At 65.4% G+C, this 55388-nt stretch carries 54 protein-coding genes and 1 tRNA gene (1 of these 55 cut by a window edge); 23 read left to right on the forward strand and 32 right to left on the reverse strand.

Annotation, left to right across the window (positions count from 1 at the left end; all coding sequences use genetic code 11):
* The first annotated feature begins 39 nt into the window (after nucleotides 1–39).
* On the forward strand, nucleotides 40–969 hold the full coding sequence (locus RPS27_RS16665; RefSeq protein WP_212065961.1) for an alpha/beta hydrolase: 930 nt from the start codon (nucleotides 40–42) through the stop codon (nucleotides 967–969).
* Between the two features lie 199 nt (nucleotides 970–1168).
* The gene (locus RPS27_RS16670; RefSeq protein ID WP_212065997.1) at nucleotides 1169–2392 is read left to right on the forward strand and encodes an ABC transporter substrate-binding protein; all 1224 of its coding nucleotides are present in this window, start codon (nucleotides 1169–1171) and stop codon (nucleotides 2390–2392) included.
* 39 nt (nucleotides 2393–2431) lie between these two features.
* Here the strand turns inward: RPS27_RS16670 and RPS27_RS16675 are convergent, their stop codons facing one another.
* Entirely contained in the window at nucleotides 2432–3991 is a 1560-nt protein-coding gene (locus tag RPS27_RS16675; protein ID WP_212065960.1) for an adenylate/guanylate cyclase domain-containing protein, read from the reverse strand.
* A gap of 188 nt (nucleotides 3992–4179) precedes the next feature.
* On the opposite strand from RPS27_RS16675, the gene RPS27_RS16680 reads away from it, so the two are divergent.
* Entirely contained in the window at nucleotides 4180–5271 is a 1092-nt protein-coding gene (locus RPS27_RS16680; protein WP_211418598.1) for an enolase C-terminal domain-like protein, read from the forward strand.
* 9 nt (nucleotides 5272–5280) lie between these two features.
* Here the strand turns inward: RPS27_RS16680 and RPS27_RS16685 are convergent, their stop codons facing one another.
* The gene (locus tag RPS27_RS16685) at nucleotides 5281–5703 is read right to left on the reverse strand and encodes a RidA family protein (RefSeq protein WP_313754141.1); all 423 of its coding nucleotides are present in this window, start codon (nucleotides 5701–5703) and stop codon (nucleotides 5281–5283) included.
* 38 nt (nucleotides 5704–5741) lie between these two features.
* Between RPS27_RS16685 and RPS27_RS16690 the strand changes: the two genes are divergently transcribed.
* Nucleotides 5742–5906, forward strand: coding sequence for a hypothetical protein (locus RPS27_RS16690; RefSeq protein WP_194405949.1), 165 nt, complete (start codon nucleotides 5742–5744; stop codon nucleotides 5904–5906).
* Entirely contained in the window at nucleotides 5903–6367 is a 465-nt protein-coding gene (locus tag RPS27_RS16695) for an NUDIX hydrolase (protein ID WP_211418600.1), read from the forward strand. Before RPS27_RS16690 ends, RPS27_RS16695 begins: the two co-directional genes overlap by 4 nt.
* Before the next feature lie 12 nt (nucleotides 6368–6379).
* Here the strand turns inward: RPS27_RS16695 and RPS27_RS16700 are convergent, their stop codons facing one another.
* The 4 genes from RPS27_RS16700 to cpdR form a co-directional block, all read right to left on the reverse strand.
* Nucleotides 6380–6625: a hypothetical protein gene (locus RPS27_RS16700; RefSeq protein ID WP_211418851.1), complete on the reverse strand. Its 246-nt coding sequence runs from the start codon at nucleotides 6623–6625 to the stop codon at nucleotides 6380–6382.
* Nucleotides 6626–6630: 5 nt separating this feature from the next.
* Complete coding sequence (locus tag RPS27_RS16705) at nucleotides 6631–7104, reverse strand: L-2-amino-thiazoline-4-carboxylic acid hydrolase (RefSeq protein ID WP_211418601.1); 474 nt, start codon at nucleotides 7102–7104, stop codon at nucleotides 6631–6633.
* Between the two features lie 183 nt (nucleotides 7105–7287).
* Nucleotides 7288–7362 (reverse strand) — tRNA-Val (locus RPS27_RS16710).
* A 75-nt stretch (nucleotides 7363–7437) separates the two neighbouring features.
* Entirely contained in the window at nucleotides 7438–7797 is a 360-nt protein-coding gene (cpdR, locus tag RPS27_RS16715; protein ID WP_007597092.1) for a cell cycle two-component system response regulator CpdR, read from the reverse strand.
* Nucleotides 7798–8130: 333 nt separating this feature from the next.
* Here cpdR and RPS27_RS16720 point away from each other — a divergent pair, with 333 nt between their 5' ends.
* The gene (locus RPS27_RS16720; RefSeq protein WP_194405946.1) at nucleotides 8131–9021 is read left to right on the forward strand and encodes an N-formylglutamate amidohydrolase; all 891 of its coding nucleotides are present in this window, start codon (nucleotides 8131–8133) and stop codon (nucleotides 9019–9021) included.
* 285 nt (nucleotides 9022–9306) lie between these two features.
* Here the strand turns inward: RPS27_RS16720 and RPS27_RS16725 are convergent, their stop codons facing one another.
* Nucleotides 9307–9519 carry a hypothetical protein gene (locus RPS27_RS16725; protein ID WP_194405945.1) on the reverse strand — a complete coding sequence of 71 codons (213 nt, stop codon included), beginning with the start codon at nucleotides 9517–9519 and terminating at the stop codon, nucleotides 9307–9309.
* A 26-nt stretch (nucleotides 9520–9545) separates the two neighbouring features.
* On the opposite strand from RPS27_RS16725, the gene hisN reads away from it, so the two are divergent.
* Nucleotides 9546–10328, forward strand: coding sequence for a histidinol-phosphatase (gene hisN, locus RPS27_RS16730; protein ID WP_212065959.1), 783 nt, complete (start codon nucleotides 9546–9548; stop codon nucleotides 10326–10328).
* 22 nt (nucleotides 10329–10350) lie between these two features.
* Nucleotides 10351–11316, forward strand: coding sequence for a tripartite tricarboxylate transporter substrate binding protein (locus RPS27_RS16735; RefSeq protein WP_212065958.1), 966 nt, complete (start codon nucleotides 10351–10353; stop codon nucleotides 11314–11316).
* A gap of 16 nt (nucleotides 11317–11332) precedes the next feature.
* Here the strand turns inward: RPS27_RS16735 and RPS27_RS16740 are convergent, their stop codons facing one another.
* The gene (locus tag RPS27_RS16740) at nucleotides 11333–12223 is read right to left on the reverse strand and encodes a LysR substrate-binding domain-containing protein (protein WP_211418606.1); all 891 of its coding nucleotides are present in this window, start codon (nucleotides 12221–12223) and stop codon (nucleotides 11333–11335) included.
* 89 nt (nucleotides 12224–12312) lie between these two features.
* Here RPS27_RS16740 and RPS27_RS16745 point away from each other — a divergent pair, with 89 nt between their 5' ends.
* A complete protein-coding gene (locus RPS27_RS16745; RefSeq protein ID WP_212065957.1) occupies nucleotides 12313–13065 on the forward strand; it encodes a sulfite exporter TauE/SafE family protein in 753 nt (250 codons plus the stop codon).
* A gap of 2 nt (nucleotides 13066–13067) precedes the next feature.
* Here RPS27_RS16745 and RPS27_RS16750 read toward each other — a convergent pair whose 3' ends face one another.
* A complete protein-coding gene (locus RPS27_RS16750) occupies nucleotides 13068–13478 on the reverse strand; it encodes a GFA family protein (protein WP_194405940.1) in 411 nt (136 codons plus the stop codon).
* A gap of 57 nt (nucleotides 13479–13535) precedes the next feature.
* Complete coding sequence (locus tag RPS27_RS16755; RefSeq protein ID WP_313754142.1) at nucleotides 13536–14168, reverse strand: LysE family translocator; 633 nt, start codon at nucleotides 14166–14168, stop codon at nucleotides 13536–13538.
* Between the two features lie 213 nt (nucleotides 14169–14381).
* On the opposite strand from RPS27_RS16755, the gene RPS27_RS16760 reads away from it, so the two are divergent.
* Nucleotides 14382–16178 (forward strand): adenylate/guanylate cyclase domain-containing protein, encoded by a 1797-nt coding sequence (locus RPS27_RS16760; RefSeq protein WP_212065956.1) that lies wholly within the window; start codon nucleotides 14382–14384, stop codon nucleotides 16176–16178.
* A gap of 193 nt (nucleotides 16179–16371) precedes the next feature.
* Nucleotides 16372–19146 (forward strand): di-heme-cytochrome C peroxidase, encoded by a 2775-nt coding sequence (locus RPS27_RS16765; RefSeq protein WP_313754143.1) that lies wholly within the window; start codon nucleotides 16372–16374, stop codon nucleotides 19144–19146.
* 141 nt (nucleotides 19147–19287) lie between these two features.
* On the opposite strand, the gene RPS27_RS16770 is transcribed toward RPS27_RS16765, so the two are convergent.
* On the reverse strand, nucleotides 19288–20235 hold the full coding sequence (locus RPS27_RS16770) for an alpha/beta hydrolase (RefSeq protein WP_194408171.1): 948 nt from the start codon (nucleotides 20233–20235) through the stop codon (nucleotides 19288–19290).
* A 205-nt stretch (nucleotides 20236–20440) separates the two neighbouring features.
* Between RPS27_RS16770 and RPS27_RS16775 the strand changes: the two genes are divergently transcribed.
* Together RPS27_RS16775 and RPS27_RS16780 are read left to right on the forward strand one after the other, a co-directional pair.
* On the forward strand, nucleotides 20441–20908 hold the full coding sequence (locus RPS27_RS16775) for an Hsp20 family protein (protein WP_194405936.1): 468 nt from the start codon (nucleotides 20441–20443) through the stop codon (nucleotides 20906–20908).
* A 152-nt stretch (nucleotides 20909–21060) separates the two neighbouring features.
* Nucleotides 21061–21831, forward strand: a complete 771-nt coding sequence (locus tag RPS27_RS16780; RefSeq protein WP_212065954.1) for an alpha/beta fold hydrolase — start codon at nucleotides 21061–21063, stop codon at nucleotides 21829–21831.
* Between the two features lie 247 nt (nucleotides 21832–22078).
* Here RPS27_RS16780 and RPS27_RS16785 read toward each other — a convergent pair whose 3' ends face one another.
* Nucleotides 22079–22852 (reverse strand): hypothetical protein, encoded by a 774-nt coding sequence (locus RPS27_RS16785; protein ID WP_212065953.1) that lies wholly within the window; start codon nucleotides 22850–22852, stop codon nucleotides 22079–22081.
* A 492-nt stretch (nucleotides 22853–23344) separates the two neighbouring features.
* On the opposite strand from RPS27_RS16785, the gene gltB reads away from it, so the two are divergent.
* Together gltB and RPS27_RS16795 are read left to right on the forward strand one after the other, a co-directional pair.
* Nucleotides 23345–28078, forward strand: a complete 4734-nt coding sequence (gene gltB, locus RPS27_RS16790) for a glutamate synthase large subunit (RefSeq protein ID WP_211418612.1) — start codon at nucleotides 23345–23347, stop codon at nucleotides 28076–28078.
* Between the two features lie 142 nt (nucleotides 28079–28220).
* Nucleotides 28221–29672 (forward strand): glutamate synthase subunit beta, encoded by a 1452-nt coding sequence (locus tag RPS27_RS16795; RefSeq protein ID WP_212065952.1) that lies wholly within the window; start codon nucleotides 28221–28223, stop codon nucleotides 29670–29672.
* A gap of 169 nt (nucleotides 29673–29841) precedes the next feature.
* Here RPS27_RS16795 and RPS27_RS16800 read toward each other — a convergent pair whose 3' ends face one another.
* Complete coding sequence (locus RPS27_RS16800) at nucleotides 29842–31599, reverse strand: outer membrane beta-barrel protein (protein ID WP_212065951.1); 1758 nt, start codon at nucleotides 31597–31599, stop codon at nucleotides 29842–29844.
* Between the two features lie 193 nt (nucleotides 31600–31792).
* On the opposite strand from RPS27_RS16800, the gene RPS27_RS16805 reads away from it, so the two are divergent.
* Nucleotides 31793–32800: an SIS domain-containing protein gene (locus RPS27_RS16805; RefSeq protein WP_212065950.1), complete on the forward strand. Its 1008-nt coding sequence runs from the start codon at nucleotides 31793–31795 to the stop codon at nucleotides 32798–32800.
* Nucleotides 32801–32966: 166 nt separating this feature from the next.
* Here RPS27_RS16805 and RPS27_RS16810 read toward each other — a convergent pair whose 3' ends face one another.
* Nucleotides 32967–33518: a carboxymuconolactone decarboxylase family protein gene (locus tag RPS27_RS16810; protein WP_212065949.1), complete on the reverse strand. Its 552-nt coding sequence runs from the start codon at nucleotides 33516–33518 to the stop codon at nucleotides 32967–32969.
* Nucleotides 33519–33590: 72 nt separating this feature from the next.
* Here RPS27_RS16810 and RPS27_RS16815 point away from each other — a divergent pair, with 72 nt between their 5' ends.
* Complete coding sequence (locus tag RPS27_RS16815; RefSeq protein ID WP_211418618.1) at nucleotides 33591–33917, forward strand: winged helix-turn-helix transcriptional regulator; 327 nt, start codon at nucleotides 33591–33593, stop codon at nucleotides 33915–33917.
* Nucleotides 33918–33952: 35 nt separating this feature from the next.
* Here RPS27_RS16815 and RPS27_RS16820 read toward each other — a convergent pair whose 3' ends face one another.
* From RPS27_RS16820 to hemH, 4 genes are all read right to left on the reverse strand, one after another.
* Nucleotides 33953–34396, reverse strand: coding sequence for an NfeD family protein (locus RPS27_RS16820; protein ID WP_212065948.1), 444 nt, complete (start codon nucleotides 34394–34396; stop codon nucleotides 33953–33955).
* 52 nt (nucleotides 34397–34448) lie between these two features.
* Nucleotides 34449–35453: an SPFH domain-containing protein gene (locus RPS27_RS16825; RefSeq protein ID WP_212065947.1), complete on the reverse strand. Its 1005-nt coding sequence runs from the start codon at nucleotides 35451–35453 to the stop codon at nucleotides 34449–34451.
* A gap of 239 nt (nucleotides 35454–35692) precedes the next feature.
* On the reverse strand, nucleotides 35693–36667 hold the full coding sequence (locus tag RPS27_RS16830; protein ID WP_212065946.1) for an ABC transporter substrate-binding protein: 975 nt from the start codon (nucleotides 36665–36667) through the stop codon (nucleotides 35693–35695).
* A gap of 4 nt (nucleotides 36668–36671) precedes the next feature.
* A complete protein-coding gene (hemH, locus tag RPS27_RS16835; protein ID WP_212065945.1) occupies nucleotides 36672–37709 on the reverse strand; it encodes a ferrochelatase in 1038 nt (345 codons plus the stop codon).
* An 82-nt stretch (nucleotides 37710–37791) separates the two neighbouring features.
* On the opposite strand from hemH, the gene RPS27_RS16840 reads away from it, so the two are divergent.
* The gene (locus tag RPS27_RS16840) at nucleotides 37792–38190 is read left to right on the forward strand and encodes an MAPEG family protein (protein ID WP_211418623.1); all 399 of its coding nucleotides are present in this window, start codon (nucleotides 37792–37794) and stop codon (nucleotides 38188–38190) included.
* A 164-nt stretch (nucleotides 38191–38354) separates the two neighbouring features.
* Here the strand turns inward: RPS27_RS16840 and RPS27_RS16845 are convergent, their stop codons facing one another.
* Genes RPS27_RS16845 through RPS27_RS16855 form a run of 3 tightly spaced genes read right to left on the reverse strand, consistent with a single transcriptional unit; the run spans nucleotide 38355 to nucleotide 42180 of the window.
* Nucleotides 38355–39464: a nickel/cobalt transporter gene (locus tag RPS27_RS16845; RefSeq protein WP_212065944.1), complete on the reverse strand. Its 1110-nt coding sequence runs from the start codon at nucleotides 39462–39464 to the stop codon at nucleotides 38355–38357.
* Nucleotides 39461–40099 (reverse strand): DUF1007 family protein, encoded by a 639-nt coding sequence (locus RPS27_RS16850; protein WP_212065943.1) that lies wholly within the window; start codon nucleotides 40097–40099, stop codon nucleotides 39461–39463. Before RPS27_RS16850 ends, RPS27_RS16845 begins: the two co-directional genes overlap by 4 nt.
* Nucleotides 40099–42180 (reverse strand): M3 family metallopeptidase, encoded by a 2082-nt coding sequence (locus RPS27_RS16855; RefSeq protein WP_212065942.1) that lies wholly within the window; start codon nucleotides 42178–42180, stop codon nucleotides 40099–40101. Before RPS27_RS16855 ends, RPS27_RS16850 begins: the two co-directional genes overlap by 1 nt.
* A gap of 139 nt (nucleotides 42181–42319) precedes the next feature.
* Between RPS27_RS16855 and RPS27_RS16860 the strand changes: the two genes are divergently transcribed.
* The 5 genes from RPS27_RS16860 to RPS27_RS16880 all read left to right on the forward strand — a co-directional run bounded on the left by RPS27_RS16860 (nucleotide 42320) and on the right by RPS27_RS16880 (nucleotide 47170).
* Nucleotides 42320–42574: a hypothetical protein gene (locus RPS27_RS16860; RefSeq protein WP_106949259.1), complete on the forward strand. Its 255-nt coding sequence runs from the start codon at nucleotides 42320–42322 to the stop codon at nucleotides 42572–42574.
* Between the two features lie 672 nt (nucleotides 42575–43246).
* Nucleotides 43247–44389 carry a type III PLP-dependent enzyme gene (locus RPS27_RS16865; RefSeq protein ID WP_194405919.1) on the forward strand — a complete coding sequence of 381 codons (1143 nt, stop codon included), beginning with the start codon at nucleotides 43247–43249 and terminating at the stop codon, nucleotides 44387–44389.
* A 132-nt stretch (nucleotides 44390–44521) separates the two neighbouring features.
* Nucleotides 44522–45109 carry a GNAT family N-acetyltransferase gene (locus tag RPS27_RS16870; protein WP_211418627.1) on the forward strand — a complete coding sequence of 196 codons (588 nt, stop codon included), beginning with the start codon at nucleotides 44522–44524 and terminating at the stop codon, nucleotides 45107–45109.
* A 144-nt stretch (nucleotides 45110–45253) separates the two neighbouring features.
* Nucleotides 45254–45643, forward strand: a complete 390-nt coding sequence (locus RPS27_RS16875; protein WP_194405917.1) for a RidA family protein — start codon at nucleotides 45254–45256, stop codon at nucleotides 45641–45643.
* 84 nt (nucleotides 45644–45727) lie between these two features.
* Nucleotides 45728–47170, forward strand: a complete 1443-nt coding sequence (locus tag RPS27_RS16880) for a homospermidine synthase (RefSeq protein WP_313754144.1) — start codon at nucleotides 45728–45730, stop codon at nucleotides 47168–47170.
* A 235-nt stretch (nucleotides 47171–47405) separates the two neighbouring features.
* Here the strand turns inward: RPS27_RS16880 and RPS27_RS16885 are convergent, their stop codons facing one another.
* The 11 genes from RPS27_RS16885 to RPS27_RS16935 all read right to left on the reverse strand — a co-directional run.
* Nucleotides 47406–48590: a cytochrome P450 gene (locus RPS27_RS16885; protein WP_211418630.1), complete on the reverse strand. Its 1185-nt coding sequence runs from the start codon at nucleotides 48588–48590 to the stop codon at nucleotides 47406–47408.
* A 128-nt stretch (nucleotides 48591–48718) separates the two neighbouring features.
* Complete coding sequence (locus RPS27_RS16890; RefSeq protein WP_194408170.1) at nucleotides 48719–49051, reverse strand: hypothetical protein; 333 nt, start codon at nucleotides 49049–49051, stop codon at nucleotides 48719–48721.
* Between the two features lie 101 nt (nucleotides 49052–49152).
* A complete protein-coding gene (locus tag RPS27_RS16895) occupies nucleotides 49153–49869 on the reverse strand; it encodes an MgtC/SapB family protein (protein ID WP_211418631.1) in 717 nt (238 codons plus the stop codon).
* 30 nt (nucleotides 49870–49899) lie between these two features.
* Nucleotides 49900–50919, reverse strand: coding sequence for a WD40 repeat domain-containing protein (locus RPS27_RS16900; protein WP_212065996.1), 1020 nt, complete (start codon nucleotides 50917–50919; stop codon nucleotides 49900–49902).
* The gene (locus RPS27_RS16905; protein ID WP_211418633.1) at nucleotides 50919–51959 is read right to left on the reverse strand and encodes a CobW family GTP-binding protein; all 1041 of its coding nucleotides are present in this window, start codon (nucleotides 51957–51959) and stop codon (nucleotides 50919–50921) included. Before RPS27_RS16905 ends, RPS27_RS16900 begins: the two co-directional genes overlap by 1 nt.
* 53 nt (nucleotides 51960–52012) lie before the next feature.
* Nucleotides 52013–52876 carry a metal ABC transporter solute-binding protein, Zn/Mn family gene (locus tag RPS27_RS16910; protein ID WP_211418853.1) on the reverse strand — a complete coding sequence of 288 codons (864 nt, stop codon included), beginning with the start codon at nucleotides 52874–52876 and terminating at the stop codon, nucleotides 52013–52015.
* Between the two features lie 2 nt (nucleotides 52877–52878).
* Nucleotides 52879–53748 (reverse strand): metal ABC transporter permease, encoded by an 870-nt coding sequence (locus RPS27_RS16915; protein ID WP_211418634.1) that lies wholly within the window; start codon nucleotides 53746–53748, stop codon nucleotides 52879–52881.
* A gap of 6 nt (nucleotides 53749–53754) precedes the next feature.
* Nucleotides 53755–54510, reverse strand: a complete 756-nt coding sequence (locus RPS27_RS16920) for a metal ABC transporter ATP-binding protein (RefSeq protein ID WP_211418635.1) — start codon at nucleotides 54508–54510, stop codon at nucleotides 53755–53757.
* 2 nt (nucleotides 54511–54512) lie between these two features.
* Nucleotides 54513–54761, reverse strand: coding sequence for a hypothetical protein (locus RPS27_RS16925; RefSeq protein WP_212065941.1), 249 nt, complete (start codon nucleotides 54759–54761; stop codon nucleotides 54513–54515).
* A gap of 42 nt (nucleotides 54762–54803) precedes the next feature.
* Nucleotides 54804–55304, reverse strand: coding sequence for a hypothetical protein (locus RPS27_RS16930; RefSeq protein ID WP_211418637.1), 501 nt, complete (start codon nucleotides 55302–55304; stop codon nucleotides 54804–54806).
* Nucleotides 55301–55388, reverse strand: partial view of a permease gene (locus RPS27_RS16935; RefSeq protein WP_212065940.1) — the end only. It continues 524 nt past the right edge of the window; 88 of the gene's 612 nt are visible here — the last part of the coding sequence; its start codon lies beyond the right edge, outside the window; its stop codon occupies nucleotides 55301–55303. Before RPS27_RS16935 ends, RPS27_RS16930 begins: the two co-directional genes overlap by 4 nt.

Here is a 55388-nt window from a genome sequence, read left to right on the forward strand (position 1 = left end):
ACGCGAGAGCCGATATGAGAGCGCAACGCTAGCATCAACATGAAGAATCATCTCGCATTTCTCCTGGTTCTCGCCGCGTCGGCAGCTTCCGCCCACGGTCGCTTGCCGGCCCGGCTGCCTCTGCCCTCCGATCTCGTGCAAGCGGGCCTCACCGATTCCGACACCACCGCCGGCGGCACCGCGCGGCTCTGCGAGCAAGTCACCTTCTCGCGCGGCCTGCGCTACGGCGAGAGCGAAGCCAATGTGCTCGATGTCGCCACCAGCGCCACCAAGGCGGACACGCCGCGGCCGGTGCTGCTGTTCGTGACGGGCGACACCTTCACCGGCGACCGCGCCGCGCCGGAATTGTCGCGCCAGATCCAGGACCAGGCGATGTGCTTCGCCGCGCGCAACGACATGATCGGCGTGCGGGTCAACTATCGCCTGGCGCCCGCGGCGACGTGGCCGGCCGGGGCGACCGACGTGGCGGCGGCGCTGTCCTGGGTTCACGGCAATATCGACCTGTTCAACGGCGACGCCCGCGAGATCGTTGCGGTCGGCTACGGCGCGGGCGCTTTCCATGTCGCCACCCTGCTGGCGCATCCCGAGCTTCAGACCGACCGCGCCGATGTCGCCGCCGTTGTGCTGGTGTCCGGCATCTACCGCGCCGGCAAGGAGGCGAGCGACAGCGAGAAGGCCTATCTCGGCAGCGACGTCAGCCAATACAACAAGCGCTCGGTTTTCCCGGGCATCCTCAACGTCGATGTGCCGATCGTGCTGGCCTGGGCCGCGGACGATTCCACGGGCACCGTCGCGCAGGGCGAGACCTTGAAGAAGACGCTCTGCGGCGCGGGCCATTGCCCGCGCAGCGCGCTGCTGCGCAGCCGCGACGGCATCGCGAGCGCCTTCGGCCTCGACGGCTCCGGCGACAGCCTGGCCGAGCCGACCTTGCTGCTGGTGCATCAACTGGAGGCGCGGGGACTGCCGTAGCGCCGTCTTGTCCGCGACGCGCTTACGACTCCGACCTTTTGCTGGGCCACAGCCGGTCAACATGCCTGCCGTTTATTCGCCGCGTGCACTCGCCTGAACCCCTGCCAGGCCACACGATTGCCAAACGCTTGACCTAGATCAACCGCCCTGGGTGCGGATTGAGCCGACCTCGTTGGGGGCCAACGACAAGGTGTCGAGCATGCGCGTCACCGGAAAAGTGCTGTTCGTTCTGATCGCCGCTCTCGCCTCGCTGGGGGCGATGTCGCAGCAACGCGCCGAGCAGGCGGCGGACGACAAGGAAATCCGCATCGGCAATGTCATGCCGTATTCCGGACCGCTGTCTGAATTCGGCGCGATCGGCCAGGCGGAAGCCGCCTATTTCGACATGATCAACGCGCGCGGCGGCATCAACGGCCGCAAGATCCGCTTCATCACGCGCGACGACAATTCCGATCCGTCGACCGCGCTGGAGCTGACGCGCAACCTGGTCGAGAAGGACGACGTGCACCTGATGTTCGGCTCGTTCGGCACGCCCGGCAATCTCGCCGCGCGCTGGTATCTGAACGAGAAGAAGATTCCGCAACTGTTCGTCGCCTCCGGCGACGAGGAGCTGAGCCAGGCCAGGGCGTTCCCCTGGACCATGGGCTGGCAGCCGTCGATCCGGTCGGAAGGGCGCATCTACGCCAACTACATCCAGGCCTATTACCCCAGGAAGAAAATCGTCGTGCTCTGGCAGAACGACCAGTTCGGACGCATGCTCTACAAGGGGATCCAGGACGGCCTCGGCGACCTCAACCGCCATGTCCTCGTCGACATCGCCTTCGACATCGGCGACGAGCATCTCGACGGGCACGTCTCGATCCTCAAGCGCGCCGGCGCCGACATCTTCGTCTTCCTCGGCGTGCCGTCGACGGCCTCCAAGGTGATCAAGCTCGCGGCTTCACTCAACTGGCGCCCGGTCTTCATCGTCAACGACACCTCCGCCTCGATCGCCAATGCGATGGCGCCCGCGGGCCTGGAGAATTCGGCCGGCGTGATCTCGGCGGCCTTCCTGAAGGACCCGAGCGATCCCGCCTGGAAAGACGATCCCGCCATGAAGCAATGGTTCGCCTTCATGGAGAAGTACCATCAGGTCGAAAGCACCAACAACAACGCCGCGGTCTACGGCTATGCCGCGGCCGAGGCGTTGACGCAGGTGCTGAAGCAATGCGGCGACGACCTGTCACGCGAGAACATCATGCACCAGGCCGCTTCGCTGAAGGGTTACAACCCCTCCGTCGCGCTGCCCGACATCAGGATGAACACCTCGCCGAGCAACTATCTGCCGATCAGGCAGATGCGGCTGGTGCAGTTCGACGGACGGTCGTGGCAGCCATTTGGGGAGGTGATCGAGACGGCATTCACGGAGGGGGCGGCAAGGTGAGATGACGGGGGGCGCGCGGTAACGGGAGGGTAAGAAGATTCACGCCGGCTTCAGCGAAGCCAGCGCGCTCTCCAGCAGCGCGCGCACCCGCGCGGCATCGCCTGACTTCACCACCGCCGGGTCGAGGTACAGCTCGAGCCCCGGCGCGCGCTCGGTGATGATGCCGCTGTTCTCCCCCGCATCGTTCAGTGCGTCGACCGAATAGGGAATGACCTCGCGGCTGATGCCCTTCATCGTGATTGCCGGCAAAGCGTGGGCGCGAACGATGTCGCTGACGAGGGCAAAAGTCTCGTAGCTCAGCACGATGCCGCCGGGCTCGGCGATCGACTGTAGGCGCGCGGCGAGGTTCGCTTCGGCACCGATGATGGTGTAGTCCATGCGGTCGGAGCTGCCGAAATTGCCGACATTGCAGTAGCCCGAGTTGATGCCCATGCGCGAGCGGAACGGCTGCTCGATGCCGGACGCCCGCCATTTCGCATTGAGCTCGGCAAGGCGCTGCTGCATGTGCCAGGCCATCTGCAGACAGGCCTGCGCATCGGCGCGGTCGCCCCTGGTCTCGGGATCGCCGAAGAAGATCAGCATGGCGTCGCCGATGAACTTGTCGATGGTGCCGCCATGATCATGGGCGATCGCCGACATCTCCGTGAAATATTCGTTGAGGAGCTGGGTCAACTGCTCAGGCTGCAGCCGTTCGGCGGTAGCCGTGAAATTCTGGATGTCGGAGAAGAAGATGGTGAGCTTCTTGCGCTCGGTGTGGATGGTGACGTCCTTCTGCCCGGAGAAGATGCTCTTGTAGACCTGCGGCGGGATATAGCGCGAGATCTTCATCGACAGCGAGGCCAGGAAGTCGTTGGCGGATTCGAGCTCCCGGTTCATGGTCTTGATGCGGCCGGCCTGCCTTCGCTGCAGCGAGAGAAACGAAAGGCCGCTGCCGGCGGCGATCAGGAAATAGGCCAGCAGGAACTTGAACGAGAAGATGTTGGCGGCGATCGGCTGCGCGATGATCACCTCCTGGATGCCTCTGACGTCGCCGACCTTCCAGTCCTTCTTCGGGCTCTCGGGATGGCTGTTGTGACAGCTCACGCAGGCCGGGCCCATCGTGACGGGCGCGACCAGGCGAACCTTGTCCGAGAACAGCGAAGTCTCGGTGTCCAGGATCTTCTGCTCGGGATCCTTGCGGAGCGCGTCGAGCGCGTCCTTCTCGAACTTGTCGAGCTGGTGCGACGCGCGGTTCTGGAACGGGAAGTCCGAGACGAAGCGGTAGGTGATGTTCTCCTGCTGTGCGCCGATGACACGTCCGAGCTCCAGCGACAGCGTCGCCGGAATCGGGATCGCGCCCGGAACGGACTCGTAATTGTGCACCACCTTGGTGGTGCCGTCGGGGTTCGCCAGCACGCGCCCGATCACGTTGGAGGCGTAATAGCTGCGCACGCTCGTGATCACCGAGTTGAGATCGACCGCCTGCCGGCGCAGCGCGGTCTTGGAGAGCTCGGTCAGGTCCAGCCACACCGCGAGCGGCAAGGCGAGCAGCAGGAAGGCGATCACGGCCCCAATGAGGATGCCGTTCTTGCGCTGTTCTTCGGAGATCTCTTGTTTCACGCCATGGCTCCGTTGTGTACCTTTTTGTCGCAAACTCCTGGAATTTGCGGCAAGGAATGCGGCGGCACAGAGCCCAGAAAACGCTGACACGCGCAACCCCCTTTCATGGTGGTCGGACCGGGCGCCTTTTCGTTTCATGACGAATGTTTAAGATCGGCATCAATCTGCATTGATCGGAGCCAGCGCCCATGACCGAGACCATCCGCATCAAGCGCTTTCACGCGCGTCCCGTGATCGTGCCGATGAGCCTGCCGCTCAAGACCTCGACCGGGGCCGTCGCGAAGGCGCCGCTGGTGTTGATCGACTGCGAGACCGACCAGGGCGCGCGCGGGCACGCTTATTTGTTCTCGATCACGCCGTCGGCCTTGAAGCCGCTGACCTCGATGGTCGCGGAAATGTCAGAGCTGCTCGCCGGCGACGAGCTGCTGCCGTTCGAGATCGAGCGCAAGCTGACCCAGCGCTTCACGCTGCTGGGCCTCGCCGGCCTGCAGCGACTGGCGCAATCCGGCATCGACATGGCGGCCTGGGATGCGCTCGCCCGAGCCAAGGGCCTGCCGCTGGCGCGCCTGCTCGGCGGCGCCCCGAAACCGGTCAAGGCCTACAATTCGAAGGGGCTCGGCATCATGCCGGCGGGCGCCGCCGTGGACGAGGCGCACAAGCTGCTGGCTGAAGGGTTTCGGGCCGCCAAGATCCGCGTCGGCCGTCCCGACGCGCGGGAGGATCTCGCCGTCGTCCGCGCGGTACGGAAAGCCGTCGGCGACGAGGTCACCCTGATGTGCGACTACAACCAGGCGCTCACGGTGACGGACGCCATCCGTCGCGGCGAGATGCTCGACGACGAGGGCCTCACCTGGATCGAGGAGCCGATCCGCCACGACGACCATGCCGGCTGCGCCCGCATCGCCGATGCGCTGCATACGCCTGTCCAGATCGGCGAGAATTTCGACAGTGCGTTCTCGATGCAATCGGCGCTCGCGGCGGAAGCCTGCGACTACGTGATGCCCGATGTGCAGCGGATCGGCGGCGTCACCGGCTGGCTGCGCGCCGCCGCGCTCGCGCAGGCTGCCGGCATCGAGATGTCCTCGCATCTGTTCTCTGAAGTCAGCGCGCATTTGCTCTGCGTCACGCCGACGGCGCATTGGCTGGAATATGTCGACTGGGCCGATGCCGTGCTGTCGACGCGCCTCGAGATCAAGGACGGCTTTGCGCTGCCGAGCGAGGAGCCTGGGAACGGGATTGCGTGGGACGAGGCGGCGGTCGCCAGATATCTCGTCACATAGCGACGCCTGCTACGATCGAACGGCGGCAATCATGTTCAATTCGACCGGAGCCCCTCGCGGCAACTCGGCGACGCCGACGGATGTCCGCGTGTGGCGGCCGCGATCGCCGAGGCGTTCGATCAGCCGGTCGGAAGCCCCGTTCATGACTTGCGACTGCTGGGTAAATCCAGGCGCTGACGCGACGTATCCCACGATCTGCAGGATTTGAACGATCCTGTCCTCTCCGCCTGTGGCGTGGTTGATGGCGGCGATGCAGAGATCGGCGCAGAGGGCCGCAGCCTCCTGCGCGGCCGCGATATCGACGCCGGCACCGACCTTGCCTGCACACAGCAGGTCCTCGCCGCGACGGGGTAGCTGGCCGCTGACATAGGCAATTCCACTGTGAATGATGACCGGCAAATAGTTGCCGCCAGGCTTGTTGACGCCGCTCATCTCGGTTGCTCGCCTCTTTTCGCATCGGCAAACGACGCATGGGCATCGTCGCCGTGGTGGACGCGTGGACAATGGCAGGCGGCCCGTCGCGGATCAAGGTCGCGACGCTCTTGCATGCCGGAGGTGTAGCGGATCCGGCCCGACAAGACTTCGCCTTCCGCGCATTGCGCAGCTTTGGCGAGCGCGATAACGATTCTCCATGACCATTTGGCGCCCTCACTCCCATATCCGCGTCGTCGCGCTCGGCCTGCACTGGCGCGGCGAGCGGCTGCTGGCGGCCGAGGTGCGCGATGATGCGGGGCGGATCAAGGGCGTGCGCCCGCTCGGCGGCGAGATCGAGTTTGGCGAGAGCTGGCAGACCGCGCTGGTGCGCGAGTTCAGCGAAGAACTCGGCATCGACGTCGCCATCACGAGCGAGCCGCGGATGATGGAGAACATCTTTGTGCACGAGGGATCGACCGGACACGAGGTGATGTTCATCGCGGAGGTCGCGTTTCCGGACGGCGCATTCGCCGGCCAGGACCGCATCGACTTCCGCGAGGACAACGGCGAAGAGATCGTCGCGCGCTGGTTCGACCTTGCCGATCTCGATGTCGCGGGCGGACCGCACCTCTATCCAACCGGGCTGAAGGACGTGCTGCTCGGGCGGAAGAACCGGTCCTAACGGACGCTCTGGCTACCACATCTCCGCGCCGGGGATTTTCCTGCGCACCGCCATGCGCTGGATCCAGAGGCAACGGCGAACGGATCTGCCGGAGCGGCCGACGGCGGAAATCCCCTCGCCGGCCTGAAGCAACGGCGCCACGTTCTGGCGCAGTTCGCGGCAGCGCTGGAGCTCGGCTTGCCAATCGACGATCCCAGCCTCAGCGCGCAGGGCGATCGACGCCAGCAACACCATGGCAGGGCAGATCGCCCTGATCATTGCCTTCATGGCGCTCCACCCTTATCGCGCCGGTAGCGGAAGTCGCAATGATCGGCGCCTTGCATGATCGTCTGCGTGCGCGTGAGCCGGACGTCAGCGCCAAACCCTTCCGCGGTCGCGAAGTCGGCGGTGCAGACCAGCAGGAAGCCGAGCTCCGGCTCGCCCAGCGCCTTGTAGAACTCGGCATAGGCGCAGTGCGTCACATCGAACGCGAAGGCGTCGTGTGACTGCTCGATCACGTCATAAGCGAGTGCGTCGTCGCGGGCGTAGGTTCTGAAGGCCGAGGACACGGCCTTGCCAAGGTCGCTCTCTTTCTTGGCCTTCCAGAATTCCTCGCCAAAGCCGCGATAGAGATCGCCGAGCGCCTTGCGCACCAGCGCGTTGGCCCGCGCCGCGCCGAGCTCGGCCTGCAGCGCCTTGACCAGCGGCACCAGCACCTGCGCCTGGATCTTGGCTTGCTCGATGACGGATATGCTCATGGGCGGTCTCACGTCGGAGACGGCATCGTAGCCCGGATGGGACGCAAGCGTCATCCGGGACGGCGCGATTCGTTCGGAGATACCGAGAAGGCACCTAGGTCCGTCTTCGCTCTGCGAGCTACGCCGGACACGCTTCGCCTTTATTGGGCGTGGTTGCGCCACGCGACGCCTTTTGGCGAAGCGTGGTGGGCACGACAGGGATCGAACCTGTGACCCCTACCATGTCAAGGTAGTGCTCTCCCGCTGAGCTACGTGCCCTAAAAGTCCACTTGGGTCGGGTGGGGTCCCTATAACGGCTCAGGGGACCCGGCGCAAGGACGGAAGGAGGCCTATTCAGGCCGCCAGCATCTTGTTCACTTCGCTGACCAATTCGCGCAGGTGCACGGGCTTGGACAGTACCTTGGCGTTCTTGGGGGCGTCCGAATCCGAGTTCAGGGCGACCGCCGCGAAGCCGGTGATGAACATGATCTTGATGTCGGGGTCGAGTTCCGAGGCCCGGCGGGCAAGCTCGATGCCGTCCATCTCCGGCATCACGATGTCGGTGAGCAACATCTCGAACGGCTCTTCGCGCAGCCGCTGATAGGCGGCCATGCCGTTGTCATGGGACGAGACCTGAAAACCGGCGTTTTCTAGCGCCTTGACCAGGAAACGGCGCATGTCGTTGTCGTCTTCGGCGAGCAGGATCTTTGGCATGGCAGGAATCGTCGCATCCCCAGAGGATATCAGCAGAGGTCACTAAGCCCGACAGAGGGTAAATTTGGGGTGAAAATCTTTACCCTGGGCCGGCTCGCGCTGCCGCACCCTTGTGAACCGGAAAACGGCTCGAAGCAATCGAACCGCGCCGGCGCATCCCCGCCTCCCTGCCCGCACGGTTAAGACGTGTTCCAAGGGACCGCTACATCTTTTCGCTTGGCAGAATGGTTGCGATTCCGGACAATGACGACACATAAGAGCCGCATCCATCGGCCGAATCACTGCGGTCTGGCCCCTGCCAGATGCCGGCGCGAAGGGACGAAGCCTGAGAAGATGACCCGGTTTGACGGCGAGACGTCGCCAGCCTTCGAGATCGTAGAGCCCGCGCAATGGCGCGCGCCGGTCATCTTCAACTCGCCCCATTCCGGCTCAACCTATCCGGACGAATTCCTTGCCGCGTCCAGGATCGACCTCACGACGCTGCGCCGGTCCGAAGACTCCTTCATGGACGAGCTGATCGGCCATTTGAGCGAGCGCGGCTTTCCAACCGTCAGGGTCAACTTTCCCCGCTCCTATGTCGACGTCAATCGCGAGCCCTATGAGCTCGACCCGCGCATGTTCACCGGCCGCCTGCCGAGCTTCGCCAACACCCGTTCGATGCGGGTCGCGGGCGGCCTCGGCACCATTCCGCGCGTGGTCGGCGACGGCCAGGAGATCTATCGCGACCGCATCCTGGTCGACGATGCGCTGGGGCGGATCGAGACGCTCTACAAGCCTTACCATCGCGCGCTGCGCCGGCTGATCAACAAGGTGCACCAGATGTTCGGCACCGTGGTGCTGGTCGACTGCCACTCGATGCCGTCGGTCGGCGTCAGTAGGGACGAGCCGCGCCGGCCCGACGTCGTGATCGGCGACCGTTACGGCACCAGCTGCACGCCGCTGCTGCCCGACCGGGTCGAGGAGACCATGACCGGGCTCGGCTATTCGATCGGCCGCAACAAGCCCTATGCCGGCGGCTTCATCACCGAGCATTACGGCAATCCCGCGAGCGGCCTGCACGCGGTGCAGCTCGAGCTCAACCGCGCCATCTACATGGACGAGCGGCGACGCGAGCGCAGCCCGCGCTTTGCACAAGTGGCGGCCGACTTCGGCGTTCTCGCCGACGTGCTGGCGACCACGATTCCGTTCGCCGACCTCGGCCCGTTCCAGGCCGCGGCGGAATAGGCGCCGGCTTCTCTCCCGAACGACGATGCTCCAGGCGCGAGCGCGCTTTCGCTTCGCAAGCTTGCGCGCCCCAAAATGAAATCGACTGCGGCAAGAAAAAAGGGCCGCTCGCGAATGACGCAAGCGGCCCAAGTCTAGGGAGGAAACGCCCAAGGAGGGCAGCGGTAACGCCAAGCGCTACCGCACCGCAACAATATGCGACCGCGCCGCACAAAGCGCAAGGGCTTTTGAGCCATTTCCCATGCAATACGCACATGGCTCAATTGCTTCCATGGAAACCCAGATTCAGTTTCTTTGATAAGGAAATTCAATGGCTTGATAGACGTTTGCATACGAACGAGGCACCGTCGGAACTAAGTTTTCAATGCCGTGATCGATATTTGTCCAGCGGATGACTTGAATGGGGCAGTCCGCTTCGGCATCCAAAATACCAGGGTGCAAATCAAGACAGCGCTGCACGCGGGAGGCGAATTGAGCTAGGCAGGAGCCGAGCTTCACCCAACTTTCGCTTTGAGGATTGGCCTGTGACGGTGATCGACTTCTCCGCCTTCATCGGACGGCTCGCCACCGCCTCCGGCGAAACCATCCTGCCGTTCTTCCGCACCTCGCTGTCGATCGACGACAAGAGCAAGACCAAGGATTTCGATCCGGTCACCGAAGCCGACCGCGCCGCCGAGGCGGTGATGCGCCGGCTGATCAAGGCCAATTTCCCCCAGCACGGCATCGTCGGCGAGGAATTCGGCAACGAGGGCGAGGACGCCGACTACGTCTGGGTGCTCGACCCCATCGACGGCACCAAATCCTTCATCGGGGGCTTTCCGATCTGGGGGACGCTGATCGCGCTGCTGCACAAGGGCACGCCGGTGTTCGGCATGATGCACCAGCCCTTCATCGGCGAGCGCTTCTCCGGCGACAACGGCTCGGCCAATTACAAGGGCCCCTCCGGCGAGCGTCGGCTGCAGGTTCGCCGGTGCGCCTCGCTTTCGGAAGCCACGACCTACACCACCAGCCCCTTGCTGATGAACGAGCGCGACCGCGCCATCTTCGGCCGCATCGAGCAGGGCGCCCGGCTGTCGCGCTATGGCGGCGACTGCTACTCCTATTGCATGCTCGCCGCGGGCCACGTCGACCTCGTGGTCGAGACCGAGCTGAAGCCGTACGATATCGCCGCGCTGATCCCGATCGTGACCGGCGCCGGCGGCGTCGTCACCACGTGGGAGGGCAAGCCGGCCCAGGGCGGCGGCCGCATCGTCGCGGCCGGGGACGCCAGGGTTCACGAAGAAGCACTGAAGCTCTTGAACCAATAACAGACGCGAGCGGGAGGCTTGCATGACCATCTCACGCCGGCTTCTCCTTGGCTTGTTCCTGCTGCTGCCGTCAGCGGTGGCGGCGCAGAATTTCCCCGCCAAACCGATCAAGCTGATCGTGCCGTTCCCGGCCGGCGGGCCCAACGACATCATCGCGCGTGTAATCGGCCAGCGCATGTCGGAGCTGTCGGGCCAGCCGGTGCTGATCGACAATCGCGGCGGCCAGGGCGGCGTGCTCGGCACCGACGCCGTCTCCAAGGCCCCGCCCGACGGCTACACCATCGCGATCTCCTCGGCCGGCGCGCTCGCGATCAGCCCGAGCATGGAGAAAGTCGCCTACGACACGCAGACCGATCTCACGCCGGTGACGCTGGTTGCGACCGTGCCGGAAATGCTCGTGGTCGCCACCAATGTGGAGGCGAAAAATATCGGCGAGCTGATTGCGCTGGCCAAGGCGCAGCCCGGCAAGCTCAATTTCGCCTCCTCCGGCCCCGGCAGCCTGCCGCACCTCGCCGGCGAATTGTTCAAGCTGACGGCCGGGATCGACATCGTGCACGTGCCCTATCGCGGGGCCGCGCCGGCCGTGAACGACCTGTTGGGCCAGCAGGTGCAGATGACGTTCCTCGATCTTCCCGTGCTGCTGCCGCAGGTCAAGGCGGGGGCGTTGAAGCCGATCGCGATCGGCTCGGCCGAGCGCGCGCCGACCGCGCCTGACGTACCGACCCTTTCGGAAGCCGGCTTTCCCAATCTGCGCGTCGAGAACTGGTACGGCATGGTTGCGCCGAAGGGCACCCCGAAAGAGATCGTCGCGGCGCTGCACGGCCTCGCAACGAAGGCGATGGCGGATCCCGCGGTGAAGGAGAAGCTCGCAGCCCAGGGCGCGACGCTGGTCGGCGACGCGCCGGAGCATTTTCGCAGCTTCATCGCGGATGAGACGACGAAGTGGGCCAAGGTGATCAAGGACGCCGGGGTGGAGACGGCGAAGTAACTCTCGGAAGCCCCGCTCACACCGCCGCCGCCCGCAAATGCTCCACCAGCATCTTGGCCGGCCGCGGCAGTGCCTTGAAGCTGCGCGCGCAGATCACGAGGCGGCGGTTCGCCCAGGCATCTCGCAGGCGGACCATGGCCAGCGGCATCAGCTTTGCGCAGCGGCGGGCGGCGGATTCCGGCACCAGGGCAACGCCGACGTCGGCGGCGACCATCTGGCAGATCGCATCGAAATCGCGCAGGCGCGCGCGGAAATGCGGGCGCATGCCGAGCCGGGCCGCATGTTTCGAGATGTGCATCTGCAGCGCGGTGGCGCTGGTCAGGCCGACGAAGTCGCAGGCCCCCGCCTCCTGGAAGTCGATCTGGCGGCGGCCGGCGAACGGGCCGCGGCGCGCGGTCACCAAAGTGAGACGGTCCTCGCTGAACACGAAGCGCTCGATATGCTCGGGCAGCGCGTGCTCGGCGGCGAAGCCGAGATCGGCGGCGCCCGCGGTGATCGCCGCCGCGATGTCGGTGCTCTCGCGCTCCTCGATGTCGACGGCGACGTCGCGATGCTCGCGCAGGAAGCTCGCCAGCGCCTTGGGCAGATGCTCCGACAGGCCCGAAGTGTTGGCGAGGAAATGCACGCTGGCGCGCACGCCAGAGGCGAAGCCCGCGAGATCGCCGCGCATGGCGTCGACCTGGTGGATGACGAGCCGCGCATGGTCGAGCAGGCTCTCGCCGGCCGCGGTCAATTCGACGCCGCGGCGGCCGCGCTTGAGCAGCGCGACGCCGAGCGCGTCTTCGAGCCCCTTGATGCGCGCGCTGGCCGAGGCCAGGGCCAGATGCGACCGTTCCGCGCCGCGGGTGATGCTGCGCTGGTCGGCGACCGCGATGAAGAGCTGGAGGTCGACAAGGTCGAAGCGCATGGACAGGTCTCCCAGCCTTCGTTCCAAGCGAAGGCTTACTCCGTAACCTCCAGATTGTGCGCCCGCGCAGCTTCGGTCAATGTGCAGGCATGATCGACCCGCTCCTGATCCTCATCGCCGCCGTCTTCCTGCTCGCCGGATTCGTCAAGGGCGTGGTCGGCCTCGGCCTGCCGACGGTGTCCATGGGCCTGCTCGCGGTGAGCATGGCGCCGAGCCGCGCCATCGCCATCGTGATCGTGCCCGCCATCGTCACCAACATCTGGCAGACCTTCGTCGGCCCGTATTTGCGCGACATCCTGCGGCGGCTGTGGCCGCTGATGATCGGCACCGTGATCGGCTGCTGGCTCAATGCCGGCGCGCTGACTGGCCCGCATGCGCGCTACGGCACGATCGTGCTCGGCGTCCTGCTCGTCATCTATGCCGTGATCGGGCTGAACAAGTTCCAGTTCCACGTCTCGCCCAGGAACGAAAAATGGGTCGGCGGCGTGGTCGGAATCATCACCGGCATGATCTCGGCCTCGACCGGGGTGCAGGTGATCCCCTCGATGCCGTTCATGCAGGCGATCGGCATGGAGAAGGACGAGCTGGTGCAGGCGCTCGGCGTGTTCTTCACCACGGCGACGCTGGCACTCGCCTTCAACCTCACCGCCGTCGGCCTGTTGACGCCGGCCAATGCCGTGCCGGGCGCAGTGGGCATGGCCATGGCCTTTGCCGGCATGTTCATCGGCCAGTCGGTACGGGCGCGGATGCCGGCGGCAGCCTTCCGCCGCTGGTTCCTGATCGCGATGATTTTGCTGGGCCTCTATCTCGCCGGCAGCGCGCTGGCGAAGGAATTCGCCTGATCCTACGATTTCGGCTCGTAACCAGGCACCCATTTTTCGTGCTGAGGCAGATCGTCCGCAATCGTCCACCATGGCGCGCGCGAGGATGTGAAGACGTGCAGGCGGGGCCTGGTTTGCGGATCGTCGTCGAGCAGGCCGGCGGGTACGCTGACGGTCGGAAGATAGCTTGCATTGCCCGGCGTCAAGCAGCCGCAGGTCTTGCAGCGATAGCGGAAGCTCCCCGGCGCGGATTCATAAGCCACGGTCGCGTCCTCGCCGGCCACGAAGCGAAACTTGTCGGCATCGACATGGGCGTAGGTGGCGAATGCGGCTCCGGTCAACTTGCGGCAATTGGCGCAATGGCAATGCGTCAGCGCGCGCACCTTGCCGATCTCGAAACGCACGGCGCCGCACAGACAGCTTCCACGAATCATCGAAACCTCCCGAACGCCGCCCCGATCGGGGCAGCTTCCCTCATTCGTTCGAACGAGCTACCGGCTCTCCAGCATGGCGACGCGGATGCCGAGATAGATGAAGAGGCCGCCGAGCGCGCGGTTGACCCAGGCGATGGCGCCCTCGGATGCGCGCAGCCGGTGCGCAGCTTTCGCCGCGAACGCTGCCAGCACCAGGCACCACAGCGTTCCCGTGAAGATGAAGATCAGGCCGAGCGTCAGGAAGGCCAGCGGCTTGTGGGCCGAGTCGGCTGCGACGAATTGCGGCAGGAAAGCCAGGAAGAACAGCGCGACCTTGGGATTGAGCGCGTTGGTGAAGACGCCCTGCAAGAAAACCCGCCGCAGCGAGCTGCGCTCGGCGTCGTCCCTGACCGCCGCCAGCACCGGCCGCGACCACAGCATCTGAAGTCCGGTGACGACCAGATAGGCCGCGCCGACCAGCTTCAGGATCGAAAAGGCAGTGGACGAGGCCATCAGCAGGGTCGAAAGGCCGATCGCCGCGGCCGCGACATGGACGAAACAGCCGCAACTGATGCCGAATGCGGCCGCGGCTCCGCCCCGCCAGCCCATCTGCATGCTGCGGCCGATGACGTAGACGGAATCAGGCCCCGGCGTGATGTTGAGCAGCACCCCCGACAGGATGAACAGCCAGATTTCGTGAATGCCCAGCATATGCGACGTGCCCCCGCCTCGGGAGCACGGGCATAGTCCGTTCGTCCCGTCCCGTCCACCGCCGGAATTGCGTAGGATTTACCTCGAATTTGCAATGCGGATACTACTATCGCCCGGCCGCTTCTGCTCTATAAAGGCAGGGTTCTTGAAATGCGGGATTCGAGGCGACTGCCATTTCGTGGCCGGTCTGTCCTCCCTTGGAGCTGCGAGAATATGGAAAGACGTCTGGCCGCCATTGTCTGCGCCGATGTCGCCGGCTATTCGCGCATGATGGGCAGCGACGAGGCTGGCACCCATGCCGCCTTCAAGGCCCATCGCAGCGCGATCCACCCCATCATCCTCAATCACGGCGGCCGCGTCGTGAAGAACACCGGCGACGGCTTCCTGCTCGAGTTCCCCTCGATCGTCGGCGCCACCGAGGCCGCGATCGCGATGCAGACGCTGATGGCGGAACGCAACCACCATCTGCCCGCCGACCGCGCCATGCAGTTCCGCCTCGGCATCCACATGGGCGACGTCATCGCCGACGAGGACGAGGTCTTCGGTGACGATGTCAACATCGCCGTCCGCCTCGAATCGGTGGCGAGCCCCGGTGGCTTCGCGATCTCGGCCAAGGCCTATCGCGAGGCCAGCAAGCATCTGTCCGTGCCGCTGACCGATGCCGGCAACCACCGCTTCAAGAACATCAAGGATCCGATCGGGGTCTTTACCTGGACGCCCGATGGGGCACCGGCGCTGGCCCCCGAATTGCGGGAAGCATCGGCGCTGTCGCAACAGTACCGCACGGCGATCGTCGGCGTGCTGCCCTTCGCCAATCTCAGCGACGCCCAGGACGAATATTTCTCGGACGGCCTCACCGAAGATCTGATCCACGCTTTGTCGCTGCAATCCTTCTATCGCGTGCTGAGCCGCAACTCGACCTTCGCTTTCAAGGGTAGGAACACCAGCACCCGCCTGATCGCGCGCGAGATCGACGCCACCTATCTGATCCAGGGCTCGGTGCGGCGCGCCGGCGCCAAGATCCGCGTCACCGCCGAGCTGATCGCGCCGGAGACCGGCGAGCAGCTCTGGACCGGCCGTTACGACCGCGACATCGGCGATTTCTTCGCGATGCAGGACGAGATCACGACCAACCTGTCCGCCGCCATCGCCACCGAGATCGTCCGGGCCGAGGCCTCGGCGCCGGCGCGGCTCTCAACCGACGTGACGGCCTGGGACCGCTTTCTCAAGGGGCTGTCGCACTACTATCGGCAGACCAAGGAAGACCTCGCCGCCGCCGTCGATCTGTTCCGCCAGGCCATCGAGGTCGATCCCAAACTGTCGATCGCGCACGCCTATCTCGCCACGATCCAGATCCAGAGCATCCAGTTCGGCTGGGTCAAGGGCACGCGCGAGATGTGGGCCGAGGCGATGAACCTCGCCGAAACCAGCGTCCGGCTCGATCCGCGCTCGTCCTTTGCGTTCTCCATCCTGTCCTGGGCTCATGCCATGGAAGGGCATTACGAGGCGGCGATGGACGCCGCCAAGCGCGCGGTCGCGCTCAACCCCTACGACAACGGCGCGCGCGGCGTGCTCGGCATCTGCCATTTCGTGATCGGCGAGCACCGCGAGGCGATCGAGCTGTTCTCGATGGCCTCGCAGCGCGACAACAGCGACCCGCGCTACCAATGGGCGGCACTGAACGCCTTCAGCCATTATCTGTTGCGCCAATATGACGCGACCTTGTCATGGGCGCGGGAGCAGCTCTACATCAACCCCAACCACATGCAGGCGCTGGCGATCCGTGCCGCCGCCCTGGCACAATTGGGACGAAGCGACGAGGCGAGCGAAGCCGTCCACGTGCTGATGAGCAACTACCCGACCCTCAACGTCGATCGTCACTTGCGCAACTTCCACTGGAAGAAGCCCGAGAATCTCGCCCATTATCGCGAGGGCCTGCTGAAGGCCGGCGTGCCGCTCGGCAAGCTGACCCTGGTCCAGAGCGACGTCAAACGCGTCGCCGAGTCCTGACCGGCGGGCACGCGCTCCCCTCGGGCGTTCTGCTGTGTCTTGGCCGGGACGCGCCTGCCTTTATTGACAGAACAGTGAATTCGGCCACACTTCGCCACACGCTCAAGTAGTATAGCTTGCTGCCGGTTTGTTAGGACTTTCCGCGCTTGATCGGCGCGCCATTTCGCGATTCGCTGTTTTCAGGATTTGGGCCATGCATCACCCCGCCTCGAAGCCCCCCTTCGATCCCTCGATCCCGGTCTCGCCGAACAATCCATGCCCGTTCCTGCGCGGCCTCGTCGGCGAAGGCTTCGTCGAGGGCGGCACCGTGCCGCTCAACACGCTGTCGCAGACCATCGCGAATGCAACCGGCGAGACGGGGCTGAAGAAGGTCTCGGCCCGCATCCAGGTCCGCGGCGTTGCGCTCATCGCCAACGGCTTCAAGCACATCCTGAAGAGCATCTGGTCGGGCGCGCAGCTCGACGCGCTGCGCGGCGGTCCGCTCGACAAGCGCGGCGCCGGCTCGCGCATCCTCGGCGTCGACGGCAAGGTCAACGAGGACGAGATCGCGCGGCTCGCGAGCTACGGCCGGACCTACACCGACCCGAACACCGGCAGCAGCGAGCCCGGCCTCAACGCTACGGAAATCAACACCTTCATGCGCGACAACCTCAAGCGCGCCGGCAGCGCCGCCCGCTGGTACTACCCGCTGCTGATGAAGTTCGAATGGCCCATCCTTTTGAAGATCATCGGCAAGGGCAAGACGGACGCGGAGCGTTATCTCAGCGTCGCCGACGTGCGCACCCTTTTCAACGAGCGCCGATTCCCCGACCGCATCAATCAGCGGATCGTGTCGCAGCCGCTGCTGTCCACCTGCCAGCTCCGTTTCCGCTGGGCGGTGGCACTGACGGCGTTCGTCCTAGGCCTAGGCCTCGTCGCCTTGGTGGCCATCGCCGAATTCCCCAACCAGGTTCGCGCCATGCTGCCCCAAAAGGGCATCCTCGTGAATCTGCTTCCGCCGCCTTTGCCCGCGGTGCCGGAGACGAAGGCCGCCTTCTGGCTCGAGCAGAACTGGTCGCTGAAGGACCGGCACTGGTTCCATCATGCCAGCCAGGGCACCGCGACCTTCCCGGTGCCCTATGAGTGGTTCATGGCGCTGGAGCAGCCGCGCCTCCATCTGTTCTCGAAGCCGGGCATGATGAAGGACAGCGCCTATCTCGAAAGCTTCGGTTTTATCCCGAGCCCGCAGTCGATCCAGACCGACACGACGACATTGCGCCGCTTCGGCTACGCCAATGTCTATGAGACGACGCAGGTGCCTGACTGGTCGACCAGGTGGACGCCGGCGGAGAACGTCGACGGCCTGCCGGTCGGCTTCGCCCGGATGACGGGCGTCGTCGATCCCGCGACCGGTCATCGCGAGGAGGACAAGATCGGACTGACCTGCGCGGCGTGCCACACCGGCCAGATCCACTACCAGGGCGTGGACGTCCGCTTCGACGGCGGCCCGGCCATGACCGACCTGAAGAAGCTGGAGCTCTCCACCGGCCTGTCGATCGCCTACACGCTGTACGTTCCGTTCCGCTTTCAGCGCTTTGCCGATCGCGTGCTCGGCCCCGATGCCAGCAAGACGGACCGCGCCGCGCTCAAGCAGAAGCTCAGCGCAACCGCTACGTTCCTGATCGACTGGGCGCAAACCCAGGAAAAAACGGTTGAAGGCAAGAAGACCTGGGACGGCAAGCAGCAGAAGGACACAGAAGAAGGGTTCGGCCGCCTCGACGCGCTCAACCGCATCGGCAACCAGGTCTTCTCGCAGGATCTCGCGCTGAGCGGGGTCAAGGGATTCGAGAAGAATCTGCACGCCCAGGACGCCCCGGTCAGCTATCCCGCGATCTGGACCGTGCCGTGGTTCAAGTTCGCCCAATACGACGCTTCGATCGAGCAGCCGTTGATCCGCAACGCCGGCGAAGCGCTCGGCGTGACCGCGCTGCTCAACCTGTCCGACGCCTATCCGGAGGACAGGATTTGGCGCTCCTCGGTGAACATCAGGACGCTCGGCTGGATCGAGGACATGCTGAGAGGCCCCGATCCGTTCAAGTCGCCCGATCCTTCCACCGGTCCGAAGTTCGGCGGCCTGCTCGCGCCGAAATGGCCGTCGCAGATCCTCGGCGATGCATGGCGGCTGAAGCCCGATCGCATCGAGCGCGGCCGCGCCATCTATGCCGAGATGTGTTCCGGATGCCACCTGCCGGCCACCGACACCCCGGCCTTCTGGTCATCGAAGCATTGGGAGCCGAGCGGCGACAGCCAGGTTCTCAACGCGGTGACGATCCCCCTCGACGAGATCAAGACGGATCCCGAACAATCGCTCGTTCTCAGCAACAGGGTCGTCGACGTGCCCGGCTTCCTGAAGGTGAATACGGCCGACCTGCAGAAATGGTGGCAATGCGAGATCCCGACCGCGAGCAAATCGCCGAACGAGATGGTGTATGCGCTCGGCCTCATGACGGTGGTCGACCTCGTCGCCCGCAAATGGATGGACGACGAGAAGGTCCCGGAGGCCGAGCGGGCGAAAATCTGGAATTTCGCGCGCAAGAACTGCCTCAATCCCGCGCCCGATCCGCGCTATCGCGCGCGGCCGCTGAACGGCATCTGGGCCACGGCGCCTTACCTGCACAACGGTTCGGTGCCCTCGCTGTATTGGCTGCTGAAGCCGGCGGGCGAGCGACCGCAAAAATTCTGCATGGGCCGCCGCGACTATGATCCCGAGACCGTCGGTTTCGCGGTCAGCGCAGACGAAAAGTGCAAGACGGGTGAGACGGAGTTCTCTGCGACGGGATCGGACGGCAAGCCTGTCCAGGGCAACAGCGTGCTGGGCCATTCCTTCGAGCGCAAGGACGGCGAGCCGAAACGCCCAGGTGTGATCGGCCGCATCTTCAAGGACGACGCCGAGCGCTACGATCTGATCGAGTATCTGAAGACGCTGTAGCGGGCCAGGTCTCGGCGTCGGCGTCGTCATGGCCGGGCTTGTCCCGGCCATCCACGCCTTGCTTCGGCGGCGCAAAGATCGTGGTTGCCCGGGACAAGCCCGGGCATGACAGAGCCTGTGGCGCGATAACGCGCTCTCTCCTCACTTGAACAGCGGCGTGCCCGGCACGAAGGCGTCGAAGGCGGCCCAGAACTGGGAGCGGTAGCGATCCTGCTCCTGCAGGATCTCGTGCTTGGCGCCGGCGATCACGAGATGGGACCCGGCGCGCAAATGATAGGCGAACTCCTCGATCGCCGCGGTCGAGACCACGGTGTCGTTGGAAGCCGCCAGCATCAGGATCGGCTGGCGGATCTGGGAGGGATAGTTCTTGCCCTTGAACGTGTGCATCGCGCGGAAGGCGGTATCGGCCCAAGCGACGGTCGGCGACGCCAGTCCGAGCGTCGGATCTTCCTCCAGGATCGCGGCATTGCGCGCATAGCGGACCGGATCGCTGGTCACGGGATTGTTGATGAAGGGATCGAGCCCGGTGAGGCGGTCGCTGCCGCCGGGAACGTAGCGGCCGCCCTGCCCGAGCAGGCGCATCGTCTTCAATAGCGCCCGTACCGGAAACGAGGTGGTGCGGCCGGGCAGGTCGATCATCGGTGCCGACAGCACCATGCGGTCGAACCAGCGCTTGCCCGCATGCGCCACCCGGAGCAGCACCGTGCCGCCCATGGAATGAGCCAGCGCGAAGAACGGCGGCGGGCAATCCGGCAGCACCACCTGCTGCACGAAGGCCTCGACGTCGATCTCGAAATCGGAGAAATCGCGGACATAACCCTTGCGGGGGTCCCGCAGGCGGCGCGAGGAATGGCCCTGCCCGCGCCAGTCGATCATCGCCACCGCAAAGCCGCGGTCGCGCAAATCGCGCACCGTCTCGAAATATTTCTCGATCTGCTCGCTGCGCCCGGTGAAGACGCAGACGGTGCCCTTGCGGCCAGCCGGCGGCGCCCAGCGCGCAAAGCGCAACTCGACGCCATCGGGAGTCTTGATGGTACCGCTGACGACGTTTTCGGGAACGGGATTGGACGGGATCGAGACCAGCGTCATAGGCGGCAAGTACTGCAAATCAAGGGGCTAAAGCGCCGAAAAGGCGCCAATGCCGCCCTCTTGAACGCCGTCTCGTTCCACCCATATCACCTTCGTGCAGGCCGCTACCAGTGTTTCGGAACCGGAACATCAGGCTGCACACAGACTAAAGCCCGGCCCGATTGGCGGGCGGGTTACCAACAGTCGCTCAATGGAGGACTTGACCATGCGTAGCTACGATCTAACCCCGTTCTATCGTTCCACCGTCGGCTTCGACCGCCTTTTCAGCCTGCTCGACCAGGCCAGTTCGGACGGCAGCCCCGGTTATCCCCCCTATAATATCGAGCGTACCGGCGAGAACGCCTACCGCATCACCGTTGCGGTTTCGGGTTTCGCCAAGGATGAGCTCTCCATCGTCGCGAAGGAAAATACGCTGACGATCAAGGGCGAAAAGGTCGCCAACGAGAACAGCAAGAACGAAGTGCTCTACCGCGGCATCGCCGCGCGTGCCTTCGAGCGCGCCTTCCAGCTCGCCGACTTCGTGCAGGTGAAGGACGCCTCGCTCGAGAACGGGCTGCTCCACGTCGACCTCGTCCGCGAGATTCCCGAGGCGAAGAAACCGCGCCAGATCGCGATCAACACCAGCGCGAAGGCGCAGGTGATCGAGAACTCGGCCGCGCAAGTCGCCGCGTAATCCGCACGCGTCATCTCCAGGTTACGAAAACGCCCCGGTGCCCCGGGGCGTTTTTATTTGCGCTGCATCACAGAGCGGTGAGGCCGCGTAACAGGGTGGCCGCGCGCTCCGTCCTTTGGGCATCGACCCCAAGAACAAGACGGAGAACGATCATGACTTTTTGGCGCAGCCTTTTCGTCGCCGCGAGCCTGCTGGCGGCTCCTATCAGCCTCGCTCACGCACAGACACCGCAGACCGTGAAGGCGACCAACGTCGTGCTGGTGCACGGCGCCTGGGCCGACGGCTCTAGTTGGTCGGAGGTGATCCCGATCCTGCAGGCCGCGGGCCTGCATGTGACGGCCGTGCAGAATCCGCTGTCATCGCTCGCCGACTCCGTCGAAGCGACCAAGCGCGCGTTGGCCGAGCAGGATGGTCCGACCGTGCTGGTCGCGCATTCCTGGGGCGGCACCGTGATCAGCCAGGTCGGCATCGACCCGAAAGTGACCGGCCTCGTCTATGTCGCAGCCCGCGCCCCCGATGCGAACGAGGATTTCGTCGCGCTGTCGAAGCAGTTTCCCGCGGGCCCTGCCCGTGCCGGCATCGTCGAGCGCGATGGCACCACAAAACTCTCGGAAGATGCCTTCCTGAAGTATTTTGCCAACGGCGTGAAGCCGGAGCAGGCGAAGGAGCTCTACGCCGTGCAATGGCCGACCGCGGCCTCGATCTTCGCCGGCCGCACCACGGAAGCGGCGTGGCATGCGAAGCCGAGCTGGTATGCGGTCTCGAAGAACGACTACACCATCAACCCCGATCTCGAGCGCTTCCTCGCCAAGCGCATGAACGCCACCACGGTCGAGCTCGATGCCGGCCATCTCTCGCTGGTCTCGCACCCGAAGGAAGTGGCGAACCTGATCCTGGAGGCGGCGGGGTATCCGCGGAGCTGAGGGGATTGCTGAAATGCGGGAGGCGCCTGAATTGCTCAGGCGCCTTTTGCTTGGCCCGACTTCTCCGCGATTACCGCTGTCGTCCCTGCGAACGCAGGAACCCATAACCACAGGGACCAGTTTGGCGAAGACCAGCAGACCGGTACTCGCACCTCATCCCACCGATAGATCACGCGGTATGGATCCCTGCGTTCGCAGGGATGACAGCGCTGGGTGCGGCTGACGCCGTCGCGCCAAACGGACAGTGCTAATCCAGCCCCTGCGCGGCAGGCATGTCCTGTGTCGGCAGGATCGCAGGCGCCGACTTGGCTTGACCGACAGTCGGCGCTGCGGCCGGCGGTGCGGCCTCGACAGGCTTTGCCTGCACGGCAGCGGTCTGCTGTGCGGGAGCTTGTGGGACCGGTGCCTGCTGCTGCGTCACTGGCTCGGCCGGCTTCGCCGCGGCGACCGGCGTCTCGCTGCGCCGTGGGGCTGCCTTGGGCAGCGGCACGGCGCGAGATGCGACATGCGGGATCGCAGCCGGCGGGCGCGGCGGGCCGCTGCGGACCATGGTCGGCGGCGGCAGCGCGGTTTGCGGGCCGAAAGGCGCGACCGTGCGGTCCTCATAGGCGGGCGCCATGCCGTAGGCATCGGCGGCCGGCAGGAAGCGGATGATCCGCCCGTCGCGGGCATCGATCACGAGCCGCCCGTCATCACCGCGGCGGTCAATCACCGCGATGGTGTAGACGCCACCGCGCAAGCGCGGAATGCCGAGTGGCGAGAAGCCATTGTCGCGCAGAACCGCATAGACCTCGGTGGCCGGCAACAGCGCGGGCGCCGGGCCGCGCTCCTCATAACCATAACCGTAGCCGTAGCGCGGCGGCGGTGGCGCGGCGGCTTCCGGCGGCGCATACGGGCCGTCGAAATCCGACACCGCGACATAGCCCCCGCCCCCGATACCTTTCGCGGGAACTTGGGCTTGAGCCGCGCTTGCAGCCAGCGCCAGCGTGGCAGCGGCCACACATCCTGTGAAAAACTTCATGGTCGATACGCTCCTGTCGGCCCCCGAATGCCTCGCGCTCTTTCGCTTCTTGCAGCGTGGCGCTCGGTTCGAAGGGCTGAGGCGAAGCTTCATTCGGGATTTCGGCGCCCACAGGGCCGGATCGGGGCGCGTTTGCTCCGAAATCGAGGCTGCGCAACTTTCGGAAAGCGATTGATTGACATATCGGGAATCGGGACTTCCGCACGCTTGTGTGCTAGACAAAAATTTGGCAAGGTGATGGTTAGGACAGGAAGACTGTCTCAATTTTGCTTGCGGTTCCGGCATAGGGATTGCAGCGAAAGTCGGTGCTCTCGAGCACCAAGAAGGCAACAGGCAAAGCCGTTCTCGGGGACGAAGAACGCCTAGGCCTGAATTTAAGAAAATGCGGCTCGCTAGCGGACGAGCGGTGACCCAGAGGCGGGTGCCGCGGAACGCCCAAGGTGCGCCGAAGATGGCGGTGAGGCAGCTTGCCGCATGGAGAGGATTGGAACAATGAACGGGTCGCAATTCGAGCGCGCAAGCATCGTGGCAGAAGAGCTGTCGGCGACGGTCGCCTCGAAAACGACCGATCCGATCCAGGAGCATAATTCGCGCCCTCCGGCCGAAGGCCTGTACGATCCGAGCCTGGAGAAGGATAGCTGCGGCGTCGGCTTCATCGCCAACATCAAGGGCCAGAAGTCGCACGCGATTGTCGCGGACGCGCTGAGCATCCTCTGCAACCTCGAGCACCGCGGCGCCGTCGGCGCCGACCCGCGCGCCGGTGACGGCGCCGGCATCCTGGTGCAGATCCCGCACGCCTTCTTCAGCCGCAAGGCGAAGGAGATCGGCTTCGCGCTGCCGGAGCCCGGCGAATACGCCATCGGCGCGCTGTTCATGCCGCGCGACACCGCCTGGCGCAACGTCATCAAGAGCATCATCGCCGACCAGATCAAGGAAGAGGGCCTGACCCTGCTCGGCTGGCGCGACGTGCCGACCGACAATTCCTCGCTCGGCGTCACCGTGAAGCCGACCGAACCCGCCTGCATGCAGGTGTTCATCGGCCGCAACGGCACCGCCAAGACCGAGGACGATTTCGAGCGCCGGCTCTACATCCTGCGCAAGTCGATCTCGCAGGCGATCTACCAGCGCCGCGACCGCGGCGGCGCAGGCTATTATCCCTGCTCGATGTCCTGCCGCACGGTGATCTACAAGGGCATGTTCCTCGCCGACCAGCTCGGCAAGTACTATCCCGACCTGCACGAGAAGGATTTCGAGAGCGCGCTCGCGCTGGTTCACCAGCGCTTCTCGACCAACACCTTCCCGGCCTGGTCGCTGGCGCATCCCTATCGCATGATCGCGCATAACGGCGAGATCAACACGCTCCGCGGCAACACCAACTGGATGGCGGCGCGGCAGGCCTCTGTAAGCTCCGAGCTGTACGGCAAGGACATCAACCGGCTCTGGCCCATTTCCTACGAAGGCCAGTCGGACACCGCCTGCTTCGACAACGCGCTCGAATTCCTGGTGCAGGGCGGCTACTCGCTGCCGCACGCCGTCATGATGATGATTCCGGAGGCGTGGGCCGGCAATCCCTTGATGGATGAGAAGCGCCGCGCCTTCTACGAATATCATGCCGCGCTGATGGAGCCGTGGGACGGCCCCGCCGCGATCGCCTTCACCGACGGCCGCCAGATCGGCGCCACGCTCGACCGCAACGGCCTGCGGCCCGCGCGCTATCTCGTCACCAAGGACGACCGCATCGTGATGGCGTCCGAGATGGGCGTGCTGACGATCCCCGAGGACCAGATCATTACCAAGTGGCGCTTGCAGCCCGGCAAGATGCTGCTGGTCGACCTCGAGCAGGGTCGTCTCATTCCCGACGACGAGATCAAGGCCGAGCTCGCCAAGAGCCATCCCTACAAGGAGTGGCTGGAGCGGACCCAGATCGTCCTCGAAGAGCTGCCGAAGGTCCCGACGACAGGCGTGCGCTCGAACCTGTCGCTGCTCGATCGCCAGCAGGCGTTCGGCTACAGCCAGGAAGACATCGCCATCCTGATGACGCCGATGGCCGCCACCGGCGAGGAAGCCGCGGGCTCGATGGGCAACGACACGCCGATCTCGGCGCTGTCGGACAAGGCCAAGCCGCTGTTCACCTATTTCAAGCAGAACTTCGCGCAGGTCACCAATCCGCCGATCGACCCGATCCGCGAGGAGCTGGTGATGAGCCTCGTCTCGATCATCGGGCCGCGGCCGAACCTGTTCGACCTGCAGGGCATGGCCACCACCAAGCGCCTCGAAGTGCGCCAGCCGATCCTGACCGACGCGGACCTCGAAAAGATCCGCTCGATCTCGGACGTGGCCGACACTCACTTCAAGTCGCGCACGCTGGACACCACCTTCCACGCCGGGCTCGGCGCGGCCGGCATGGACCAGGTGCTGGACGAGCTCTGCGCGCGCGCCGAGAGCGCGGTGCGCGAGGGCGTCAACATCATCATCCTGTCCGACCGCATGGTCGGCACCGACCGGGTGCCGATCCCCTCGCTGCTGGCTTGTGCTTCGGTGCATCATCACCTGATCCGCACGGGCCTGCGCACCTCGGTCGGCCTCGTCGTCGAATCCGGTGAGCCGCGCGAAGTGCATCACTTCGCCTGCCTTGCCGGCTACGGCGCGGAAGCGATCAATCCGTACCTCGCGTTCGAGACCATCATCGCGATGAAGGACCGCCTGCCCGGCTCGCTCGACGACTACGAGATCGTCAAGCGCTACATCAAGTCGATCGGCAAGGGGCTCCTGAAGGTGATGTCCAAGATGGGCATCTCGACCTACCAGTCCTATTGCGGCGCGCAGATCTTCGACGCGGTCGGCCTCAAGGCCGACTTCGTCGCAAAGTTCTTCGCGGGCACGCATACCCGCGTCGAGGGCGTCGGTCTCGGCGAGATCGCCGAAGAGGCCGTGCGCCGTCATGCCGATGCGTTCGGGGACGCGCAGGTCTACAAGACCGCGCTCGATGTCGGCGGCGAATATGCCTATCGCAGCCGCGGCGAGGACCATGCCTGGACCGCGGAATCGGTGTCGCTGCTCCAGCACGCCGCGCGCGGCAATTCGCAGGAGCGCTATCGCGCCTTCGCAAAGATCCTCAACGAGCAGTCGGAGCGTTTGCTGACGCTGCGCGGCCTGTTCCGGATCAAGAACGCCGAGGAAGAGAAGCGCAAGCCGATCCCACTCGACCAGGTTGAGCCGGCCAAGGACATCGTCAAGCGCTTCGCCACGGGCGCGATGAGCTTCGGCTCGATCTCGCGCGAGGCACACACCACGCTCGCGATCGCCATGAACCGGATCGGCGGCAAGTCGAATACCGGCGAAGGCGGCGAGGAAGCCGACCGCTTCAAGCCGATGCCGAACGGCGATTCCATGCGCTCGGCGATCAAGCAGGTCGCCTCTGGCCGCTTCGGCGTCACCACGGAGTATCTCGTCAACTCCGACATGATGCAGATCAAGATGGCGCAGGGCGCCAAGCCCGGCGAAGGCGGCCAGTTGCCCGGCCACAAGGTCGACGCGACCATTGCCAAGGTCCGGCACTCGACGCCGGGCGTCGGCCTGATCTCGCCGCCGCCGCATCACGACATCTACTCGATCGAGGATCTGGCGCAGCTCATCTATGACCTCAAGAACGTCAACCCGGCGGGCGACGTCTCGGTCAAGCTGGTCTCGGAGATCGGCGTCGGCACGGTCGCCGCGGGCGTTGCGAAAGCGCGCGCCGACCATGTCACCATCGCTGGCTTCGAGGGCGGCACCGGTGCTTCGCCCCTGACCTCGATCAAGCACGCAGGCTCGCCGTGGGAGATCGGCCTTGCCGAAACCCACCAGACGCTGGTGCGCGAGCGGCTGCGCAGCCGCATCGTGGTCCAGGTCGACGGCGGCTTCCGCACCGGCCGTGACGTCGTGATCGGCGCGCTGCTCGGCGCGGACGAGTTCGGCTTCGCCACCGCGCCCCTGATTGCGGCCGGCTGCATCATGATGCGCAAGTGCCATCTCAACACCTGCCCGGTCGGCGTCGCGACCCAGGACCCTGTCCTGCGCAAGCGCTTCACCGGCCAGCCCGAGCACGTGATCAACTACTTCTTCTTCGTCGCGGAGGAGGTCCGCGAGATCATGGCCTCGCTCGGCTTCCGCAGCTTCAATGAGATGGTCGGCCAGGTTCAGCTGCTCGACCAGACCAAGCTGGTCGCGCATTGGAAGGCCAAGGGCCTCGACTTCTCGAAGCTTTTCGTCAAGCAGAAGGAAGAGAAGGGCCAGAAGATCTATCACTCCGAGCGCCAGAACCATCATCTGGAGGCGGTGCTCGACCGTTCGCTGATCGAGAAGGCGCAGCCTGCGCTCGACCGCGGCGCGCCGGTGAAGATCGAGGCCACGATCAACAGCACCAACCGCTCCGCCGGCGCGATGCTGTCCGGCACGGTCGCCAAGATCTACGGCCATGCCGGCCTGCCGCACGACACCATCCATGTCAGCCTCAAGGGCACCGCGGGACAAGCCTTCGGCGCCTGGCTCGCCCACGGCGTCACCTTCGAGCTCGAAGGCGAAGGCAACGACTATGTCGGCAAGGGTCTCTCGGGCGGCAGGATCATCGTCAAGCCGCCAAGAAACTCGGCCATCGTGCCGGAAGAGAGCATCATCGTCGGCAACACCGTGATGTACGGCGCGATCGAGGGCGAGTGCTACTTCCGCGGCATCGCCGGCGAACGCTTCGCCGTGCGCAACTCGGGCGCGGTCGCCGTGGTCGAGGGCGCGGGCGATCATTGCTGCGAATACATGACCGGCGGCATCGTGGTCGTGCTCGGCAAGACCGGGCGCAACTTCGCGGCCGGCATGTCCGGCGGCATCGCCTATGTGCTCGACGAGACCGGTGACTTCGACAGGCTGTGCAACATGGCGATGGTCGAGCTCGAGCCGGTGCTGTCGGAAGAGCTGATCAACGCCGGCACCTATCACCATTCCGGTGACCTCGAAGCGCATGGCCGGGTCGACGTGTTCAAGAACCTGCTCGCCTCCGACGTCGAGCGGCTGCACGTCCTGATCTCGCGCCACGCGAAAGCCACCGGCTCCAAGCGCGCCGCCGACATCCTCGCCAATTGGAAGGACTGGCTGCCCAAATTCCGCAAGGTGATGCCGGTCGAGTACCGGCGCGCGCTGCGCGAAATGGCCGCCAACGCGGACGCCGAGCCGAAAATCGCGATCGGGGCGTAATTCTCACCTCGCGTCATTCCGGGGCGCGCGAAGCGCGAACCCGGAATCTCGCAAAGATAACCTCCAGGTTCCGGGTCAGCGCGCGGCGCGCGCATCCCGGAACGACGGAAAAGAAACCTAAGCGGCAGGGACTTCGGGTTTAATGGGCAAGATCACGGGTTTTCTCGAAATCGAACGGCGCGACCGCAAGTACACCCCGGTCGCCGAGCGCGTGAAGCATTACAAGGAATTCGTCGTTCCCCTCTCCGAGAAAGAGGTGCGCGACCAGGCCGCGCGTTGCATGAATTGCGGCATTCCCTATTGCCACGGCACCGGCTCGGTGGCGCCCGGCACGCCCGGCTGCCCGGTCAACAACCAGATCCCCGACTGGAACGACCTCGTCTATCAGGGCAATTGGGAAGAGGCCTCGCGCAACCTGCACTCGACCAACAATTTCCCGGAATTCACCGGCCGCATCTGTCCTGCGCCGTGCGAAGCGTCCTGCACGCTCAACATCGACGACAACCCGGTCACCATCAAGACCATCGAATGCGCGATCGTCGACCGCGCCTGGGACAATGGCTGGCTGAAGGCTGAGGTCGCAGCCGTCAAGACCGGCAAGAAGGTCGCCGTGATCGGCTCGGGCCCGGCCGGCATGGCCTGCGCGCAGCAGCTCGCGCGCGCCGGCCACGACGTGCATTTGTTCGAGAAGTACGCCAAGGCCGGCGGCCTGCTGCGTTACGGCATCCCCGACTTCAAGATGGAGAAGGGCGTCATCGACCGCCGCGTCAAGCAGATGGAAGGCGAAGGCGTCACCTTCCACTACAACAGCCATGTCGGCGCCGACGGCAATGTCGATCCGCGCGAGATGCTCAACGAGTACGACGCCGTGGCGCTGACCGGCGGCGCGGAAGCCCCGCGCGACTTGCCGATCCCCGGCCGCGAGCTCGCCGGCATTCACTACGCTATGGACTTCCTGCCGCAGCAGAACCGCCGCGTCTCCGAGGAGCCGCTCGGCGGCGTCCAGGAGATCCTGGCCGGCGGCAAGCACGTCGTCGTCATCGGCGGCGGCGATACCGGAAGCGACTGCATCGGCACCTCGCTGCGCCAGGGCGCGCTCTCCGTGACACAGCTCGAGATCATGCCCGCCCCGCCCGAGCGCGAGAACAAGGGCCTGACCTGGCCGAACTGGCCCCTGAAGATGCGGACGTCCTCCAGCCAGGCCGAAGGCGCGGTGCGCGAATACGCCGTGCTGACGCAGAAGTTTTCCGGCGAGAACGGCCAGGTCAAGAAGCTGCACTGCGTGCACGTCGACGACAAGTTCAAGCCGATTGCCGGCACCGAGTTCGAGCTCGATGCCGAGCTCGTCCTGCTCGCGATGGGTTTCGTGCACCCCGTGCACGAGGGCCTGCTCAAGCTGCTCTCGGTCGAGCTCGACCCTCGCGGCAACGTCAAGGCCAACACGCTCGACTACCAGACCTCGCGCCCGAACGTGTTCACCGCCGGCGACATGCGCCGCGGCCAGTCGCTGGTGGTCTGGGCGATCCGCGAGGGTCGGCTTTGCGCAAGGTCGATCGATACGTTCCTGATGGGGAAGACGGATCTGCCGCGGTAGAGTAGGTCATTCCGGGGCGCGCCACTTGGTGCGAGCCCGGAATCCATCGAGCCTCAGGGCCGGTGTTTAAATGGATCCCGGGCTCGCGCTTCGCGCGCCCCGGAATGACAGCGGAAAGAGCGGTGCCTTGCATCGTGATCGCGCTGAATGCGCTCGGCAGCAGGCGACTCTAATTCTGCAGCCTCACGCCCAGCATCACCACCGTCCCCTGCGAGCTCGATCCCGCGACATTCGAATCCAGGATGTCGTGGCGCAGCGTGCCCTTGACCCAGATGTTGCGGTTGAGCTTGTAGATCAGGTTGCTCTCGAACGAGTAGGTCTTGTCGTTGCGGTTCTGGCCCTGGTAGTCGAGCGTGCCGTAGGTGAACTTGCCGACGGCGGTGAGCCAGCGGCGGAAGTCGTGGTCGACTTCGGCGGAGTAGGTGCGCACCAGGACGCCGGAGGAGCCGGGAACGGTGGTCTCGGCGATCTGCGTGTCGGTGAAGAATTTCACCGTGGTGAGGCCGCTCGCGTTCCAGATCAGCGAGCCAGTCGTCAGGAAGCCTGCGAGCTGGCTGAGGCGCGGATCAGTGTAGTTGCGCGCGGAATAGCCCACGGAGATTTCGCCCGTGAGGATGCGCGAGAATTCGAAGGACGAGCCGACCTTGGCATAGCCGCCGTTGGAATCGCGGAAGTAGCCGTTGCGGTCGGCGGCCTGGTCGTGGACGCGGGTGTCGCCCTGGATCTCGACGAACGGCTTCAGGCCCGGCTTGAGGTCGTAGGAGAAGCGCCCCACGCCGCCATACTGGTTGAAGTTGCGGTCGTCGTTGCTGAAGGTCGAGCCGTCGGTGAGCCTCGAATCCGTGTAGGCGGTGCGATCGATTGTGGCGCCGGCGGCGACCTGGAAACGATTGAAGGTCTGGTCGAAGCCGACCGTCGTGCCGTAGGCGGCGTAAACAGGGTATTTCTGCAGGCCGGCCTGCACGTTGGGGCTGCCAGGATTGTCGGTGGCGAGCCGCAGGCGCAGCTGCGAGGTCAGCTTGAGGTCGCGGTCGACGTCGAGCCGGCCGTCGATATGGCCGGTGAAGTCGGGGCGATCGGCCTCGACCGGCGACGGCGAGGCAAAACCGTTGATCGTCGCCGGCATGTTGGTGGTGTAGCCGGAGAACGAGCCGCGCAGGTCGGCCACCAGCGCGTGACGCTCCCAGTCGGACACCACAAGCAGATCCGGCGCGACGACGTAGACCGGGGAGCCGACCGGCTTGTTCAGACGCGTCGGGTTGGTGTCGTAGCCGGCGGAGAGCGCGAGCCCGCCCTTGATCAGGAAGCTGCCGGCGTAATCGCCGACGGCTCCGAACGGATCGTCATCGGCCTTGAGGCGGCGGCGCAGCGGTTGGCCGGGCACGGTGCCCGCCATCGCCGCAGGCACGGGTGACTTGTTTGCGGACGCCGATGGCGGCGGTGCAATCTTCGGCAGGCCGAGCGTGGACGGCGGCGGCGCTGTGGTCGGCGCCGGCGAGCCGGGACCGGCCGCGCGCTTCGGCTTCGGCTGGCCGGGATAGAGCTTGGGTTGCTGCCGCTTGCGGTTGAGGGCGTCGTAGCCGGAGCTGCTCGCGCCGCTCGCGGCGGGCAATCCATATGTCGGGACCTGACCGATACGCGAGGTCGCCGGCGCTTGCTGCCGCTTGCGCGGATCAGCGTTGGGGTCTGGCAGCGCCGGCAGCGCATCCGACGGCGCCTGCGGCACGCCCGCCGTGCGGCGCGTCGGCAACGTCTCGGGCGAGGCGAAGCCACCGCGGTTGGGATTGAACAGGTCGGGCGTGAGGCTCTGGGCGGCCGCGGGGGCGCTTCCGAGGGTCGTCAGCGCAAGACAGGGGACAAGACACGGCAAAGCCGCGCGCAGAATGAGCGCGCGCTTGCTCCGGCCGGTGCCTGGAGACGACCCCACGATGGAATAACTCCAACGAAATCAAACACTTTCACGATCGTCCCCACCGGCTGGCGGGAACCATCGTTAATGGAGTTAAAACAATTATGGTTAATGACCCGTTGAGGGCCGAGGGCGGCGCGTCGCCTCCCTGCCCGGGCCGTGCTAAGCAGGCGCCAACGGGCGAACGCCCCACCCTTCCCTGGACGAAAACATGCCGAGCTCGAAACCGCTGATGACCGCATCATCCGGCCCTATCCCCGACAGCGTCGAATCCGCGCTCCGCACCCTGGAGACGGAGAGCGGCGGCATCAACGCGCTCGCAGCCGCCCTGCGCGGCCCGCTGGGCGAGACCTTCGCCAGGGCGGTCGACCTGATCCGCAACGCCAAGGGCCGCGTCATCGTCACCGGGCTCGGCAAGTCAGGCCATATGGGGCGCAAGATCGCGGCGACATTGGCCTCGACCGGCACGCCCGCCTTCTTCGTGCATGCGGCCGAGGCCGGTCATGGCGACCTCGGCATGATCACCACCGACGACGTCATCATGGCGCTGTCCTGGTCCGGCGAGCAGCCGGAGATGAAGAACCTCGTGTACTATTCGGCGCGCTTTGCGATTCCCATGATCGCGGTGACATCGAACGCCGCGTCCTCGCTGGGACAAGCGGCCGACATCGTGATCGAGCTGCCGAGGGCGCGCGAGGCCTGCCCGCACAATCTGGCGCCGACGACGTCGACGCTGATGCAGGCTGCGATCGGCGATGCGCTCGCGATCGCGCTGCTCGAAGGCCGCGGCTTCACCGCGCTCGAATTCGCGCATTTCCATCCCGGCGGCAAGCTGGGCGCGATGCTGAAATTCGTCCGCGACTACATGCGCACGGGCGCGGAAATCCCGGTCAAGCCCGAGGGCACCGCGATGTCGGAGGCCGTGGTCGAGATGTCGGCCAAGGGTTTGGGGTGCGTCTGCATTGTCAACGAGGCGAACGAGGCCGTCGGCATCATCACCGACGGCGATCTGCGCCGCCACATGCGTCCCGACCTGCTGACGGCATCGGTCGACGACATCATGACCCGGCAGCCGAAAACGGTGCCGCCCTCGATGCTCGCGACCGAGATGATCGAGGTGCTGAACACCCGCAAGATCACGACGCTGGTCGTGACCGAGGCGGGCAAGGTGGTGGGCATCGTGCACCTGCACGATCTGCTGCGGGCGGGCGTGGCGTAAGGCGGGCCCGTTTCTCTCCGCCGTCATTCCGGGGCGCGCCTGCTTGGGCGCGAGCCCGGGATCCATTCATCTCAGTGGACGCTGCACGATGGATTCCGGGTTCACGCTTCGCGTGCCCCGGAATGACGAGGAGGGAAAGGCGCTCCTCGCCATGACGGGGAGAGACTTATACCGGGAATCTTGCCGCGTTCTCCTCCAGCGGCAGCCGCAGCCCGTTCGCCAGATACGACACCGTGCGATAGAAGCCGCACAGCAGCATGATCTCCAGGATCTGCGCCTCGTCATAATGCGCCGACAGCGCGGCGAACTCGGCGTCATCGAGCGTCGCGCGGGTGTGCAGCGCGTCGACGGCTGCGATCAGCGCCTGCTCAGCTGGGGACCAGCAGGCCGAGCTCGCATCGACTTGTACGGTCGCACGTACCTCGCCCTCGGTCAGCTTCGCCGGCCCGGCGAAGATCGCGACATGCACGCCCCATTCATACTCGCACCTGTTCAGCGCGCAGGTGCGGTCGATGACGATCTCGCGCTGGCGCAGCGACAGCGGGCCGGGATCGAGCAGGCCGCCGGCACGAAACTTGTCCCAGGCGCGGCCGTGGCCCGCCATCACCCGGAACAGCGTCAAAGGCGGCGCACCGCGCATGATGCGGTCGAACTGTGCCTTTATCTCCGGGGGATAAGGCGGGGTGAGCGGCGCAATGCGCGGAGCGGATTGAGACATGCGCTGTCTTTCGTTGCTACAATTACCGTAGCAACACGCTACATTATTTGTAGCAATTCGCAAGAGGGGACGATGGCCAGGCAAGCAGGCACGACGACGCGTCCGGTGCGGGGATCGCGCACGGGCCGGCCGATCATGGCGCTTCTCGATTTGCTCGGCCGGCGCTGGAGCTTGCGGATCCTGTGGGAGTTACGCGAAGGCCCCCTCACCTCCCGCGCGCTGCGCACCGCCTGCGACGAAGCCTCGCCGACGGTGCTGCAGGCGCGGCTGACGGAGCTGCGTGAGGCGGGTTTCGTCGAGCTTGGCGATGCCGGAGGTTACGGGCTGACGCCGCTCGGGCGGGAATTGTGCGAGATGGTCATGCCGCTGCACCGGTTCGCGGAGAAGTGGAAGAGATAGCGCTTCTCTTACCCTCCCCTGGAGGGTGAGAGCGATCACGCCGCGGCGACCGTCAGGTTCGCACCATCCACCTGCACCACCTTCACCCGCGTGCCCGCCGGCGTGTCGGGACCGGCGACACGCCACACGGTATCGCCGATGCGCACGGTGCCTGAGCCGTCGATGATCGGCTTCTCCAGGGTGAACTCGCGCCCGAGCAAGGCCTCGGTACGCTTGTTGAGGAAGGGGCTGGCGCTCGCGTCCGGCTTCGGCCGGGCCAGGCGCCGCCACACCGGCACGGCGGCGGCCGCGAACAGCGCGAACATCACGAGCTGGATCTGCCACGATATGACGACCGTAAACGAGATCAATCCCACCAGCAGCGCGGCGAGCCCGAGCCAGAACAGGAAGATGCCCGGCGCCAGCACTTCCAGCGCCATCAGGATGAAGCCGAAGATCAACCAGTTCCAGGTGCCGAGCGATACGAACATGTCGGTCATGACACGACCTTCTATCATGGTGCGCGCCCCTGTCGGAGAGGCACGCCGGTGACTATCCCTGCCGCGGCGGCACCGCCGGCGGCGGGCTGCCGGTCGGCGGCACGGAGCCGGGGCGGCGAGCGGCGGCAGCCGCAGAAGCCGCGCTCTCGCCGAACGTCGCCTTGGCGATCTCGCCGATGCCGGCGAGCGAACCGAGCATGCTCGTGGCTTCGATCGGCAGCATGATGATCTTCTGGTTCGGCGCTTCCGCGAACTGGCCGAACGCCTTGATATATTTGTCGGCGATGAAATAGTTCAAAGCGGCGACGTCGCCCTTGGAAATGGCTTCGCTCACCATCTGGGTGGCCTTTGCTTCCGCCTCCGCAGAACGCTCGCGGGCCTCAGCGTCGCGGAACGCGGCTTCCTTGCGGCCCTCCGCTTGCAGGATCTGGCCCTGCTTGGCGCCCTCGGCGCGCAGGATCTCCGATTGGCGCTGGCCTTCGGCGGCGAGGATGTCGGCGCGCTTGACGCGCTCGGCCTTCATCTGACGGCCCATGGCTTCGACGAGATCGGCTGGCGGCACGATATCCTTGATCTCGATGCGGTTGACCTTCAACCCCCAGGGCGAGACCGCAGCATCCACCACGCGGAGCAGGCGCTCGTTGATCTCGTCGCGATGCGACAGCACCTGGTCGAGATCCATCGCGCCCATCACCGAGCGGATATTGGTCATGGTCAGCACGGTGATGGCCTGCGTCAGGTTGGAGACCTCGTAGCTCGCCTTGGCCGCGTCGAACACCTGGTAGAAGGCGACGCCGTCCACCGTCACGGTCGCGTTGTCCTTGGTGATGACCTCCTGCTCGGGAATGTCGATCACCTGCTCCATCATGTTGATCTTGCGCCCGACGCGATCGAAATAGGGCACGATCAGATTGAGGCCGGGGCTGAGCGTCTGGGTGTATTTGCCGAAGCGCTCGATGGTCCAGTCATAGCCCTGAGGCACCGTCTTCACGCCGGCCACCAGCGTGACGATGACGAGCAAGACCAGAACAATCGCGAAAATGTCGAAACCGCTCATATTTCCTCCAAGGCGGGAAAGAAGCCGGGAAAAGGCCTTTCCCGCGCTGTCATTGGTCGGGAGCGTGACCCTACCGGTTCAGCGGTCGCAATTCACGTCGGTATCGGCGCAATTCCGCACAAGGCGTCCGAGGCAGGGAATGGCTTCGATATGTGTTTGCGGACTGGCTCTTGAAAGCGGGCAGGCGCAGACCTAGCGGGAAAATTAACGAATTCCGGCCAGCCCCGCCGCAGACGGCGTTATTCGATGACGTCGTCGGCGAGTGCGAGCAGATCCGGAGACAGCGTGACACCCAGAGACTTCGCCGTCTTGAGGTTGATCGCGAGCTCGAACTTGGTGGGATTCTGGACCGGCAAGTCGGCCGCCAGCGCTCCCTTCAGGATACGGTCGACGTAGGAGGCGGCGCGGCGGAGCTGCTCGGTGCTGTCGGTGCTGTAGGACATCAGCCCGCCTTCCTCGACGAACGCACGGCTCCAGAACACCGCGGGCACGCGCGCCTGCGCAACGGCCGCCAGAAGGTGCGCGCGGTTGGCCATGGTGAAGAAGTCAGGCAGGACGAGCAGCCCGTCGGCCTTCCGCGAGGCCAGCGCCACGATCGAGGCTGTGTCATGCACCGGCGCGGGCTCGACCGTCACGTGGAGGGTCCGGGCCGCATCCTCGATGGTGCGCAGCATCAGCGGGGCGAACGGCGCGGTGGCGGGATTGTAGACGACGGCAACGCTGGACACTTTCGGCGTGACCTGCGTCAGCATCTCCAGCCATTTGCCGGCCAGGGGGCCGTCGTAATCGGTGAAGCCGGTGACGTTGCCGCCGGGATGCGCGAGGTTTTCGACAAAGCCCTGGCTGACGGGATCGGTAACGACGGCGAACACGATCGGGATCGTCGTGGTGCGCCGGCGCAGCTCCTCGACCGAGGGCGTGCCGACCGCGAGCAGGATGTCGGGCTTGAGCGCAATCAGCTCGTCGGCCAACTGCGCGATGCGGGCGCGGTCACCGCCGCCGCTGCGCCAGTGGACCTTGAGGTTGTCGCGCTCCTTCCAGCCAAGGCCGGCGAGCGCCTCGACCAGGACCATGCTGCGCGTGCGGCCGATCGCATCATCGGCAGCCGTGACCGAGAGCACGCCGAGCCGGCGCAGCGCGTTCGGCTGCTGCGCCAGCACCGGCGCCGGCAGCGCCGCGATCATCCCAAGCGTCAGGAGCTCGCGGCGATTCACGGAACTAGATCCAGCCCTGGAGCTCGCGCAGCACCAGGGTGCGGATCACATCCATCCCGGGCTCGCTGTCGTTGAGGCAGGGGATCGCGGAAAACGCTTCGCCGCCATTGTGCTTGAAGATCTCCGCGTTCTCCTGCGCGATCTCCTCCAGCGTCTCCAGGCAATCAGCGGAAAAGCCGGGCGTCACCACCGCGATGCGGCGCACGCCTTCCTTCGCGAGCCGCTCCATCGTCTTGTCCGTATAGGGCTGAAGCCACTCGGCATTGCCGAAGCGCGACTGGAAGGTCAGCAGCAGCTTCGTCTCGTCCATGCCGAGCCGGCGGCGCAGCGCTTGCGTGGTGGCAATGCAGTGCTGCTGATAGGGATCGCCGTTGTCGACATAGGATTTCGGCATGCCGTGGAAGGACGCCACGATCAGCTCCGGCGTGAACGGCAGGCTCGCCAGATGCGTCTCGATCGAGCTCGCGAGCGTCTCGATATAGGCGGCGTCCTCGTAGTAAGGCGGCGTCACCCGCAGCGTCGGCTGGTTGCGCAGGCGGGCGAGCACGCGGAACACTTCGTCGCAGACCGTCGCCGAGGTCGAGGCGGAATATTGCGGATAGAGCGGGACCGCCAGGATGCGCTCGCAGCCTTTGGCGATCAGCGCATCGATACCCGACTTGATCGAAGGATTGCCGTAGCGCATCGCCCAGTCCACCGCGACGTGGGCGCGGTCCGACAGTGCGGCGGCGAGCTTGTCGGCTTGCGACCGCGTGATGGTCTTCAGCGGCGACTCGTTCTTCTCGGTGTTCCAGATCTTCTGATAGTCCAGCGCCTTGGTGCGGGGGCGGCTGCGCAGGATGATGCCGTTCAGCACGGCTTTCCAGATCAGGCCCTGGTCCTCGATGACGCGGGCGTCACTGAGGAACTCCTTGAGATAGACCCGCACGCCCGGCGCATCGGCGGTGTCGGGCGTTCCGAGATTGATCAGGAGCACGCCAACGCGCGGCAAGGCGGATTGGGCTGCTGGTCTTGCGGTCTCGATGGGGACGACGCTGGTCATGGCTGTGTGGGTCGCGCGTTGGTCCGAACTTGTCAAGATGAGGCCGATTTCGATAGGGTCGCACCCAGGCGGGGGAAAGAAGATGACACTCGCGGAATGGTGCGTCTTTGGGGCGCTGCTGCTCTATCTGTCTACGATCGCCGCGGTCAAATGGATCAGGTTTCGCCGCTTCGACAATTCCCGGCCGCGCGATCCTGCCTTCTATGAGGACGCACTGTCGCAGCGCGCGCTCGGCGCGCACCAGAACGGCATCGAGACCTTCCCGTTCTTCGCCTTCGCGGTCCTGCTCGCCGAATACAGAGATTCGCCGCAGCGGCTGATCGACGAGCTCGCGGCCCTCTTCCTCATCGTCCGCCTCGCCTACGTGCTGACCTATCTCGGCAACCGTCCGACGCTGCGCTCGATCCTCTGGAGCGCCGGCTTTGCGATCAATCTCGGGATCTTTTTCATGCCGGCCTTGAAGCGGTTCCTGCCGGTGTGACGTTCTTCCTTCTCCCCTTGCGGGAGAAGGTGGCGCGAAGCGCCGGATGAGGGGTTCTATCGGCAAGCTCGCCTGCGAGACGCTCATCCGTGGAGGGAGACCCCTCACCGGTCTCGCCGCTATGCGGCGAGCCACCCTCTCCCACAAGGGGAGAGGGGAAGAGCTCAGAAACACGTCGTCCGTTCAGCCGCAATGTAGCCGAGCAACAGGCCCGCGCCGAACAGCAGCACGACGCCTGCGGCCGCGAATTCGATGCCGCGCATGAACAGCGCGCCGCCGCCGTCGCGCCCGGCGCTGAGGCGGGCAGCGATGTCCTTGGCGGAAACGGCGATAACGGCGATGGTCGCGACCGTGATCGCAGTGCCGAGCCCCATCAGGAAGGTCGCGGCAATGCCGGCCCAGAACAGGCCTTGGGCGAGCGCGAACACCAGCACCAGGATGGCGCCGGAGCAGGGACGAATGCCGACGGTGAGGATCGCGGCAAAGCCACGCCGCCACCCGCCGGGGCCGCCGAGCTCGCTTGGCGTCGGACCGTGGGAATGGCCGCAATGCTCGTCATGGACGTGGTCATGGCCGTGATGGGCATGGGCGTGCGCATGACCGTGATCGTGGTGATGGTGATCATGACCGTGATGATCGTGGGCATCATGATGATGATCATGGTGGTGCGGCACGCCGGCGATCGCCGGCACCGGCTGGGCCGCCTGCAGCGACCGGATGAACGTGCGGCCCTTGACCCAGACGAGGCGAAGCCCGAACAGCGCGATCAGGGCGTAGCTCGCGATCTCGATCACCCCTTCCGCCTTGCACATGGTCTTGGCGGTCGCATTCAGGACCCAAGCCGAGATGCCGACGATGAGGATCGCGACCAGCGACTGCATCAGCGCCGAGGCAAACGACAGCGCGATGCCGCGCCGGGCGGTCTCGCGGTTGGCGACGAGATAGGAGGCGATCACCGCCTTGCCATGGCCGGGGCCGGCGGCATGGAAGATGCCGTAGGCAAACGAGATGAACAGCAGCGTCCAAACCGCAGAGCCGTCGGACTTCGCGGCGCGGATCGTGGACGACATCTGCCGATAGAATTCCGACTGCTTTGCCAAGAGCCAGCCGATGATGCCGCTGGCTTCGGGCGCGGCGGCCTGCGCCGGGCGGGGCGCACCAAACGGGTTTTGCGCGAGGAGATCATGGAGCGCGGCATCGACCAGGCTGACCGCCAGCAGGACGACGGCGCAGGCGAGCAGCCCGCGCGCGAGCGGAGGGAGTTGCGGCTTCAAGGGCAATCCACCGTGATCTTGTTGGCGAACATCATGCCGAAATTGGTGTTCTCGCCGCTCATGAAGGTCTGCTCGTTGAGCTTCTGCGCGGTGGCGGTGCCGTCGCTGGGACGGTCAAGCCTCATCTGGCAGCCCGCGGGCGCGCCGACCAGCTTGACCGGATTGTCCTTGGCCATCTGGAAATCGATGAAGAAGGAACGGTCGAACACTTCGAGCACCAATTGCTTCGGCTTGACCGGGTTCTTCAACGGCAGCGTGAAGTGCAGGGTCAGCACGGTGTCCTTGTAGTCGAGGAAATAGTCGACCGGCTCCTGGAATCGTTCCTTCTTGCCGTCGGCTCGCGCAAAGGTGAAGTAGGCATATTCCTTCAGCGACTCGACGTTGGTCTGCGCCAGCGGCCCGAGCTCCTCGCGCGTATAGGCGCCCTTGGTCTTGCTCTCGAGCCCCTGCACCGCATAGCTCGAAAACATGTCGTCGAATGTCCATGCATGGCGGACGCCGGTGATGCTGCCGTCAGCCGCGTAGAGCAACTCGCTGGTCGCAGTGATCCAGACATGCGGATGCGCGCTCGCCGTGCCCGCCACGAGTGACAGGCCGGCGGCGAGCAGCCATCCGATCAGGGCCCGCATCCTCATCAAGCCGCCTTGGCGTCGTCGAGCAGGCCGCGGCGGCGCAGCAGCGCGTCAGGTTCCGGCGGACGGCCGCGGAAGGCCTCATAGGCCGCTTCCGGATCGAGCGATCCACCGCTCGAATAGATGTCGTCGTGCAGGCGCTTGGCCACCGTGGGATCGAAGATGTCCCCGGCCTCCTCGAACGCGCCGAAGGCGTCGGCGTCCATCACCTCCGACCACATGTAGCTGTAATAGCCCGCGGCATAATGGTCGCCGGTGAAGATGTGACCGAACTGCGTGGGACGGTGACGCAGCGCGATCTCCTCGGGCATGCCGATCTTCTCCAGCTCCTTCTTCTCGAAGGCGCGGACGTCCTGCGCGGCAGCGGCCGGCTGGGTGTGGAACTCGAGATCGATCAGGGCCGAGGAGACGAACTCGACCGTGGCAAAGCCCTGGTTGAACTTTCGCGCGGCAAGGAAACGCTGCAGCAGGTCGTCGGGCAGCGGCTCGCCGGTCTGGTAGTGACGGGCGAACTTCTGCAGCACCTCGGGCCGCTCCTGCCAGTGCTCGTAGAGCTGCGATGGCAGCTCGACGAAGTCGGTGAAGACGGAGGTGCCCGACAGCGACGGGTAGGTCACGTTGGAGAGCATGCCGTGCAGGCCGTGGCCGAACTCGTGGAACAGGGTGCGGGCATCATCGGGCGACAGCAGGCAGGGCTCGCCATCGGCCCCCTTGGCGAAGTTGCAGATGTTGAGGACCAGCGGAGCGACCTCGCCGTCGAGCTTCTGCTGGTCGCGCAGCGAGGTCATCCAGGCGCCGGAACGCTTCGACGGCCGGGCGAAATAGTCGCCGTAGAAAAGCGCCTTGTGCTGGCCGTCGCTGCCCTTCATCTCCCAGACCCGCACGTCGGGATGCCAGACCGGAACGTCCTTGCGCTCCTCGAAGGTGACGCCGAACAGCCGCGTGGCGCAGTCGAAGGCCGCTTCGATCATGTGGTCGAGCGACAGATAGGGCTTGATCGCGGAATCATCGAAATTGGCGCGCTGCAGGCGCAGCTTCTCGGCGTAGAAGCGCCAATCCCAGGGAGCGAGCTTGAAATTGCCGCCCTCCGTCGTGATCAGCGCCTGCATCTCGTCACGGTCGGCGAGCGCCCGGGCGCGCGCTGGCTTCCAGACCCGCTCCAGCAGGCCCCGCACGGCGTCCGGCGTCTTGGCCATGGAATCCTCGAGCCGGTAGGCGGCGTAGGTCGGATAACCCAGGAGGTTCGCGCTCTCCTCGCGCAGCTTCAGGATCTCGACGATGGCTTCGTTGTTGTCGTTGGCATTGCCGTTGTCGCCGCGGGCGATGAAGGCCTTGTAGACCTTCTCGCGCAGGTCGCGGCGGGCCGAGCTCTTCAGGAAGGTCTCGACCGAGGACCGCGACAGCGTGACGATGGCCTTGCCTGCCATGCCGCGCTCTTCGGCCGCAGCCTTGGCGGCGGCGACGAAGCTCTCCGGCAGGCCCTGGCGGTCGGCCTCCCCGAGCTCCATGACCCAATCCTGCTCGTCGCCGAGCAGATGATGGCTGAAGCTGGTGCCGAGTTGGGCGAGCCTCTCGTTGATCTCGGCCATCCGCGTCTTGGCCTCCTCGGTGAGGCCGGCACCGGCGCGGTGGAAGCGGGTATAGGTGCGTTCCAAGAGGCGGAGCTGCTCGGGTGACAGACCGAGATTGGCGCGGTTCTCGTGCAGCTGGGCGATGCGACCAAACAGCACGGCATTCATCACGATCGGATTCCAGTGCCGCGCCATCCGCAAGGAGACTTCCTTGTCGATCTCCAGGATGGCCGGATTGGAATGCGCCGAGACGAGGTCGTAGAACACGGCCGCGACCTTGCTCAGCAGCTTGCCGGAGCGCTCCAGCGCCGTGATGGTGTTGGCGAAGTCGGGCGCGGCCGGATCATTGGTGATCGCCGCGATCTCGGCGGAGTGGTCGGCAAAGGCCTGCTCGAAGGCCGGCAGGAAGTGCTCCGGCTTGATCTCGTCGAAGGGCGGGGTCGCAAACGGCGTCACCCAGGCCTTCAGCAGCGGATTGATCTCGGAGTCCGTATTTTGGCGGGGTTCTGACATCGCAAGTCCCGGTTTTCATGGCTCGATTGTGGCGGCCAGCTATAGCATGCGATGGGGCTTTTTTGGGCCATTTGGCCTTGCTCCCGGCCGCCTTTTCGAGGAGATTGCGGCCCTCGAAGCCTAGGGACCCCTTGAGCTCATGAACGCGCCTTCCTCGTCTTCCCGACAGATCGTCTGGCCCAGCGTCATCACCGTCATCAGCGCCGCCATCCTGATCGGTGCCGAAGTGTTCGGCGCGGCGTTCGCCGGCGGCTGGGCGCTCGCGATCCTGTTCGGCCTCGGCGATCAAGGCACGCATATCCTGCAGGCCGTGCTGTTCGCGCTCGGCGTGCTCGTGATGACCGCCTTCATCCGCGCGGCTCAGCGCGTCGAGCCCTTCACCAAGCGCGGCTGACGTCTCTCGCGCGCGACAGACGCGCGCGCTGCCACGGAAAACTTAACGCCCGTTCATCTTCCACGTCGCTCGCGCAACACCGCGCAAGCAGATGTTAGGCAATTCTGTTCGCAGCCTAAAAAAATTCTTGCGAAGCCGAGTCAAAACACTTATGTGCGGACTTGCCCAATTTCGCACGTGCCTGTGGTCGTGTGTCAGTCGGTAGGTATCCGGACAAGAGGCCGGACAGCCGCCAAGGGGTGAAGAAGCCGAGGGGCTCTTCGGAAGTGTGGACGTCGGAAGGCTCTTAGCCGGAAGACGAAAGCAAACCCGGAGCGTCCAGCATCTCTCTCAAGAGATGCCTTGTCGAAGGTGACTTCACTTTTTGCAACCGTGACTGGCAGCCGGAGGCGAACCGGCGCACCCCGCTCTCAACGGGGGACGCGACTTAAAGCAACGACGGATCGGGCTTTTTTGGTCTCTACCGGCAGTCCAACGCCGGCGCGGGCTACTGAAAAGGCTTGTCCTTCATTGCCAGGTGTGCGGGCGGGAACACTCCCAACCAATCCACGGCAGCACAGTCTGATTTGAGTCTTTGGCTCGTCGCGCCTCCATCGCGCGATCTGGCCGGGGCGCTTATCCGACGACATTTTTTGAACGGATCCCCGTCGCTGGGCCGTTTGGGAGAGTGCTATGACCGACCGTATCCAGGAATTCCTGCGCAACCGCCGCAAGGATGGCCTCGACACCGAGCCGTGCCTCGTCGTCGACCTCGAGGTCGTGCGCGACAATTACCAGACCTTCGCCAAGGCGCTGCCCGACAGCCGCGTGTTCTACGCCGTCAAGGCGAACCCGGCGCCGGAAGTGCTGGCGCTGCTGGCGTCCATGGGCTCCTGCTTCGACACCGCGACGGTCGCCGAGATCGAGATGGCGCTGGCCGCGGGTGCGACGCCCGACCGCATCTCCTTCGGCAACACGATCAAGAAGGAGCGCGACATCGCGCGCGCCTTCGCGCTCGGCATCCGGCTGTTCGCGGTCGATTGCGGCGCCGAGGTCGAGAAGGTCGCCCGTGCCGCTCCCGGCGCGAAGGTGTTCTGCCGCATCCTCTATGATTGCGCCGGCGCCGAATGGCCGCTGTCGCGCAAGTTCGGCTGCGACCCGGAGATGGCGGTCGAGGTGCTCGACCTCGCCAAGCGCCTCCGGCTGGAGCCGTGCGGCATCTCCTTCCATGTCGGCTCGCAGCAGCGCAAGGTGAAGGCGTGGGACCGTGCGCTGGCGATGGCCTCGCAGGTGTTCCGCGACTGCGCCGAGCGCGGCATCAACCTGTCCATGGTCAACATGGGCGGCGGCTTCCCGACCAAGTACCTGAAGGACGTGCCGCCGGTCGTGACCTACGGCCGCTCGATCTTCCGTGCGCTGCGCAAGCACTTCGGCAACCAGATCCCGGAGACCATCATCGAGCCGGGTCGCGGCATGGTGGGCAACGCCGGCATCATCGAATCCGAGGTCGTGCTCATTTCGAAGAAGAGCGACGAGGACGAGGTGCGCTGGGTGTACTTGGACATCGGCAAGTTCGGCGGTCTCGCCGAGACCATGGACGAGTCGATCCGCTACGCCATCCGCACCCGTCACGACGGCGCGGACATGACGCCGTGCGTGCTCGCAGGCCCCACCTGCGACAGCGCCGACGTGCTGTACGAGAAGAGCCCGTATCCGCTTCCCGTCACGCTCGAGATCGGCGACAAGGTGCTGATCGAAGGCACCGGGGCCTATACGTCGACCTACTCGTCGGTGGCGTTCAACGGCATCCCGCCGCTGAAGACGTATCACATCTGATCCGCCTCTCTCTTCTAGAGGCCTGACGAACCCGGGAGCCGGCTTGCCGGCTCCTCCCTGACATTTCGATCTGACGACGTCTTGCACAGGCGCGCCTTCGGGCACGTCCGTTCAAGCGGGGACTGACGCGCCATGACCGCTCCTCGGAAGCCACAAGCCGCCTCCACCTCGAAAGCCGCTCCGTTCGCGATCCGCAGCGAGCGTGCTGGAGACGTTGCGATGCGTGAAGCGCTGCTCGATGCCTGCTTTGGCGAGAACCGCCACGGCCGCACCTGCCAGCGCCTGCGCGACGGACGTGCACCTGCCGCAGGCCTTGCCCTGTCGGCGATGCGCGAAGGCAAGCTCGTGGGAACCGTGCGGCTGTGGCACGTCAGCGCCGGAGGCAGGCCCGCTCTGGTCCTCGGACCGCTGGCGGTGGACCCTGCCTGCCGCGAGCTCGGGATCGGCGCCGCGCTGATGCATCAAGCGCTGGCCGCCGCCCGGGCGCGCGGGCATGCCGCCGTGATCCTGCTCGGCGATGCCCCCTATTATGCCCGCTTCGGCTTCTCGGGCGAGAACACCGGTGCGCTGTCGCTGCCCGGCCCGTTCGAGCGCGAGCGCCTGCTGGCGATCGAGTTCGCGGAAGGCGCGCTCGACGGCGCCGAAGGGATGATCGTCCCGACCGGCGCGGCCCTCGCCAAACGGAGGGTAGTTCGCACCGTCCAGGCGCGCGCGGCCTAAAGCATCGCTTTCCTCGCGACGCCCCGAACCGCGCTGAGCGGCAACGCCCAAGCGCGCCTGCGCCACGCCCGTTCCTTTGGGGTTGCGCGGGCGCCAGAAACGCCCTTTAACCCCGCGAAACGCCCTTCAGTCGAGGTCCAAACCATGCCCCGTCGCCTGATTTCCACCGGCTCCCCATTCGAGAAGACCGCCGGCTACAGCCGTGCCGTGATCGACGGCGAGTTCGCCTTTGTCGCGGGAACCACCGGCTATGACTACAGCACGATGACGATGCCATCAGACGTCACGAGCCAGTCACGTAACTGCTTCAAGACCATCGAAGGCGCCCTGAAGGAGGGCGGATTCGAGATGGCCGATATCGTCCGTGCGACCTATTACGTCACCGACGCCAGCTACATCGACGCCCACTTCGCCGTCTGCGGCGAGGTTCTCGGGGACATCAGGCCGGCTGCGACCTTGCTGGTCGTCAGCGCTCTCGCCAAGCCCGAGATGAAGGTCGAGATCGAAGTCACCGCCAAGCGCCGCAGCGTCTAAAAAAGCGCCGCAGCGTTTGAAAGGCGCCGCAGCGCCTGATCCACCCACCCTTTGCCAGCCAGCACGTTCCGGAGAAACCGTTCCATGAGCCTTCCCTCGCAGATCTACGCGAAGATCACCGGTCCCATCGTCATGGTCGGCTTCGGCTCCATCGGCAAAGGCACGCTGCCGCTGATCGAGCGGCATCTCGATTACGACAAGTCGCGCGTCACCGTGATCGACCCCAAGGACGAAGGCCGCAAGGCGCATTGCGAGAAGCACAATGTCCGCTTCATCCAGAAGGCCGTGACCAGGGACAATTATCGCGAGTTGCTGTCTCCGCTGCTCACCGAAGGCGGCGGCCAGGGCTTTTGCGTCAATCTCTCGGTCGACACCGGCTCCACCGACATCATGGAGCTCTGCAACGAGCTCGGCGCGCTCTACATCGATACCGTCAACGAGCCCTGGCTCGGCTTCTATTTCGATTCGTCGAAGGGTCCCGAAGCGCGCTCCAACTACGCGCTGCGCGAAGTGACGCTGGCCGCCAAGAAGGCACGGCCCAAGGGCTCGACCACGGCCGTCTCCTGCTGCGGCGCCAATCCCGGCATGGTCTCGTTCTTCGTCAAGCAGGCGCTGCTCAACGTCGCTGCCGATCTGAAGCTCAATGCTCCCAAGCCGAAGACCAAGGCCGAATGGGCGGATTTGATGCGGCAGGGCGGCATCAAGGGCATCCACATCGCCGAGCGCGACACCCAGCGCTCGAAGAAGCCGAAAGAGCCCGATGTCTTCGTCAACACCTGGTCGGTGGAAGGTTTTCTCTCGGAAGGCGTGCAGCCGTCCGAGCTCGGCTGGGGCACCCATGAGAAATGGATGCCGGAGAATGCGCGGACCCACGAGGCCGGCTGCGGCGCCGCCATCTATCTGATGCAGCCCGGTGCCAACACCCGCGTGCGCACCTGGTGCCCGACCCGCGGCGCGCAATATGGCTTCCTCGTCACCCACAACGAGTCGATCTCGATCGCCGATTACTTCACGGTGCGTGACGCCTCGGGCACGGCAATCTATCGGCCGACCTGCCACTATGCCTATCATCCGGCCGACGATGCCGTGCTGTCGCTGCACGAGATGTTCGGCCGCGCCGCCAAGATGCAGGAGAAGCACCACATCCTCGACGAGAACGAGATCGTCGACGGCATCGACGAGCTCGGCGTGCTGCTGTTCGGCCATGACAAGAATGCCTATTGGTACGGCTCGCAGCTTTCCATCGAAGAGACCCGCGCGCTCGCGCCCTATCAGAACGCCACCGGCCTGCAGGTGACCTCCGCCGTGCTCGGCGGCATGGTGTGGGCGCTGGAAAACCCGAACGAGGGCATCGTCGAAGCCGACGAGATGGATTTCGATCGCCTGCTGGAAATCCAGCTGCCGTATCTCGGCCCGGTCAAGGGTTTCTACACCGACTGGACGCCGCTGACGGATCGTCCGGGCCTGTTCCCGGAGGATATCGACACGTCTGATCCGTGGCAGTTCAAGAACGTTTTGGTGCGGTGAGGTAGGCTCTCTCCTCCGTCATTCCGGGGCGACGCGCAGCGTCGAGCCCGGAATCCATCGGGCGGCAGAGTCCGTAGAGAACTGGATTCTCAGGTGCGCAATTGCGCACCGTAGCTCGGGCTTCGCGCGCCCCGGAATGACAGCAAGCCTACTTCTTCTCAATCGACGGTGCGATTTTTTCGCCGCCACGGACCGCGCTTACGGGCTCGACGTCGAAGGCCTGCGTCCCGCCAGCCTACTGGAGGAGAACCGGCAGATTGAGCGGGCCGCGGAAACCGAAGCCGTGCCAGCGAACGCTCGCGGGATCAGGCAGGGTCATACGGGGGAAGCGCTCGAACAACATCGGCAGAAGGATGGCGCCAACCGTCCGCCGCGAAAGGTGCGCGCCTGCGCAGTGATGCGGGCCGTTGCCGAAGGCTTGATGAGGATTGGGTTCGCGCAACGCGTCGTAGCGCTCGCCATCCTCGAAGACCTCCTCGTCCCGGTTGGCTGAGGCCTGTATCGTCATCACCGTGTCGCCCTTCGGGATGAAGCAGCCGCGAATCTCGGTGTCTTCCATGACGAGACGCGAACTCGCCTGGATCGGCGCCACCCATCGTACGCCTTCCTCGAAAGCGGATCGCCATTTGCCGCCTTCTCGGACGGCTTCAAGCTGGTCCGGGTTAGTCAGCAAGCCGTAGATGATCGTCAGCAGAGCGTCACGCGGCTCGTTGATGCCACCCCCGATCGCGATCTTGACGTTGGCAATCATCTGACTCTCGGCAATCGGGTTTGCTGCGTTCACCATGAAGGACAGCGCGGAGGAATCCTGTTCGGTGCGAACGCGTTCGAAATTGCCACGGATACATCGGTCCATCTCCGCATTGGCAAGGTCGGTTGCTTCGAAGGGTCCTGGCGTCCAGCCAAAATTGCCGGCGCCGTCGATCAGGGTCTGGGACCATCGTTGCATGTCCTCGTCGCTCGCGTCCGGAACGCCAATGGCATGGGCCAGAATCCGCGCTGCGATGGGGCCGGCGAGCGTGGGGAAGAGGTCAACGACCTCGCCGCGGGGCAACCGGTCGAGATACACGGCGGCCAGTTTCGCATAGAGGGGTGCCCAAACGGCCTCGATCGTCTTCGGCATCAGAGCCGGCATCATCGCCATCCGCTCGCTGCGGTGCTCGTCGTGGTCCTTGCGCATCAAGGTATGGGCCAGGAAGGCCCGCTTCATCGGCGTGTTCGGATCGTCGGAGCTGAACAGCGCCGCGTTGTCCTTCACATATTTGGTGTCGGCAGCCTTGGTGAGGAAGGTGCGGCCCACGGATTTCACTCGCAGCACGGGCGCCTCGCGTCGCAGCCGCCGGTAGATCGGATAAGGATCGCGCGTAAGCTCCGCGATCGAAATCGTCTCATCGAGGGGCGCCAGGCTTGCGGTCGGCATGGAGTGATCCTGTGGGGTGCAGGTCAGTTTCCGCTCCGGATCATACCGGCGCAAGTGAAGCAGAACAACGGCTCACCACCACGCCGGCGCAGGGTCGCTATCGCAGCAGAAGAGCTTGCGGTTGCGCCCTACTTCTTCTCGATCGGCGGCGCGATCTTCTCGGCCGGTGCCGGCGGCAAAGCTGGCTTGGCCGCGCCCGCCGCGCCCTGCGTCTGCGGGTCGGGGCGTGCCGGTTCAGGGGCCGGCGTGGTCGGGCGATCGCCGCCGGGCTTGGCTTCCGCCGGTTTGTTCTGATCCTCGGAGGGCGTGCCCTGAAGCGGTGGCGTCGCCTGCGCCAGCTGCGTCCGGCCCTCGGCGCGAATTTGCGCGATCGATACGCCTGAGACCACGACACCCGCTGCGAACAGCGAACAGGCGATCATCAAGTCGAGCTTCAGTCTGCGCTTGTCATTGCCGGTCATGTCGATCACCGCGTTTGTCCGCGGAATCAACGAAATGGCACGACCGGGGTTCCATCCCCGGCAAGACGGGAACTGCCCGTCTGCGCGCCAAAACGACGCGCTTATTCCGTCGTGCTGGCTTCCCAGGTGGCATGGCGCACACCGGGCAGATGCTGCAGGTCGGTCGCCAGCGCATTCAGCTCCTTCGGATCGACCGCGCTCGCGACCAGCTTTGCGACGATCTCCAGCATGTCCTCGCCGATCTCGACCACCTCGATCCCCGCCACCGGATATTTCGCGGCCTCGAGCTTCTCGACGAGGCGGTCGCGCATGTCAGGCAAGGCATCGGCCGCGACCGCGAGCTTGAAGTAGTAGGTCGCCTCCAAGGCCTTCTCGTTCAGCGGGATGCGATTGATGGCATTGACCAGCGGACGCAGCATCGTGTTGCCGGCGATGACGAATACGGTCAGCGCGGCTGCCTGCGCGATCATGTCGGCACCGGCGCAGGAGCCGACTGCGGCCGAGGCCCATAGCGTCGCCGCGGTGTTGAGCCCGCGCACGTCCATGCCTTGCTTCATGATGACGCCGGCACCGAGGAAGCCGATGCCCGAGACGACATAGGCGATCACCCGCACTGCGCCGTCGGCATTGTCGAGCTGCATGGCGAGATCGACGAAGGCGGCCGCTCCCACGGCGACCAGCACGTTGGTGCGCAGGCCCGCGGTACGCTGGCGGTATTGCCGCTCGGCGCCGATCAGCGTGCCCAGCACGAAGGCTGTGGTCAGGCTGATCAACGTGTCGGCAAAATCGCCCAGCTGGAAGGTCGTGAGAAACCGCATCGTCCCCTATACGGCCGGAACCATGACAGATTAAAGCTCCAGCAGGCCGCCATCCCCATTTTCGTCCGCGAACGCGAGCAGCGTGCCCTTGGCGTTCCAGGCGATTGCAGCCACCGGCGGCGTGCCGTTGCGGCGAACCAGGATTTCCGCCCCGTCTTCCAGACGCACCATCAGCACGGTGCCGTCGCTATAGCCGCAGGCCAGAATGTCGTTCTTCGGATGGCAGGCCACCACCGCAACGCGCGCCTGCAGCGGCGCGAGCATCGCGGGCTCCTTGCCCATCGGGCCGTCCTTGCTGCCGAACGGCCAGATGATGACGGTGTCGGCGCCCGAGGTGGCGAGGCCCTTGCCGCCCGCGCTCCATGACATCGAGCGGACGCGGCCGGGATAGCCGGTCATGCGCATGTGCCTGTTGTCGGCGAGCCGCCAGCCGTGCAGCGCCGGCTCGTGCATCGCCGTGACCAGGAACTTGTTGTCCGGGCTGAACGTGACCGCGTGATGCGAGCCGGCCCAGGGCAGGAATTCGGCCGAGCCTTCCATGTTCGGAAACCACAGCGTCGCGCCGTTGTAATGCGCGATCGCGAGCCGCAGGCCCTTCGGCGCGAAGGCAAGGCCGCCGACGGTCGAGGGCACCTCGAGCGACTTCTCCTCGTTCTTGCCGCTCTTGACGGTCGCGACCTTGCCGGCCGACCAGGCGAAGGCGCCGTCAGCATGGAGCGCCACCGCGTCGATCCAGCGCCGCTTCGGGTCGGTCGCGAGCAGCGTCACCTCGCCCTTGGCGTCGAGCGAGACGACCTTGCCGTCGTCGCCACCCATGATGATGCGCTTGCCGTCGCTCGCGGTCGAGAGAATGCCGCCGCCATGCACGGCGACCTTGCTGATCTCGCCATTGGCATCGACGAAGGCGACGTTCTCCTCGCCGCCGACGAAGGCGGCGCGATCCTTGAGGAAATGCACGGAGGTCACGCCCATGCCGAGCGTCACAGGCTTGACGCGATCGGTGACGGAGACGATCGAGGCGGAATCCGGGGCCGGCGTAAACTCTTTCATCACGAGACGATGCAGCTCTCGAAGCCTTCGCGAATGGCCTTTTCCGGCAGTTCGCGGCCGATGAAGACGAGGCGGCTCTCGCGCGGCTCGCCGTCCTTCCATTTCCGCTGGTGGTTACCCTCCAGCATCATGTGGACGCCCTGGAAGACGTAGCGGTCGTCGTCGTCGTGGAAGGCGAGGATGCCCTTTGAGCGCAGGATCTTGCCGCCCTCGACCTGCACCAGGTTCTGCAGCCAGGGCATGAACACGTTGGGATCGAGCGGCTTGTCGGTCTTGAGCGACAGCGATTGCATGTCCTCGTCGTGATAGTGCTTCAGGCCGTGGCCGTGATCATGGTGGTGATGATCGTGGCCGTGATGATGGTGATCATGGTCGTGATCGTCGGCCTCAAGGAAATCAGGCTCGATGTCGAGGATGCGGTCGAGATCGAACGCGCCGCGGTCGAGCACGTCGGCCAAGGCCACCGAGCAGCGCTCGGTGCGATGCAGCTTCGCATAGGGGTTGATGGCGCGGATCCGGGCCTCGACCTCAGCAAGCTCGCCCTTGCTCACGAGGTCGGTCTTGTTCAGAACGATGACGTCGGCAAAGGCGATCTGGTTCTTGGCCTCGGGCGCATCCTTCAGACGGTCCGACAGCCATTTGGCGTCGGCGACCGTGACGACGGCATCGAGCCGCGCGTTCTTCTGCACGTCCTCGTCGACGAAGAAGGTCTGGGCGACGGGTGCGGGATCGGCAAGGCCGGTGGTCTCGACGATGATGGCGTCGAACTTGCCCTTGCGCTTCATCAGGCCGTCCATGATGCGGACGAGGTCGCCGCGCACGGTGCAGCAGATGCAGCCGTTGTTCATCTCGAACACTTCCTCATCGGCGCCGATGATGAGGTCGTTGTCGATGCCGATTTCGCCGAATTCGTTGACGATGACGGCGTATTTCTTGCCGTGGTTTTCCGACAGGATGCGGTTCAAAAGCGTGGTCTTGCCGGCACCGAGATAGCCGGTCAGGACGGTCACGGGAATTTTGGAGGAGGTCGCTTCAGACATAAGAACTCCGACTTCGGGCTTTTCGCGCGACGCGAGGCGGGGTGGCCCCTGCCCTAGTGGTCAAGCGCGCTGGTCAGGGCCTTTATATTGTGCCTGACCATATCAATGTAAGTGGGTGCGGCCCCCTTTTCGCCGGTCAAACCGTCCGAAATCAGGGTCCCGCCGACTTTTGCCCCGGTCTCCGCGGCGATCCGCCGGATCAGGCGGTCGTCGCTGATATTTTCCAGGAAGACGGCGGGGATTTTCTGGGCCCTGATCTGGCCGATGATGGCCGCGATGTCCCGTGCGCTGGGCTCGGTTTCCGTGGAGACGCCCAGGGGGGCGACGAACTGGATACCGTATTCGGCGGAAAAATAGCCGAAGGCGTCATGGGTGGAGATCACCTTGCGGCGCTCGGTTGGGATTTTGGCCACGGCCTCGCGGACCTCGCGGTCGAGCGTTTCGAGCTTTTCCAGATAGGCCTTGGCCTGAGCGCGGAAGACATCAGCGTCGTCCGGGGCGGCGGCGGCCAACGCGTTGGCGATGTCGGTCACGTAGACCCTGGCGTTGGGGACGGACTGCCAGGCGTGAGGATCGGCGGCCGAGCCGAGCTTCAGCGGCACGATGCCGGAGCTGGCGGTGACGACCTGCGCCTTGCTGCCGGAAGACTGCACGAGACGCGGCAGCCAGCCCTCCAGCCCAAGTCCGTTGACGATGACGAGCCTCGCCTCCGCGACCCGCTTCGCATCGGCGGGCGCCGGCGTGTAGACATGGACGTCGCTGTCGGCGCCGACCAGCGTGGTCAGGTTGATACGGTTGCCGCCGACATTGCGGACGAAATCGGCAAGGATCGAGAAGCTCGCGACGACGTTCAGCCGCTCCGCCGCCTGAAGCGGCGAGGCGATCAGCAGGAGCATGCAAAGCAGGAAAGGCCGCATCGTCACGCTTCCAGATGCCGGCCGGGAAACAATTGCCGGACGATACCGCCGACGCGGCCGAACAGCACGGAGACGATGTAGAGCACCGTCGCGACGAGAATGACCGCAGGCCCCGACGGCACGCGGGTCTGGAACGACAGCACAAGCCCGGCATAGCCGGAGACCGCGGCGGCGATCACGGCGATGCAGATCATCGCGGTGAGATCGCGCGACCAGAACCGCGCGATACCCGCCGGCAGGATCATCAGGCCGACCGCCAGCAGTGTGCCGAGCGCCTGGAAACCGTTGACGAGGTTGATGACGACGAGCGCCAGGAAGGCCAGGTGCGCAGGCCCGCCGGCACGGCTGACCGTGCGCAGGAACAAGGGATCGACGCTCTCGATCACGAGGGGACGATAGATCACGGCAAGTACCAGCACCGTCACGGTGGCGTTGAAAGCGACCACCAGCAGCGTCTGGTCGTCCATCGCGAGGATGTTGCCGAACAGCACGTGCAAGAGGTCGATATTGGTGCCCTTGATCGAGACGATGGTCACGCCGAGCGCCAGCGAGGCCAGATAAAAGGTCGCGAGCGACGCGTCCTCCTTCAGCCCGGTCGAGCGCGCGACCACGCCGGCGAGGATCGCAACGGCAAAGCCTGCGACCAGGCCGCCGGCCGTCATCGCGAACAGATTGAGGCCTGAGAGCAGGAAGCCGATGGCGGCGCCTGGCAGGATCGCATGCGCCATGGCGTCGCCGACGAGGCTCATCCGCCGCAGCATCAGGAACACGCCGATCGGCGCGCCGGCCAGCGCCAGCGCGATCACGGCGGCGAGCGCCCGCCGCATGAACTCGAATTCGGTGAACGGGCCGATCAGCGCGTCATAGAGCATCTGATCTCAAGCCGCCCGCGAACGGGTATCGTCAGCGGCGCAGGCCGCCGCGCTGTCGTCAAAAGCTTCGCACATCCGCATCGCGACCAGCAGGTTCTCCGGCGTCAGCACCTCCGCCGTCGGCCCCCACGCCACCGGGCCACGCGCCAGCACCAGCGTCTCGCTGAAATGATTGCGCACCATTTCCATGTCGTGGAGCGCCGCGAGCACGGTGCGGCCCTCGCCGTGCCATTGCTTGACCAGCGCAAGCAGGTCGGCGGTCGTCTTGCTGTCGATGGCGTTGAATGGCTCGTCCAGCACGATCAGGCTCGCGTCCTGGAGCAGCACCCGCGCGAACAGCACGCGCTGCATCTGGCCGCCCGAGAGCGTGCCGATGGGACGGTTCTCGAAGCCATTGAGGCCGACGGAGGCGATCGCGCGCAGAACCTTTTCGCGCGCGGCCTTGCCGATGCCGCCGAACAGGCCGGTGGCGCGCCACAGTCCGGTCGCCACGAAGTCGAACACCGAGATCGGGAAGCTGCGGTCGATCTCCGCGCTCTGCGGCAGATAGGCGATGTCCCTGCTGTCGAGCCCGCCGAGATGGATGCTGCCGTCGAGCGGCTTGAGGATGCCGACGATGCCGCGCAGCAAGGTCGACTTGCCCGCGCCATTCGGACCGATCACGGCGACCAGCGCACCTCGCGCGACTTCGCCGTTGAGGTGGTGCACGGCCGGATGCCGGTCATAGCCGAGCGTGACGTTGTGAAAGTGCAGTGCCGCCATGGTCACCTCATCGCCAGGAAAACCACGCCCCAGAGCACGGCACAGACGGCAAGCGCCGCCGCGAGGCGCGCGGCCATGGTCATGCGCAGGATCGACCAGGGCGCCTGCTGGGCGGGATGCGGCGAGGCGGCATCGTGGACATGGGCGTGGGTGTGGTCGTGCCCATGTGAATGCCCGTGGGCGTGCGAATGACCATGGGAATGGCCATGAGCATGGTCGTGATGATGGGCGTGGGACGCGGCGGGAACCATGGCGAGACGTTATATTATAACATTACGCCTGTCCACGCCGCCTCAGGGCTTCCCGATCACCATCGCGATCGCGGCCGCCACGAACGGGAACGGTACCGAGACGGCACAGCGGAACCAGACGAACCGGGCCGGCATGAACGGGATTTCCCACAGGATCACCCGCTGGAAGGCAAACAGGGCCCAGGCGACGACATAGGCCACCACCTGCGGCACCCCGCCGCCCGACTTCAGCGCCACGGTGCCGATGGAGAAACCGACCACGGGGCCGCCGGGCGTCGCCGCGCCGGCGACTACGGCGGTCGCAACGCCGAGCCAGCCGCTGTCCGGCCCGAGCCAGCCTGTGATCACCTCCTGCGGGATGATGGCGGCGATGTAGCCGGAGCCGATCACCCCCAGCGCGATCCGCGGCACGATGTTGATGAAGTCCATCGTGCCCTCGCGCAACGAGGCCTTGAATACCGGCGGTCCCCTGCGGAAGGCGATCAGCCCGACGCCAAGCACCGAGCCCCACAGCAGGATGTCGATCAGAAGCGCGGCGCTCATGCCGCGTCCTCGTCGCCGGTCCGCTTCGGATAGAGCCGGACATAGACGAAACGCCCGAGCGCGCCGGCGAGCACCGGCAGCGGC

Source organism: Bradyrhizobium sp. WYCCWR 12699 (assembly GCF_032144035.1).
Classification (GTDB): domain Bacteria; phylum Pseudomonadota; class Alphaproteobacteria; order Rhizobiales; family Xanthobacteraceae; genus Bradyrhizobium.

What these genes read in the sequence shown, in the direction of transcription:
- RPS27_RS16665 (WP_212065961.1), top strand. Translation starts at nt 40, where the DNA reads ATGAAGAATCATCTCGCATTTCTCCTGGTTCTCGCCGCGTCGGCAGCT.
- RPS27_RS16670 (WP_212065997.1), top strand. Translation starts at nt 1,169, where the DNA reads ATGCGCGTCACCGGAAAAGTGCTGTTCGTTCTGATCGCCGCTCTCGCC.
- RPS27_RS16680 (WP_211418598.1), top strand. Translation starts at nt 4,180, where the DNA reads ATGACCGAGACCATCCGCATCAAGCGCTTTCACGCGCGTCCCGTGATC.
- RPS27_RS16685 (WP_313754141.1), bottom strand. Translation starts at nt 5,703, where the DNA reads ATGAGCGGCGTCAACAAGCCTGGCGGCAACTATTTGCCGGTCATCATT.
- RPS27_RS16690 (WP_194405949.1), top strand. Translation starts at nt 5,742, where the DNA reads ATGGGCATCGTCGCCGTGGTGGACGCGTGGACAATGGCAGGCGGCCCG.
- RPS27_RS16695 (WP_211418600.1), top strand. Translation starts at nt 5,903, where the DNA reads ATGACCATTTGGCGCCCTCACTCCCATATCCGCGTCGTCGCGCTCGGC.
- RPS27_RS16700 (WP_211418851.1), bottom strand. Translation starts at nt 6,625, where the DNA reads ATGATCAGGGCGATCTGCCCTGCCATGGTGTTGCTGGCGTCGATCGCC.
- RPS27_RS16705 (WP_211418601.1), bottom strand. Translation starts at nt 7,104, where the DNA reads ATGAGCATATCCGTCATCGAGCAAGCCAAGATCCAGGCGCAGGTGCTG.
- cpdR (WP_007597092.1), bottom strand. Translation starts at nt 7,797, where the DNA reads ATGCCAAAGATCCTGCTCGCCGAAGACGACAACGACATGCGCCGTTTC.
- RPS27_RS16720 (WP_194405946.1), top strand. Translation starts at nt 8,131, where the DNA reads ATGACCCGGTTTGACGGCGAGACGTCGCCAGCCTTCGAGATCGTAGAG.
- RPS27_RS16735 (WP_212065958.1), top strand. Translation starts at nt 10,351, where the DNA reads ATGACCATCTCACGCCGGCTTCTCCTTGGCTTGTTCCTGCTGCTGCCG.
- RPS27_RS16740 (WP_211418606.1), bottom strand. Translation starts at nt 12,223, where the DNA reads ATGCGCTTCGACCTTGTCGACCTCCAGCTCTTCATCGCGGTCGCCGAC.
- RPS27_RS16745 (WP_212065957.1), top strand. Translation starts at nt 12,313, where the DNA reads ATGATCGACCCGCTCCTGATCCTCATCGCCGCCGTCTTCCTGCTCGCC.
- RPS27_RS16750 (WP_194405940.1), bottom strand. Translation starts at nt 13,478, where the DNA reads ATGATTCGTGGAAGCTGTCTGTGCGGCGCCGTGCGTTTCGAGATCGGC.
- RPS27_RS16755 (WP_313754142.1), bottom strand. Translation starts at nt 14,168, where the DNA reads ATGCTGGGCATTCACGAAATCTGGCTGTTCATCCTGTCGGGGGTGCTG.
- RPS27_RS16760 (WP_212065956.1), top strand. Translation starts at nt 14,382, where the DNA reads ATGGAAAGACGTCTGGCCGCCATTGTCTGCGCCGATGTCGCCGGCTAT.
- RPS27_RS16765 (WP_313754143.1), top strand. Translation starts at nt 16,372, where the DNA reads ATGCATCACCCCGCCTCGAAGCCCCCCTTCGATCCCTCGATCCCGGTC.
- RPS27_RS16770 (WP_194408171.1), bottom strand. Translation starts at nt 20,235, where the DNA reads ATGACGCTGGTCTCGATCCCGTCCAATCCCGTTCCCGAAAACGTCGTC.
- RPS27_RS16775 (WP_194405936.1), top strand. Translation starts at nt 20,441, where the DNA reads ATGCGTAGCTACGATCTAACCCCGTTCTATCGTTCCACCGTCGGCTTC.
- RPS27_RS16780 (WP_212065954.1), top strand. Translation starts at nt 21,061, where the DNA reads ATGACTTTTTGGCGCAGCCTTTTCGTCGCCGCGAGCCTGCTGGCGGCT.
- RPS27_RS16785 (WP_212065953.1), bottom strand. Translation starts at nt 22,852, where the DNA reads ATGAAGTTTTTCACAGGATGTGTGGCCGCTGCCACGCTGGCGCTGGCT.
- gltB (WP_211418612.1), top strand. Translation starts at nt 23,345, where the DNA reads ATGAACGGGTCGCAATTCGAGCGCGCAAGCATCGTGGCAGAAGAGCTG.
- RPS27_RS16795 (WP_212065952.1), top strand. Translation starts at nt 28,221, where the DNA reads ATGGGCAAGATCACGGGTTTTCTCGAAATCGAACGGCGCGACCGCAAG.
- RPS27_RS16805 (WP_212065950.1), top strand. Translation starts at nt 31,793, where the DNA reads ATGCCGAGCTCGAAACCGCTGATGACCGCATCATCCGGCCCTATCCCC.
- RPS27_RS16810 (WP_212065949.1), bottom strand. Translation starts at nt 33,518, where the DNA reads ATGTCTCAATCCGCTCCGCGCATTGCGCCGCTCACCCCGCCTTATCCC.
- RPS27_RS16815 (WP_211418618.1), top strand. Translation starts at nt 33,591, where the DNA reads ATGGCCAGGCAAGCAGGCACGACGACGCGTCCGGTGCGGGGATCGCGC.
- RPS27_RS16820 (WP_212065948.1), bottom strand. Translation starts at nt 34,396, where the DNA reads ATGACCGACATGTTCGTATCGCTCGGCACCTGGAACTGGTTGATCTTC.
- RPS27_RS16825 (WP_212065947.1), bottom strand. Translation starts at nt 35,453, where the DNA reads ATGAGCGGTTTCGACATTTTCGCGATTGTTCTGGTCTTGCTCGTCATC.
- hemH (WP_212065945.1), bottom strand. Translation starts at nt 37,709, where the DNA reads ATGACCAGCGTCGTCCCCATCGAGACCGCAAGACCAGCAGCCCAATCC.
- RPS27_RS16840 (WP_211418623.1), top strand. Translation starts at nt 37,792, where the DNA reads ATGACACTCGCGGAATGGTGCGTCTTTGGGGCGCTGCTGCTCTATCTG.
- RPS27_RS16850 (WP_212065943.1), bottom strand. Translation starts at nt 40,099, where the DNA reads ATGAGGATGCGGGCCCTGATCGGATGGCTGCTCGCCGCCGGCCTGTCA.
- RPS27_RS16855 (WP_212065942.1), bottom strand. Translation starts at nt 42,180, where the DNA reads ATGTCAGAACCCCGCCAAAATACGGACTCCGAGATCAATCCGCTGCTG.
- RPS27_RS16860 (WP_106949259.1), top strand. Translation starts at nt 42,320, where the DNA reads ATGAACGCGCCTTCCTCGTCTTCCCGACAGATCGTCTGGCCCAGCGTC.
- RPS27_RS16865 (WP_194405919.1), top strand. Translation starts at nt 43,247, where the DNA reads ATGACCGACCGTATCCAGGAATTCCTGCGCAACCGCCGCAAGGATGGC.
- RPS27_RS16870 (WP_211418627.1), top strand. Translation starts at nt 44,522, where the DNA reads ATGACCGCTCCTCGGAAGCCACAAGCCGCCTCCACCTCGAAAGCCGCT.
- RPS27_RS16875 (WP_194405917.1), top strand. Translation starts at nt 45,254, where the DNA reads ATGCCCCGTCGCCTGATTTCCACCGGCTCCCCATTCGAGAAGACCGCC.
- RPS27_RS16880 (WP_313754144.1), top strand. Translation starts at nt 45,728, where the DNA reads ATGAGCCTTCCCTCGCAGATCTACGCGAAGATCACCGGTCCCATCGTC.
- RPS27_RS16885 (WP_211418630.1), bottom strand. Translation starts at nt 48,590, where the DNA reads ATGCCGACCGCAAGCCTGGCGCCCCTCGATGAGACGATTTCGATCGCG.
- RPS27_RS16890 (WP_194408170.1), bottom strand. Translation starts at nt 49,051, where the DNA reads ATGACCGGCAATGACAAGCGCAGACTGAAGCTCGACTTGATGATCGCC.
- RPS27_RS16895 (WP_211418631.1), bottom strand. Translation starts at nt 49,869, where the DNA reads ATGCGGTTTCTCACGACCTTCCAGCTGGGCGATTTTGCCGACACGTTG.
- RPS27_RS16900 (WP_212065996.1), bottom strand. Translation starts at nt 50,919, where the DNA reads ATGAAAGAGTTTACGCCGGCCCCGGATTCCGCCTCGATCGTCTCCGTC.
- RPS27_RS16905 (WP_211418633.1), bottom strand. Translation starts at nt 51,959, where the DNA reads ATGTCTGAAGCGACCTCCTCCAAAATTCCCGTGACCGTCCTGACCGGC.
- RPS27_RS16910 (WP_211418853.1), bottom strand. Translation starts at nt 52,876, where the DNA reads ATGCGGCCTTTCCTGCTTTGCATGCTCCTGCTGATCGCCTCGCCGCTT.
- RPS27_RS16915 (WP_211418634.1), bottom strand. Translation starts at nt 53,748, where the DNA reads ATGCTCTATGACGCGCTGATCGGCCCGTTCACCGAATTCGAGTTCATG.
- RPS27_RS16920 (WP_211418635.1), bottom strand. Translation starts at nt 54,510, where the DNA reads ATGGCGGCACTGCACTTTCACAACGTCACGCTCGGCTATGACCGGCAT.
- RPS27_RS16925 (WP_212065941.1), bottom strand. Translation starts at nt 54,761, where the DNA reads ATGGTTCCCGCCGCGTCCCACGCCCATCATCACGACCATGCTCATGGC.
- RPS27_RS16930 (WP_211418637.1), bottom strand. Translation starts at nt 55,304, where the DNA reads ATGAGCGCCGCGCTTCTGATCGACATCCTGCTGTGGGGCTCGGTGCTT.